The 56,432-nt window shown below is 71.4% G+C and carries 61 protein-coding genes, 1 tRNA gene and 1 riboswitch (1 of these 63 running past the window's edge); of the genes, 36 read left to right on the top strand and 26 right to left on the bottom strand.

Annotated features, from left to right (window positions below; genetic code table 11):
- Positions 1–642, bottom strand: partial view of a DsbA family protein gene (locus NS184_RS11080; protein ID WP_058726173.1) — the 5' portion only. The gene continues 315 nt to the left of window position 1, outside the view; 642 of the gene's 957 nt are visible here — the first part of the coding sequence; it begins with the start codon at positions 640–642; its stop codon lies off the left edge, out of view.
- A gap of 246 nt (positions 643–888) precedes the next feature.
- Here NS184_RS11080 and NS184_RS11075 point away from each other — a divergent pair, with 246 nt between their 5' ends.
- Both NS184_RS11075 and NS184_RS11070 read left to right on the top strand, forming a co-directional pair.
- Complete coding sequence (locus NS184_RS11075) at positions 889–1,989, top strand: ABC transporter ATP-binding protein (RefSeq protein WP_058726172.1); 1,101 nt, start codon at positions 889–891, stop codon at positions 1,987–1,989.
- Between the two features lie 103 nt (positions 1,990–2,092).
- Positions 2,093–3,394 (top strand): DUF4032 domain-containing protein, encoded by a 1,302-nt coding sequence (locus NS184_RS11070; RefSeq protein WP_058726171.1) that lies wholly within the window; start codon positions 2,093–2,095, stop codon positions 3,392–3,394.
- A gap of 324 nt (positions 3,395–3,718) precedes the next feature.
- Here the strand turns inward: NS184_RS11070 and rlmB are convergent, their stop codons facing one another.
- The 4 genes from rlmB to NS184_RS11050 are packed head-to-tail and all read right to left on the bottom strand — an operon-like array spanning position 3,719 to position 7,899.
- The gene (rlmB, locus tag NS184_RS11065) at positions 3,719–4,729 is read right to left on the bottom strand and encodes a 23S rRNA (guanosine(2251)-2'-O)-methyltransferase RlmB (protein WP_058726170.1); all 1,011 of its coding nucleotides are present in this window, start codon (positions 4,727–4,729) and stop codon (positions 3,719–3,721) included.
- 28 nt (positions 4,730–4,757) lie between these two features.
- Positions 4,758–6,167 (bottom strand): cysteine--tRNA ligase, encoded by a 1,410-nt coding sequence (gene cysS / locus NS184_RS11060; protein WP_058726169.1) that lies wholly within the window; start codon positions 6,165–6,167, stop codon positions 4,758–4,760.
- 36 nt (positions 6,168–6,203) lie between these two features.
- Positions 6,204–7,367: a 2-C-methyl-D-erythritol 4-phosphate cytidylyltransferase gene (gene ispD / locus NS184_RS11055; RefSeq protein WP_083513627.1), complete on the bottom strand. Its 1,164-nt coding sequence runs from the start codon at positions 7,365–7,367 to the stop codon at positions 6,204–6,206.
- Between the two features lie 49 nt (positions 7,368–7,416).
- A complete protein-coding gene (locus NS184_RS11050) occupies positions 7,417–7,899 on the bottom strand; it encodes a CarD family transcriptional regulator (RefSeq protein ID WP_017888066.1) in 483 nt (160 codons plus the stop codon).
- 159 nt (positions 7,900–8,058) lie between these two features.
- Between NS184_RS11050 and NS184_RS18350 the strand changes: the two genes are divergently transcribed.
- Positions 8,059–8,691, top strand: coding sequence for a hypothetical protein (locus tag NS184_RS18350; protein WP_058726167.1), 633 nt, complete (start codon positions 8,059–8,061; stop codon positions 8,689–8,691).
- Positions 8,692–8,893: 202 nt separating this feature from the next.
- Here NS184_RS18350 and NS184_RS11040 read toward each other — a convergent pair whose 3' ends face one another.
- Both NS184_RS11040 and NS184_RS11035 read right to left on the bottom strand, forming a co-directional pair.
- The gene (locus NS184_RS11040) at positions 8,894–9,574 is read right to left on the bottom strand and encodes a response regulator transcription factor (RefSeq protein WP_058726166.1); all 681 of its coding nucleotides are present in this window, start codon (positions 9,572–9,574) and stop codon (positions 8,894–8,896) included.
- Positions 9,571–10,737, bottom strand: a complete 1,167-nt coding sequence (locus NS184_RS11035) for a sensor histidine kinase (protein WP_058726165.1) — start codon at positions 10,735–10,737, stop codon at positions 9,571–9,573. The genes NS184_RS11040 and NS184_RS11035 overlap by 4 nt, the downstream gene beginning before the upstream one ends.
- Before the next feature lie 158 nt (positions 10,738–10,895).
- On the opposite strand from NS184_RS11035, the gene phoU reads away from it, so the two are divergent.
- Positions 10,896–11,567: a phosphate signaling complex protein PhoU gene (gene phoU / locus NS184_RS11030; protein ID WP_058726164.1), complete on the top strand. Its 672-nt coding sequence runs from the start codon at positions 10,896–10,898 to the stop codon at positions 11,565–11,567.
- 62 nt (positions 11,568–11,629) lie between these two features.
- A complete protein-coding gene (locus NS184_RS11025) occupies positions 11,630–12,178 on the top strand; it encodes an AAA family ATPase (protein ID WP_058726163.1) in 549 nt (182 codons plus the stop codon).
- Between the two features lie 52 nt (positions 12,179–12,230).
- Here NS184_RS11025 and NS184_RS11020 read toward each other — a convergent pair whose 3' ends face one another.
- The gene (locus NS184_RS11020) at positions 12,231–12,977 is read right to left on the bottom strand and encodes a phosphoglyceromutase (RefSeq protein WP_058726162.1); all 747 of its coding nucleotides are present in this window, start codon (positions 12,975–12,977) and stop codon (positions 12,231–12,233) included.
- A gap of 44 nt (positions 12,978–13,021) precedes the next feature.
- Here NS184_RS11020 and NS184_RS11015 point away from each other — a divergent pair, with 44 nt between their 5' ends.
- Positions 13,022–13,795 carry a hypothetical protein gene (locus tag NS184_RS11015; protein WP_058726161.1) on the top strand — a complete coding sequence of 258 codons (774 nt, stop codon included), beginning with the start codon at positions 13,022–13,024 and terminating at the stop codon, positions 13,793–13,795.
- A 330-nt stretch (positions 13,796–14,125) separates the two neighbouring features.
- Here NS184_RS11015 and NS184_RS11010 read toward each other — a convergent pair whose 3' ends face one another.
- The 3 genes from NS184_RS11010 to NS184_RS11000 all read right to left on the bottom strand — a co-directional run bounded on the left by NS184_RS11010 (position 14,126) and on the right by NS184_RS11000 (position 16,216).
- Positions 14,126–15,196, bottom strand: a complete 1,071-nt coding sequence (locus NS184_RS11010; RefSeq protein ID WP_058726160.1) for a YgfZ/GcvT domain-containing protein — start codon at positions 15,194–15,196, stop codon at positions 14,126–14,128.
- Entirely contained in the window at positions 15,196–15,798 is a 603-nt protein-coding gene (locus tag NS184_RS11005) for an FABP family protein (RefSeq protein WP_058726159.1), read from the bottom strand. Before NS184_RS11005 ends, NS184_RS11010 begins: the two co-directional genes overlap by 1 nt.
- Positions 15,799–15,934: 136 nt before the next feature.
- Positions 15,935–16,216 (bottom strand): hypothetical protein, encoded by a 282-nt coding sequence (locus tag NS184_RS11000; protein ID WP_148286137.1) that lies wholly within the window; start codon positions 16,214–16,216, stop codon positions 15,935–15,937.
- A 187-nt stretch (positions 16,217–16,403) separates the two neighbouring features.
- Here NS184_RS11000 and NS184_RS10995 point away from each other — a divergent pair, with 187 nt between their 5' ends.
- From NS184_RS10995 to pstB, 8 genes are all read left to right on the top strand, one after another.
- A complete protein-coding gene (locus NS184_RS10995; RefSeq protein ID WP_058726157.1) occupies positions 16,404–17,087 on the top strand; it encodes a response regulator transcription factor in 684 nt (227 codons plus the stop codon).
- Positions 17,084–17,959 (top strand): mycothiol synthase, encoded by an 876-nt coding sequence (gene mshD, locus NS184_RS10990; RefSeq protein WP_058726156.1) that lies wholly within the window; start codon positions 17,084–17,086, stop codon positions 17,957–17,959. The genes NS184_RS10995 and mshD overlap by 4 nt, the downstream gene beginning before the upstream one ends.
- A 110-nt stretch (positions 17,960–18,069) precedes the next feature.
- Positions 18,070–20,235, top strand: a complete 2,166-nt coding sequence (locus NS184_RS10985; RefSeq protein ID WP_058726155.1) for an RNA degradosome polyphosphate kinase — start codon at positions 18,070–18,072, stop codon at positions 20,233–20,235.
- Positions 20,232–21,179 carry an NUDIX hydrolase gene (locus NS184_RS10980; protein WP_058726154.1) on the top strand — a complete coding sequence of 316 codons (948 nt, stop codon included), beginning with the start codon at positions 20,232–20,234 and terminating at the stop codon, positions 21,177–21,179. The genes NS184_RS10985 and NS184_RS10980 overlap by 4 nt, the downstream gene beginning before the upstream one ends.
- A 344-nt stretch (positions 21,180–21,523) precedes the next feature.
- Positions 21,524–22,627, top strand: a complete 1,104-nt coding sequence (locus NS184_RS10975) for a phosphate ABC transporter substrate-binding protein PstS (protein ID WP_058726153.1) — start codon at positions 21,524–21,526, stop codon at positions 22,625–22,627.
- A gap of 123 nt (positions 22,628–22,750) precedes the next feature.
- Positions 22,751–23,698, top strand: a complete 948-nt coding sequence (gene pstC / locus NS184_RS10970; protein ID WP_058726152.1) for a phosphate ABC transporter permease subunit PstC — start codon at positions 22,751–22,753, stop codon at positions 23,696–23,698.
- Between the two features lie 13 nt (positions 23,699–23,711).
- Positions 23,712–24,797: a phosphate ABC transporter permease PstA gene (gene pstA, locus NS184_RS10965; protein WP_058726151.1), complete on the top strand. Its 1,086-nt coding sequence runs from the start codon at positions 23,712–23,714 to the stop codon at positions 24,795–24,797.
- A 33-nt stretch (positions 24,798–24,830) separates the two neighbouring features.
- On the top strand, positions 24,831–25,610 hold the full coding sequence (gene pstB / locus NS184_RS10960; protein WP_022903428.1) for a phosphate ABC transporter ATP-binding protein PstB: 780 nt from the start codon (positions 24,831–24,833) through the stop codon (positions 25,608–25,610).
- A 437-nt stretch (positions 25,611–26,047) separates the two neighbouring features.
- Here pstB and NS184_RS10955 read toward each other — a convergent pair whose 3' ends face one another.
- The 3 genes from NS184_RS10955 to NS184_RS10945 all read right to left on the bottom strand — a co-directional run bounded on the left by NS184_RS10955 (position 26,048) and on the right by NS184_RS10945 (position 28,667).
- Positions 26,048–26,911 (bottom strand): anti-sigma factor, encoded by an 864-nt coding sequence (locus tag NS184_RS10955; RefSeq protein WP_058726150.1) that lies wholly within the window; start codon positions 26,909–26,911, stop codon positions 26,048–26,050.
- Positions 26,908–27,507 carry a sigma-70 family RNA polymerase sigma factor gene (locus tag NS184_RS10950; RefSeq protein WP_058726149.1) on the bottom strand — a complete coding sequence of 200 codons (600 nt, stop codon included), beginning with the start codon at positions 27,505–27,507 and terminating at the stop codon, positions 26,908–26,910. Before NS184_RS10950 ends, NS184_RS10955 begins: the two co-directional genes overlap by 4 nt.
- 530 nt (positions 27,508–28,037) lie before the next feature.
- A complete protein-coding gene (locus NS184_RS10945) occupies positions 28,038–28,667 on the bottom strand; it encodes a hypothetical protein (protein WP_058726148.1) in 630 nt (209 codons plus the stop codon).
- 107 nt (positions 28,668–28,774) lie between these two features.
- Between NS184_RS10945 and NS184_RS17870 the strand changes: the two genes are divergently transcribed.
- The 3 genes from NS184_RS17870 to NS184_RS10935 all read left to right on the top strand — a co-directional run bounded on the left by NS184_RS17870 (position 28,775) and on the right by NS184_RS10935 (position 29,749).
- Positions 28,775–28,954: a hypothetical protein gene (locus NS184_RS17870; protein WP_152998177.1), complete on the top strand. Its 180-nt coding sequence runs from the start codon at positions 28,775–28,777 to the stop codon at positions 28,952–28,954.
- Between the two features lie 49 nt (positions 28,955–29,003).
- Positions 29,004–29,076: transfer RNA gene (locus tag NS184_RS10940), tRNA-Lys, on the top strand.
- A gap of 355 nt (positions 29,077–29,431) precedes the next feature.
- The gene (locus NS184_RS10935) at positions 29,432–29,749 is read left to right on the top strand and encodes a hypothetical protein (protein ID WP_058726147.1); all 318 of its coding nucleotides are present in this window, start codon (positions 29,432–29,434) and stop codon (positions 29,747–29,749) included.
- Between the two features lie 185 nt (positions 29,750–29,934).
- Here NS184_RS10935 and NS184_RS10930 read toward each other — a convergent pair whose 3' ends face one another.
- Together NS184_RS10930 and NS184_RS10925 are read right to left on the bottom strand one after the other, a co-directional pair.
- On the bottom strand, positions 29,935–30,870 hold the full coding sequence (locus NS184_RS10930; RefSeq protein WP_058726146.1) for an aldose 1-epimerase family protein: 936 nt from the start codon (positions 30,868–30,870) through the stop codon (positions 29,935–29,937).
- A gap of 33 nt (positions 30,871–30,903) precedes the next feature.
- Positions 30,904–31,719 (bottom strand): DeoR/GlpR family DNA-binding transcription regulator, encoded by an 816-nt coding sequence (locus NS184_RS10925; RefSeq protein ID WP_058726145.1) that lies wholly within the window; start codon positions 31,717–31,719, stop codon positions 30,904–30,906.
- A 63-nt stretch (positions 31,720–31,782) separates the two neighbouring features.
- Here NS184_RS10925 and galT point away from each other — a divergent pair, with 63 nt between their 5' ends.
- Both galT and galK read left to right on the top strand, forming a co-directional pair.
- Positions 31,783–32,892, top strand: a complete 1,110-nt coding sequence (gene galT / locus NS184_RS10920; RefSeq protein WP_058726144.1) for a galactose-1-phosphate uridylyltransferase — start codon at positions 31,783–31,785, stop codon at positions 32,890–32,892.
- Positions 32,889–34,025 (top strand): galactokinase, encoded by a 1,137-nt coding sequence (gene galK, locus NS184_RS10915; RefSeq protein WP_058726143.1) that lies wholly within the window; start codon positions 32,889–32,891, stop codon positions 34,023–34,025. The genes galT and galK overlap by 4 nt, the downstream gene beginning before the upstream one ends.
- A gap of 54 nt (positions 34,026–34,079) precedes the next feature.
- Here the strand turns inward: galK and NS184_RS10910 are convergent, their stop codons facing one another.
- The 3 genes from NS184_RS10910 to glyA form a co-directional block, all read right to left on the bottom strand.
- A complete protein-coding gene (locus tag NS184_RS10910; RefSeq protein ID WP_058726142.1) occupies positions 34,080–34,589 on the bottom strand; it encodes a hypothetical protein in 510 nt (169 codons plus the stop codon).
- A 140-nt stretch (positions 34,590–34,729) separates the two neighbouring features.
- Entirely contained in the window at positions 34,730–35,653 is a 924-nt protein-coding gene (locus NS184_RS10905; RefSeq protein ID WP_058726141.1) for a tetrahydrofolate dehydrogenase/cyclohydrolase catalytic domain-containing protein, read from the bottom strand.
- On the bottom strand, positions 35,650–36,933 hold the full coding sequence (gene glyA, locus NS184_RS10900; protein WP_058726189.1) for a serine hydroxymethyltransferase: 1,284 nt from the start codon (positions 36,931–36,933) through the stop codon (positions 35,650–35,652). The genes NS184_RS10905 and glyA overlap by 4 nt, the downstream gene beginning before the upstream one ends.
- Before the next feature lie 59 nt (positions 36,934–36,992).
- A riboswitch (ZMP/ZTP riboswitch) is annotated at positions 36,993–37,078 on the bottom strand.
- A gap of 37 nt (positions 37,079–37,115) precedes the next feature.
- Between glyA and clpS the strand changes: the two genes are divergently transcribed.
- Positions 37,116–37,403, top strand: coding sequence for an ATP-dependent Clp protease adapter ClpS (gene clpS / locus NS184_RS10895; RefSeq protein WP_058726140.1), 288 nt, complete (start codon positions 37,116–37,118; stop codon positions 37,401–37,403).
- Entirely contained in the window at positions 37,400–37,873 is a 474-nt protein-coding gene (locus tag NS184_RS10890; protein ID WP_058726139.1) for a DUF2017 family protein, read from the top strand. Before clpS ends, NS184_RS10890 begins: the two co-directional genes overlap by 4 nt.
- Positions 37,874–37,876: 3 nt before the next feature.
- Here NS184_RS10890 and NS184_RS10885 read toward each other — a convergent pair whose 3' ends face one another.
- Complete coding sequence (locus tag NS184_RS10885) at positions 37,877–38,776, bottom strand: NmrA family NAD(P)-binding protein (protein WP_058726138.1); 900 nt, start codon at positions 38,774–38,776, stop codon at positions 37,877–37,879.
- 56 nt (positions 38,777–38,832) lie between these two features.
- Between NS184_RS10885 and NS184_RS10880 the strand changes: the two genes are divergently transcribed.
- The 12 genes from NS184_RS10880 (at position 38,833) to NS184_RS10825 (ending at position 48,707) form a co-directional block, all read left to right on the top strand.
- The gene (locus tag NS184_RS10880; protein ID WP_058726137.1) at positions 38,833–39,285 is read left to right on the top strand and encodes a MarR family winged helix-turn-helix transcriptional regulator; all 453 of its coding nucleotides are present in this window, start codon (positions 38,833–38,835) and stop codon (positions 39,283–39,285) included.
- A gap of 49 nt (positions 39,286–39,334) precedes the next feature.
- Entirely contained in the window at positions 39,335–39,760 is a 426-nt protein-coding gene (locus NS184_RS10875; protein WP_058726136.1) for a MarR family winged helix-turn-helix transcriptional regulator, read from the top strand.
- The gene (locus tag NS184_RS10870; RefSeq protein WP_058726135.1) at positions 39,757–41,166 is read left to right on the top strand and encodes an MFS transporter; all 1,410 of its coding nucleotides are present in this window, start codon (positions 39,757–39,759) and stop codon (positions 41,164–41,166) included. Before NS184_RS10875 ends, NS184_RS10870 begins: the two co-directional genes overlap by 4 nt.
- A gap of 224 nt (positions 41,167–41,390) precedes the next feature.
- The gene (gene purU / locus NS184_RS10865; protein WP_058726134.1) at positions 41,391–42,272 is read left to right on the top strand and encodes a formyltetrahydrofolate deformylase; all 882 of its coding nucleotides are present in this window, start codon (positions 41,391–41,393) and stop codon (positions 42,270–42,272) included.
- Positions 42,273–42,277: 5 nt separating this feature from the next.
- Positions 42,278–42,676 (top strand): YrdB family protein, encoded by a 399-nt coding sequence (locus NS184_RS18890; RefSeq protein ID WP_058726133.1) that lies wholly within the window; start codon positions 42,278–42,280, stop codon positions 42,674–42,676.
- Between the two features lie 83 nt (positions 42,677–42,759).
- Complete coding sequence (nagA, locus tag NS184_RS10855; RefSeq protein WP_058726188.1) at positions 42,760–43,899, top strand: N-acetylglucosamine-6-phosphate deacetylase; 1,140 nt, start codon at positions 42,760–42,762, stop codon at positions 43,897–43,899.
- A gap of 55 nt (positions 43,900–43,954) precedes the next feature.
- The gene (locus NS184_RS10850; RefSeq protein ID WP_058726132.1) at positions 43,955–44,536 is read left to right on the top strand and encodes an RNA polymerase sigma factor; all 582 of its coding nucleotides are present in this window, start codon (positions 43,955–43,957) and stop codon (positions 44,534–44,536) included.
- Positions 44,533–45,531, top strand: a complete 999-nt coding sequence (locus tag NS184_RS10845) for a CU044_5270 family protein (protein WP_058726131.1) — start codon at positions 44,533–44,535, stop codon at positions 45,529–45,531. The genes NS184_RS10850 and NS184_RS10845 overlap by 4 nt, the downstream gene beginning before the upstream one ends.
- Positions 45,532–45,614: 83 nt before the next feature.
- Positions 45,615–46,409 (top strand): PP2C family protein-serine/threonine phosphatase, encoded by a 795-nt coding sequence (locus NS184_RS10840; protein WP_058726130.1) that lies wholly within the window; start codon positions 45,615–45,617, stop codon positions 46,407–46,409.
- Entirely contained in the window at positions 46,406–47,413 is a 1,008-nt protein-coding gene (locus NS184_RS10835) for a BLUF domain-containing protein (protein ID WP_058726129.1), read from the top strand. The genes NS184_RS10840 and NS184_RS10835 overlap by 4 nt, the downstream gene beginning before the upstream one ends.
- On the top strand, positions 47,410–48,039 hold the full coding sequence (locus tag NS184_RS10830) for an SRPBCC family protein (protein ID WP_058726187.1): 630 nt from the start codon (positions 47,410–47,412) through the stop codon (positions 48,037–48,039). The genes NS184_RS10835 and NS184_RS10830 overlap by 4 nt, the downstream gene beginning before the upstream one ends.
- Positions 48,036–48,707: a DUF4166 domain-containing protein gene (locus NS184_RS10825; protein ID WP_058726128.1), complete on the top strand. Its 672-nt coding sequence runs from the start codon at positions 48,036–48,038 to the stop codon at positions 48,705–48,707. Before NS184_RS10830 ends, NS184_RS10825 begins: the two co-directional genes overlap by 4 nt.
- A 12-nt stretch (positions 48,708–48,719) precedes the next feature.
- Here NS184_RS10825 and NS184_RS10820 read toward each other — a convergent pair whose 3' ends face one another.
- Entirely contained in the window at positions 48,720–48,926 is a 207-nt protein-coding gene (locus tag NS184_RS10820) for a hypothetical protein (RefSeq protein WP_058726127.1), read from the bottom strand.
- 68 nt (positions 48,927–48,994) lie between these two features.
- Between NS184_RS10820 and NS184_RS10815 the strand changes: the two genes are divergently transcribed.
- On the top strand, positions 48,995–49,261 hold the full coding sequence (locus NS184_RS10815; protein ID WP_058726126.1) for a hypothetical protein: 267 nt from the start codon (positions 48,995–48,997) through the stop codon (positions 49,259–49,261).
- A 3-nt stretch (positions 49,262–49,264) separates the two neighbouring features.
- Here the strand turns inward: NS184_RS10815 and NS184_RS10810 are convergent, their stop codons facing one another.
- Complete coding sequence (locus NS184_RS10810; RefSeq protein WP_083513630.1) at positions 49,265–50,857, bottom strand: MFS transporter; 1,593 nt, start codon at positions 50,855–50,857, stop codon at positions 49,265–49,267.
- Between the two features lie 91 nt (positions 50,858–50,948).
- Here NS184_RS10810 and NS184_RS10805 point away from each other — a divergent pair, with 91 nt between their 5' ends.
- The gene (locus NS184_RS10805) at positions 50,949–52,124 is read left to right on the top strand and encodes a MalY/PatB family protein (RefSeq protein WP_058726125.1); all 1,176 of its coding nucleotides are present in this window, start codon (positions 50,949–50,951) and stop codon (positions 52,122–52,124) included.
- Positions 52,125–52,149: 25 nt separating this feature from the next.
- Here NS184_RS10805 and nagB read toward each other — a convergent pair whose 3' ends face one another.
- Positions 52,150–52,935: a glucosamine-6-phosphate deaminase gene (gene nagB / locus NS184_RS10800; protein ID WP_058726124.1), complete on the bottom strand. Its 786-nt coding sequence runs from the start codon at positions 52,933–52,935 to the stop codon at positions 52,150–52,152.
- A 57-nt stretch (positions 52,936–52,992) separates the two neighbouring features.
- Here nagB and NS184_RS10795 point away from each other — a divergent pair, with 57 nt between their 5' ends.
- Positions 52,993–53,472: an NUDIX hydrolase gene (locus NS184_RS10795; RefSeq protein ID WP_058726123.1), complete on the top strand. Its 480-nt coding sequence runs from the start codon at positions 52,993–52,995 to the stop codon at positions 53,470–53,472.
- A 184-nt stretch (positions 53,473–53,656) separates the two neighbouring features.
- Here NS184_RS10795 and NS184_RS10790 read toward each other — a convergent pair whose 3' ends face one another.
- The 3 genes from NS184_RS10790 to NS184_RS10780 all read right to left on the bottom strand — a co-directional run.
- Positions 53,657–54,727 carry an ABC transporter ATP-binding protein gene (locus tag NS184_RS10790; RefSeq protein WP_058726122.1) on the bottom strand — a complete coding sequence of 357 codons (1,071 nt, stop codon included), beginning with the start codon at positions 54,725–54,727 and terminating at the stop codon, positions 53,657–53,659.
- Complete coding sequence (locus NS184_RS10785; protein ID WP_242863031.1) at positions 54,724–55,584, bottom strand: ABC transporter permease; 861 nt, start codon at positions 55,582–55,584, stop codon at positions 54,724–54,726. The genes NS184_RS10790 and NS184_RS10785 overlap by 4 nt, the downstream gene beginning before the upstream one ends.
- On the bottom strand, positions 55,581–56,432 hold an 852-nt coding region (locus NS184_RS10780), incomplete at its 5' end, for an ABC transporter permease (RefSeq protein ID WP_058726120.1). The genes NS184_RS10780 and NS184_RS10785, both read right to left, overlap by 4 nt.

Here is a 56,432-nt window from a genome sequence, read left to right as displayed (position 1 = left end):
CCGGACGACGCTGACGAGGTCGGCGTCGCTGAGCCCCGCCGTGCCCTCCTGCGGCTGCTCGGCGAACAGCGCCTTGTTGAAGGCGAAGAACCGGTCCGGCGACTTATCGGCGACGCACGCCGCGGCGTTCGCCGCGCGGAGCGAGTACTTCGTGCCCTGCGAGCGGTTCGCGAGGATCGCGATCGGGTGGATGTCCACCGTCGCGGCGCCGGACTCGACGAGGCCCTCGATGTAGTCGCCGTTGGCCTTCTCGAACTGGCCGCACGTCGGGCAGAGGTAGTCGATGTACGTCGTGATGTGCACGGAGCCGGCGCCGTCGGAGGCCGAGGCCGAGGGGGTCGAGCCGGCCGTCTGCGCCTGGAGGCCCTTCCCGATCGTGATGCCGCCCTGCGACATGTTCGACGGACCGGGGCCGGCGGGCTGTGCGGACTGGACCAGCACGAGGGTCACGACCGTCGCCGCGGCGAGGAGCACGACACCGATGCCGATCTGGATCCCGAGCCGGGCACCGCGCTGGCGACGCTTCTGCTGGGTCCGGTGCTTCTGCGCGCGCTGCCGGGCGGCTTCACGACGTTCGTTCCGCTCGGCGCGACCGGCTGCTGCCCGCTCGGCACGGGCGTCACCCTCGGGGCGGTTGGTCATCGGTGTGTCGTCCTCCTGATCGGGTGTCCGCACGCACCGTGCCCCCACTGGCGCGGACGGACCCGGCGATTGTAGTGGGCCGCTCTGGGAACCACCCAACCAGCCGAGAAGCACTGGCGCTCCGCGGGGAAGTCGTGTTGTATGAGCAGCGATGGTCGACGGCGACCATCCGGGGCCCCCACGGGCAACCGCTTCACTACGGATCGTCCGGCACGTACCTGCCGGTGAAGGAAGGATCGAACGCTCATGGCGTCCGTCACCTACGACAAGGCAACCCGTCTCTACCCCGGAGGCACCCGCCCCGCGGTCGACTCCCTCGACCTGGACGTCGCCGACGGCGAGTTCCTCGTCCTCGTCGGCCCCTCGGGCTGTGGCAAGTCGACCTCGCTCCGCATGCTCGCGGGCCTCGAGGAGGTCAACTCCGGCGCGATCCGCATCGGCGAGCGCGACGTCACCGACGTCCCGCCGAAGGACCGCGACATCGCGATGGTCTTCCAGAACTACGCGCTGTACCCGCACATGACCGTCGCCGAGAACATGGGCTTCGCGCTCAAGATCGCCGGCGTCGGCAAGGAAGAGCGTGCGCAGCGTGTGCAGGAGGCGGCGAAGCTCCTCGACCTCGAGCAGTACCTCGGCCGCAAGCCGAAGGCCCTCTCGGGTGGTCAGCGTCAGCGCGTCGCGATGGGCCGCGCCATCGTCCGTCAGCCGCAGGTGTTCCTCATGGACGAGCCGCTGTCGAACCTCGACGCCAAGCTCCGCGTCCAGACCCGCACCCAGATCGCCTCGCTGCAGCGCCGGCTCGGCGTCACGACGGTCTACGTCACGCACGACCAGACCGAGGCCCTCACCATGGGTGACCGCATCGCGGTGCTCAAGGACGGCATCCTCCAGCAGGTCGGCTCCCCGCGTGACCTCTACGAGAAGCCGAACAACGTGTTCGTCGCCGGCTTCATCGGTTCGCCGGCCATGAACCTCCTCCCGGCCGACGTGGTCGAGGGCGGCATCAAGTTCGGCACGCTGAACCACCCGATCGACCGCGACACCCTGTCGAACGCCCGCTCCGGCAACATCACGGTCGGCATCCGTCCCGAGGACGTCGTCGTGTCGACCTCGGGCGAGGGTCTGCCGGTCACGGTGGACGTCGTCGAGGAGCTCGGCGCCGACGGCTACCTCTACGGTCACGCCGACGTGAACGGCCAGCGCACCGACATCGTCGCCCGCGTCGACGGCCGTTCGCACCCGTCGATCGGTGACACGATCGTCATCACGCCGAAGCAGGGCCACGTGCACGCCTTCGACACCGAGTCGGGCGACCGCCTCGACGACAAGGCCGTCGTCAGCGCGTAACGCTGGAACAGCCGAACAGGAGGCGCGGTGCCGGACGGCACCGCGCCTCCTGTCTGTCAGACTGCCGGGACGACACCGGCCACCGCACCACCAGGAGCCAACCGTGCCCGACTCCCTGTCCATCACCGCTGCCACCGTCGACCCGGGCCTGCTCGACCTGCCGTGGGACCAGCCGCTCGAGGACTGGCCGGACGACGTCATCGTCGCACTCCCGAAGGGCATCTCGCGGCACCTCGTGCGGTTCGTGCACCTGAGCGGGTACGTCGCCGCGGTGAAGGAGACCGGGGAAGAGGTGGCGCGCGCCGAGTACGAGATGCTCCGCACCCTGCAGCGCATGGACGTGCCGTGCGTCGACCCGGTCGCGGTCATCACGAACCGCGTCGACGCCGACGGCGAGCCGCTGCACCCCGTCCTCGTCACCCGGCACCTGCGCTTCTCGCTGCCGTACCGCGCGCTGTACTCGCAGACCCTCCGGCCGGAGACCGCCACCCGTCTCGTCGACGCCCTCGCCCTGCTGCTCGTCCGTCTGCACGTCATCGGGTTCTACTGGGGCGACGTGTCGCTCTCGAACACCCTCTTCCGCCGCGACGCCGGAGCCTTCGCGGCCTACCTCGTCGACGCCGAGACCGGGAAGCTCTACCCCGGCGGGCTCTCGAACGGCCAGCGCGAGAACGACCTCGAGGTCGCGCGGGTGAACATCGCCGGCGAGCTGCTCGACCTCGAGGCCGGTGGTCGCCTCGACGAGAACGCCGACCCGGTGGACGTGTCGAACCGCATCGTGGCGCAGTACCGCACGCTGTGGAAGGAACTCACCGGGACCGAGCAGTTCGACATCAAGGAGCGTTGGCGCATCAACGACCGGGTCGAGCGCCTCAACGCACTCGGCTTCGACATCGAGGAGCTGTCGATCCACACGACCGAGGGTGGCTCGCAGGTGCGCATCCAGCCGAAGGTCGTGGACGCCGGGCACCACCAGCGCCGGCTCCTGCGACTGACCGGTCTCGACGCCGGCGAGAACCAGGCACGACGGCTGCTCAACGACCTCGACGCCTACCGCGCGCGCAACGGCCGGGAGGCCCTCGACGAGGAGATGGTCGCGCACGAGTGGGTGTCGCGGGTCTTCGAGCCCGTGGTGCGGTCCATCCCCCGCGACCTCCGCGGACGGCTGGAGCCCGCCGAGGTGTTCCACGAGCTGCTCGAGCACCGCTGGTTCATGTCGCAGGCCGAGGAGCGCGCGGTCTCGCTGCCCGAGGCCACGACCGCGTACATCAACGACGTGCTCCGCCACCGCCGTGACGAGCGGCTGCTCATCAACCCGCCGACGTCCTCGATGCCACTGCCGGTCTCCCTCGACGCGGACGTCGACGAGGACGAGGACGTCGAGGACTGGCGCGCGGGCGTCTGACGCCCGCACCGTGCGCGGGCCACCGAAGTCCCGTCGTCCGGTCGTCCGGGCGTCCGGGCGTCCGGTCGTCCGGTCGTCCGGTCGGCGCGCCGAGGTTCCAGAATTTCGGCATCTCCGCGCCGTCCGGGCCGGTCCGTGGAACCTCGGCGACACCGGGGCAGCGAGTCGTGGAACCTCGGGGGCGCGCTGGCGGACGAGTGGCGGATCCCTGGGTTGCGCAGGCGGGCCGTCACCGCGACGGCCTGGAGGCCCGGTGCCGGTCTCGTGGACCGGCACCGGGCCTCCGGTGGGTTGCGCTGGGCGCTGAGCGCTGAGCGCGGAGCGCTACGCGGCGCGGCGGCGCCGGGCGACCTCCCACAGGGTGACGCTCGCCGCGATGCCCGCGTTCAGCGACTCGGTCGCCGACGAGATCGGGATGGAGACGATGGCGTCGCAGGTCTCGGTGACGAGCCGCGACAGGCCCTTGCCCTCGGAACCGACGACGATCACGATCGGGCGGTCGGCGAGCTCGAGGCCGTCGAGCTCCACGTCCCCGTCACCGTCCAGTCCGAGGACGAAGAGCCCCATCGACTTGAGCGACTTCAGGGTCTGCGTCAGGTTCGGTGCCATCGCGACCGGGGTGCGGGCGGCGGCACCGGCGGACGTCTTCCACGCCGACGCGGTCACGCCCACCGAGCGACGCTGCGGGACGATGACGCCGTGCCCGCCGAACGCCGCGGTCGACCGGATGATCGCGCCGAGGTTGCGCGGGTCGGTGATGCCGTCGAGCGCGACCATGAGCGGGACCTCGTCCTTCGCGAACGCCCGCTCGACGATGTCCTCGGACACCGCGTACTCGTACGCGGGGACCTTGAGCGCGACGCCCTGGTGGACGCTGTCGTGGCCGGTGATGCGGTCGAGCTCGGGGCGCATCAGCTCGATGATCGGCACACCGCGGTGGTTGGCGAGCGCGAGGATCTCCTTGACGCGGTCGTCGACCTCGATGCGGGACGCGATGTAGAGCGTCGTCGACGGGGTCTTCGTGCGGAGCGCCTCGAGCACGGAGTTCCGACCGGTGACCAGCTCGGAGTCGTCGCTCTTGCGCTGCGGCGGACGCCCGGTCCGCTGCTGCGGGGCGCTCGACGCACCGTGACGACCACGGGCGGCCTCGAGCCGCTCCTTGGCCGCCTTGCGCTTGCCGGCCGGGTGGTACGGGCGGTCCTCGGCCTTCGGGGTGGGCTTGCGCCCCTCGAGCGCCTGCGCGCCCTGGCCGCCGGAGCCGACCTGCTTGTTGCCCTTGCGGCCCGACCGGACGGCGCCCGGACGACCCTTCTTGCTCCCGGAAACGTTCTTCATGCTCAGCTCCTGTTCGGCACGGCCGTGGTCAGGCGATGCTCCAGCGTGTACCCGCTGCGGTGTCCTCGATGGTGATGCCCGCGGCGGCGAGGTCGTCACGCACACGGTCGGCCGTCGCGAAGTCCCGTGCGGCCCGGGCGTCGGCACGCTCCTGCACGAGACGTTCGACGAGGGCTGCGAGCGGGGCGGCCGAGGTGTCCTGACCGCCGCTCGACCAGTGGGCCGCTCGCGGGTCGATGCCGAGCACCTCCACCATCGCGGCCACCTGATGGTACGCGAGTCCGAGCGCGTCCGCATCGTCGGCGTCGAGGGCGGCGTTCCCGGCACGGACGGTCTCGTGGAGCACGGCGAGGGCCTGCGGGACCGAGAGGTCGTCGTCCATGGCCTCGGCGAAGGCGTCCGGGACGCCGGGGGCGTCGTGGAGCTGCACGCCCTCGAGACGCTCCTCGGCGCGGGACAGGAAGCCGGCGACGCGGTCGTACGCCGCTTCCGCCTCGGCGAGGGAGCCGTCGTGGTGGTCGATCGCCGAGCGGTAGTGCGCGGCGCCGAGGAAGTACCGGACGACCTCCGGACGCGCTGCTGCCAGGAAGTCGGCCGCGAAGATCGAGTTGCCGAGCGACTTCGACATCTTCTGGCCGTCGACGGTGACGAGACCGTTGTGCAGCCAGTAGGTCGCGAACGGGTCGCCCGCGGCGGTCGACTGTGCGAGCTCGTTCTCGTGGTGCGGGAACCGGAGGTCGAGCCCGCCGCCGTGGATGTCGAACGCCGGGCCGAGGTACCGCCGGCTCATCGCCGAGCACTCGATGTGCCAGCCCGGACGGCCGGGCCCCCAGGGGCTGTCCCACACGGCGGTGTCCGGTTCGCCGTCCTTCCGGCCCTTCCACAGGGCGAAGTCGCGGGGGTCGCGCTTGCCACGGGGGTCGGCGTCGGCGGCGTCGACCATGTCCTCACGACGCTGCCGGGTCAGCGCGCCGTACGACGCCCAGCTGCCGGTGTCGAAGTAGACGTCCCCGGAGCCGTCCTGCGCCGCGTACGCGTGCCCGCGCCGGATGAGCCGCTCGATGATCTCGTGCATCTGCGGCACGCTCGCCGTCGCCCGCGGCTCGTACGTCGGCGGGAGGATGCCGAGCGCACGGTAGGCAGCGGTGAACTCGAGCTCGACGCGGTAGGCGCGGGCGAACCACTCCTCGTCGGTGCCGGCCGCGAGGTCGAGCACCTTGTCGTCGATGTCGGTGACGTTCCGGACGAGGGTCACCGTGTAGCCGCGGTACGTGAGCCACCGGCGCCAGATGTCGTAGACGAGCGCGGAGCGGAGGTGCCCGATGTGCGGCGACGACTGCACCGTCGGGCCACAGACGTAGACGCTCACGTGTCCGTCGACCAGGGGCACGAGGTCGACGACGGCGGCGGCGCGGGAGTCGTGGAGGCGAACGGTCACGTCCCCAAGCCTAGGACGCCGGTCTGCCGGGGTCCGTCAGGCCTGCCGGACGACGGCGGTCGCGATCGCCGCGAGCCCCTCACCCCGACCGGTGAACCCGAGACCGTCCGTGGTCGTGCCGGACACCGCGACCGGGGCACCGACGACGGCAGCCAGCGCGTCCTCCATCGCCGCGCGCCGGGGACCGATGCGCGGGCGGTTGCCGATCACCTGGACGGTGACCGCCGACGGCACCAGTCCGGCGGACGCGAGGAGCTCGACCGCGCCCCGCACGAAGACGTCGCCCGTCGCCCCGGCGTACCGCGGATCGGACGTGCCGAACCGCCCGCCGATGTCACCGAGTCCACCGGCGGAGAGCAGCGCGTCGCACACCGCGTGCGCGACCGCGTCGCCGTCGCTGTGTCCGGAGAGGCCCGGTTCCCCGGGGAAGTCGAGCAACCCGACACGGCACGGCGAGGCCGCGTCGAACGCGTGCACGTCGACCCCGAGACCGATCCGCACGCCCGCCTGCTCCGCGCCTGTGCGTGCACGGACGACCGACTCGGCGCGACCGAGGTCCCACGCCGTGGTGATCTTGAACGCGTCCGCGTGGCCCGGGACGAACCGCACCGTGCGACCGGCCGCCTGGAACACCCCCGCGTCGTCGGTCTCGGACCGTTCGGACGCCGCGTAGGCCCGCCGGAGCGCCGCGAGCGGGAACCCCTGCGGCGTCTGGACCCCGACGAGCGCCGACCGGTCGACGGTCTCGAGCACGAGGTCACCGTCCACACGCTTCACGGTGTCGACGACGGGCAGTGCCGGGACGACCCCGTCGCCCGTCGTCGTCACCGCGCCGAACACCCGCTCGAACTGCGCCGCCGGCGTCAGGCACCGCGCCGCGTCGTGCACGAGCACGACGTCGACCGAGTCGGGCAGTGCTGCCAGACCGGCCTGGACCGACGCGTGGCGATCGGTGCCTCCGGGGACGACCGCGGTGTACACGGCCGCCGCGCCCGCGACCGAGGCGACCAACGCACGACACTCGTCGAGGAGCGCCGCCGGGGAGACGACCACGACGAGCGTCGGCGACGCCAGGGTGAAGAGCGGCTGGAGCGCCCGCGTCAGCATCACCTGCCCGGCGACCGGGACGAACGCCTTGGCGGTGCCGATGCCGAGCCGCGTACCGGACCCCGCCGCGACGACGACGACCGCCCTGCTCACCCCGGAGGGGAGCAGAGCGGTCGCAGTGGTGTCCAGTGCTTCGGACGCGCTAGGAGGCGAGGACCTCGTCGAGGACGGTCGATGCCTTGTCCTCGTCGGTCTTCTCGGCCAGCGCGAGCTCGGAGATCAGGATCTGCCGGGCCTTCGCGAGCATGCGCTTCTCACCGGCGGAGAGCCCGCGGTCCTGGTCGCGGCGCCAGAGGTCGCGGACGACCTCGGAGACCTTGATGACGTCGCCGGAGGCGAGCTTCTCGAGGTTCGCCTTGTACCGGCGGGACCAGTTGGTGGGTTCCTCGGTGAACGGTGCCCGGAGGACCTCGAACACCTTGTCGAGCCCTTCCTTGCCGATCACGTCACGCACGCCGACCAGGTCGACGTTGTCCGCCGGGACCTCGATCGTCAGGTCACCCTGCGTCACGCGCAGCTTCAGGTAGACCTTTTCCTCACCCTTGATGACGCGCGTCTTGACTTCTGAGATGGTTGCCGCCCCGTGATGGGGGTAGACCACGGTCTCGCCGACCTCGAATTGCATGTATCAGGCTCCGTTCCGAGACACCCAGTTTACCACAAGGGGTTTTCGGGTAGAGGGGCGCTGGGCACTCGCCCTCCCAGGTGATCGGTAGGATGGAGCCGGACCGTCCGGTCCCCAAACGTGATCTTCCGGAGGAATCTCTTGCGAGCTCGGGTACTCGTGTCCGTCGCCGTTGCGGCAACCATCGCGCTCGGCGCCACCGGGTGCGAGTTCGTCTCGCCGGTCGCCACCGCCGAGATCCAGCAGGTCACCGACGGCGTGAACGCCAAGACGGGTTCGATCGACATCCGCAATGCGCTGCTCATCTCCGACGACGGCGAGAGCGCCCGCTTCATCGGCACGTTCGTGAACAACTCCGACTCGAAGGACGTCACGCTCTCGATCGAGGTCGGCGGCGACACCCAGACGGTCGACGTCCCGAAGAACTCCCGCGTGGACCTCGCCGCGTCCGACTCCGCCTCGACGCCCACACCGACCCCGGGCACCGAGTCGAACGGCGAAGGCACGCAGGGCTCGTCCGCGGCCGGCGGGACCGACGTCGTCTTCGACCAGGCCGACGCGAAGCCGGGTTCGCTCGTCAAGGTGTACTTTTCGTACTCGGGCGCCGAGGGTGTCTCCCTCAACGTGCCGGTCCTGACCACCGCGCAGGAGGAGTACGCGACGCTCGCCCCGACCTCGGCGCCGTCCGACTCGGCGACGCCGTCGGACTCCTCGACGAGTGACTCCTCGAAGTCCGGCAGCACCGAGGAGCCGTCGGGCGACGCGACGACCGAGGCCCCGATCAACCCGTAGCGCGCAGCGCCCGTCACACGGCGCAACCGCCTGGAGGCGCGGTGCCGGTCCCCGAGACCGGCACCGCGCCTCCAGTGCGTTGCGATCCCGCCGCGGGGCGGACCCTCAGTGGACGCCGGAATGAGGTTCCGGACACTGCACCGCGCGCTTCCGCGGTGCAGTGGCCGGAACCCGGTTCCCTGCCGCCGGGGTCGGGGCCGCGCTACGCCTCGATGCGGTAGCCCAGGCCCCGGACCGTCACGAGGACCTCGGGTGCGCTCGGCACCCGCTCGATCTTCGACCGGAGCCGCTTGATGTGGACGTCGAGGGTCTTCGTGTCGCCGAAGTAGTCCGAACCCCACACGCGGTCGATGAGCTGGCCACGGGTGAGCACCCGTCCGGCGTTGCGGAGCAGCAGCTCGAGGAGCTCGAACTCCTTGAGCGGCATCGGCGTCTCCGAACCGTCGACCGACACCGTGTGGCGCTCGACGTCCATCCGGATGCCGCCGACCTGCAGGATGCCCGAGTCCCCCGGGTCGTCCTCGGTCCGGCGACGGAGCACGGCACGGATGCGGGCGAGGAGCTCCCGGGTCGAGTACGGCTTCGTCACGTAGTCGTCGGCGCCCAGCTCGAGCCCGACGACGATGTCCACCTCGGAGTCCTTCGCCGTCAGCATGATGATGGGCGCGTTCGACCGGGTGCGGATCTGCCGGCAGACCTCGGTACCGGAGAGCCCCGGCAGCATGAGGTCGAGCAGCACGAGGTCGGGGTTCTCGGCGTCGAACTTCGACAGCGCGGTCACACCGTCAGCAGCGACGGAGGTCTCGTACCCCTCGCGCTGCAGCAGGAACTCCAGGGGCTCGCTCAGGGCCGGCTCGTCGTCGACGATGAGGATCTTGGTCACGATGGCTGCTCTTCCAGTTGCTCTTCGAGTGCGGTGGTCAGGTCGGTGTCCGCCTCGGGCAGGCGGATGGTGAAGGTCGAGCCCTTGCCGGGCTGCGACCAGACGCGCACGTCGCCGCCGTGGTTGCCGACGACGTGCTTGACGATGGCGAGACCGAGGCCGGTACCGCCCGTGGCCCGCGAGCGAGCCGGGTCGACGCGGTAGAAGCGCTCGAACACCCGGTCGAGGTCGGCCTCGGGGATGCCGACGCCCTGGTCGGTCACGGCGATCTCGACGAAGCCCTTCGTGCTCCGGACGCCGACGCCGACGCGGGTGTGGTCCGGCGAGTACTTGACGGCGTTCGCGATGAGGTTCGACACCGCCACCTGCAGGAGTCCGGGATCGCCCATCACCCGGAGCTTCGTCTTCTTCGCGCGCACGATGTCGATGTCACGCGCGCGGGCCACGACCTCGTTGGCGTCGACGGCGGCCTGCACGATGCGGTCGATCGACGTCTCCTCGCTGGACTCGAGCGCGTCGACGGACTGCAGCCGCGAGAGCTCGATGATGTCCTTCGTGAGGGCGCCGAGCCGCTCGGACTCGGTGACGAGCTGCGCGGCGAACTTCCGCACGTGCTCGGGTTGGTCCGCGGCGGCCACGAGGGTCTCGGACAGCAGGCCGATGGCGCCGATCGGGGTCTTCAGCTCGTGCGAGATGTTCGCGACGAAGTCCCGCCGGACCTCGTCGATGCGCCGGCTCTCGGTGAGGTCGTCGGCGGTGACGAGCACGTACCGGTTGCCGAGTTGTGCCGCCCGGAAGCTCAGGTAGCCGATGAGCTCTCCGTGCCGACCACGGGGCAGCTCCATGTCCTCCGAGCTCATCTCCCCGCTCGCGCGCACCCGGTCCACGAGGTCCCGGAGTTCCTTGTGCACGAGCCGTCGGCGCACGACCAGTCCGACGGTGAGCGCCTGCGGCGAGGCGGCCACGACGGTGTTCGAGGGGTCGACGACCACGGCGGGGTTGTGCATCGTGGCGATCACCGCAGCGACGCCGTCCGGGAGCGTCCGCTCCGCGACGTCGGCCGCACGAGCCGTGCGCTCGGCGGTGATGATCAGCACCACGACGCCCGCGCCGAACACCCCGCCGAGGAGCATCGACAGTGGCACGAGCCACGCGTTGTCCATGCCGTCAGTGTAGGGATGGTCATGCCCGCTTCGGACGCCGTTCACCCCGGTTCGGCGCGGTTCCGGCCCCGTCCGGTCAGACGTTCAACCGCACGTCACCGTCCGTTCACCTGGGCTGACGACACTCGTCCGGTACCGCAACGAGAGGCACATCCCCCATGCGCGAAGTGTTCCAGCAGGAACTCCAGGACGTCCAGGAGCGACTGACCGAGATCGCCGGGCTCGTCGAGTCCGCCATCACCCGAGCCACCCAGTCGTTCAACGAGTCCGACGTCGCGCTCGCTGAGGAGGTCATCGCGGACGACGTGAAGATCGACGAGGCCGCGAACGAACTCGACGAGGTCGCGATCGACATCCTGGCTCGCCAGGCGCCCGTGGCGAAGGACCTCCGCGTCGTCGTCACCGCACTCCGCGTCAGTTCCTCGCTCGAGCGCATGGGCGACATGGCCGAGCACATCGCGCAGCTCACGCGCCAGCGGTTCCCGGAGAAGGTCGTGCCGAAGGGCCTCCGCGGCACCTTCAAGAAGATGGGCGCGCTCGACGTCGCGATGGCGCAGAAGCTCACGCGGCTGCTCGCCACCGAGGACATCGCACTCTCCGCCGAGATCCGCGACGAGGACGACGCCGTCGACGAGCTGCACGCGAGCGTCTTCGACTTCGTGCTCGGCGAGACGTGGAAGGGAGCTCCGATCGACACCGTCGACGCGACCCTGGCATCCCGCTACCACGAACGCTTCGCGGACCACGCGGTGTCGATCGCGAAGAAGGTCGAGTACCTGGCGACGGGTGACTGGGCGGGCGCGTCGTCGGTCACGACCTCCCCGGCCTGAGTCGCAGGAGCCGCCTGACCCGCGGTTTTGCGGTCTTCCCGCTCTGACGGGAGGATCGTGGCATGGCTCAGGTCGCGATCGTCGTCAACGGGATGCCCGGTTCGGGGAAGAGCACGGTGGGCGCCGCCCTCGCCGAGGTGCTCGGCTGTCCGTTCCTGTCGAAGGACCGCATCAAGGAGCCACTCGCCGACATCGCCGGTCCGATGATCGCCTCCCGCGACCTCGGGTCGATCGCGATGGACACGATGTGGTCGATGGCGCGGGCCGTCGAGAACGGGGTCGTCCTCGACGCCGTCTGGCTGCCGTCGCGCGACCGCGACCTCCTGGAGGCCGGACTCGCCTCCGCCGGGTCGCCGCGCGTCGTCGAGGTGTGGTGCGAGGTCGACCGGGCCACCGCCGACGAGCGGCTGCGCGAACGCTACGAGCCCGGCACGCTCCCGGTGCGGCACGACGTGCACGGGGACCTCGCCGAGGTGCTCGCGTTCTGGGACGAGCACGCGGCGACGGCCGGCCCGGTCGGCCTGCCCGGCGTCCCGGTCGTCCGGGTCGACACCGCGGCGCCCTACGACGTCGGTGCCCTCGTGCAGGAGATCGCGTCGCACTTCGTCTGACGCACGAACGCCCCGCCGGTGTCCGGCAGGGCGTTCGTCGTCGTGCTGGGTGCTACTTCTTGGCGCCCTGGGCGGCGACGGCTGCGGCACCGGCAGCGGCGGCCTCGGGGTCGAGGTAGTACGAGGGCCCCGTCGGACGGAAGTCGTCGTCGAGCTCGTACACGAGCGGGATGCCCGTCGGGATGTTGAGGCCTGCGATGTCGTCGTCGGAGATGCCGTCGAGGTGCTTCACGAGCGCACGCAGCGAGTTGCCGTGTGCGGTGACGAGCACGGTCTTGCCCTCGCCGAGGTCCTTCATGATGTCGGACTCCCAGTACGGCAGGAGCCGGTCGATCACGAGCTTCAGGGACTCGGTCTTCGGCAGCTGGTCGCCGAGGCCGGCGTAGCGGCGGTCCCCGGCCTGCGACCACTCGGCGTCGTCGGCGATGGGGGGCGGCGGGACGTCGAACGACCGACGCCACTCCATGAACTGCTGCTCGCCGTACTGCTCGAGCGTCTGGGCCTTGTCCTTGCCCTGGAGGTCGCCGTAGTGCCGCTCGTTGAGGCGCCAGTCGCGCTTCACCGGGAGCCAGGCGAGGTCGGCCTCGAGCAGGGCGATGTCCGCGGTCTGGATCGCGCGGGTGAGCAGCGAGGTGTACAGGACGTCGGGGACGATGCCCGACTCGGCGATGAGCTCGCCGGCGCGCTTCGCCTCCTTCTCGCCCAGCTCGCTGAGTCGGACGTCGACCCAACCGGTGAACAGGTTCTTCTGGTTCCAGTCACTGTTGCCGTGACGGAGCAGGACGAGCGTGGAGGTCATGGCCCCGAGTCTACCGAGCGGGTGCGCCTCGGTAGCCTGGGGCCATGCCCATCGGGAACGTGACGCGCGGGACGACCGGGTACAACCGGCTCCGTCGCGTCGACCGGTGGATCGCCGCGCTCCCGGTCCTCCGCCGGACGTCCGACCCGCTCGTCGCCGACGTCGGGTACGGGGCACGACCGACGACGACGCTCGAGATGCGCGACCGGCTGGCCCGCGTCCGGCCCGACGTCGAGGTGACCGGCATCGAGATCGAGCCCGACCGGGTGGCGCTCGCGAACGCCGGTACCCGCGACGGGGTCACGTTCCGGCTCGGCGGGTTCGAGACGCCGACGCCCGGCGGCCGACGACCGGCCGTGATCCGGGCGTTCAACGTCCTGCGACAGTACGACGAGTCCGCCGTCGTCGACTCGTGGCGGATCATGCAGGACCGGCTGCAGCCCGGTGGCGCGCTCGTCGAGGGCACCTGCAACGAGGTCGGTCGGGTGGCGTCCTGGGTGACGCTCGACGACGTCGCGCCGCGGACCTTCACGGTGTCGCTGCGACTCGCCGGACTCGACGTCCCGAGCGTCGTGGCGGAACGGCTGCCGAAGGCCCTGATCCACCGGAACGTGCCCGGGGAGCGCGTCCACGACTTCCTCCGCGACCTCGACCTGGCGTGGGCGGTCGCGGCGCCGCTCGGGACGTACGGGCCGAGGCAGCGGTGGCTCGCGGCCGTCGGCGGCATGCGTGACCGGGGTTGGCCGGTGCTCCACGGGGTGCGCCGCTGGCGGCTCGGCGAGCTCACCGTCCCGTGGGACGCGGTCGCCCCGGCGTGACGGCCGGCGGCCCGCTCGCTCCCGCTTCGGTGCCGGCTCCCGCTCCTGGTCCCGCTCCTGCTCCCGCTTCGGTGCCCGAGACTCGGCCTGGCGGACACTCTCGTGGCCGCGAACCCGCGAACGTGTCCGCGGAGCCGAGACTCGGCCTGGCGGACACTTCCGTGGCCGCGAACCCGCGAACGTGTCCGCGGAGCCGAGACTCGGCCTGGCGGACACTTCCGTGGCCGCGAACCCGCGAACGTGTCCGCGGAGCCGAGACTCGGCGCACGCAGCACGAGAGCACGGCATGCATCGTGCGCGTACGGACCGGCCCGGCGGAGCGGCGCGCGGCTACGAGCGGCGGACCGCTCCGAGTCGGGGCAGGCGCGGCACGTTCGCCGTCGCACCGGCGCCCGGCGGCACGATGACCTGCTGCGCCGCCGTCACGACCACGTCGTCGGTGTGCAACGTCAGCGTCGCCGCGGGGTCGAGGGAGCGCTTGACGACCGCGAGGCCGATCGGCCCGAGCTCGTGGTGCACCGCGGACGCCGAGAGCCGCCCGACCTCCTGCTCGTCGAGCAGCACGGGCGTCCCGGGTGCCGGCAGGACGGCGTCCGAGCCGTCGAGGTGCAGCAGGACCGCACGACGCGGCGGGTGGCCGAGGTTGTGGACCTTCGCGACCGTCTCCTGCCCGCGGTAGCAGCCCTTCGACAGGTGCACGGCGGAACGGAGCCAGTCGAGCTCGTGCGGGATCGTCCGCTCGTCGACGTCCGACAGCGACGGACGCCAGGCGGCGATCCGCAGGGCCTCGTACGCGAGGAGTCCCGCGGCGGCGACGTCGGACGCGGCGATCGCGGCCGCGGTGCCGGGGGCGACCACGGCGATCCGGAGGGTCCAGTCGGAGGCGGGGTGTGCCTCCAGGGCGGCGTAGCCCCACCCACCGGTCGCGACCTCGGACCACGGGTCGAGCCACTCGACCACGGCGTCAGCGGGGCCGACGGCCCCGGCGAACCGGCCGAGCGTGACGAAGTCCGCCGACCGGTCGGTGACCTCGACACGCAGCATGAACCGCATCGAGTCGAGCCACGCGGCGAGCGGTGCCGCGTCGTCGGCCTCGGTGAGCAGCCACGTGGTCTCGCCGTCGTCGACGACACGGGCAGCGTGCTCCACTCGGCCCGACGCGTCGAGCACGAGGGTCTCGGTGGAGGCGCCGGGCCGGAGGCCGCTCAGGAGCTGGGAGGTGATCGAGTTGAGCCAGGACAGGCGGTCCGGGCCGGTCACGGTGACGATCCCGAGACCGAGGTCGACCACAGCGCGACCGCGCTCGAGCAACCGCTGCTCGCCGAGCGGATTGCCGTAGTGCGCGGCCACCCCGCGGTCGCCCGCGACGAACCCCGGACGCGACGCGAACGGCGTCGTCATCAGTCGACCTTCGCGAGCTGCCCCGAGGCGTGCGAGGTGAGCTCCTGCCCGAGCGCGGCGATGTCCCACGCCCAGAACAGCTTGCCCTCGACCAGGCCGTAGAGCCGCGTCGCCGCCGTGTAGTCCTTCGCGTTCGGCGAGCGCATCACGGCGTCCGTCGCGAGGTCGATCCGGCCCTTGCGCACGCGTCCGACGTAGAGCTCGTTGACGCCCGTCGGGTGCACGATCGCGGCCTCGACGTCGAAGCCGTCCGTCGCGTTCCGCAGGGTCTCGACGCTCTGGGTCGTGCCGAACGGGGTCGGCCCGTCGCCGAGCAGCATCGCGGGACCGCGGTCGCCGGGCTCGTGCGGCCGGTCGAGCCGCCAGTAGCCCATCTCGGCGGCGAGCGGGGTGTGCTCGTCGTCGAGCAGCCACGTCGTGGACGAGTAGTTGAGGTAGGGCAGGCCGTCGTGGCTGAAGCTCACGCGCTGGCCGAAGTCGTACTTCCGCGGTTCGTCCTCGTCGCCGACGGGGTACTCGACGACGCCGGTGCCCTCCCAGACACCGACGAGCCAGGACAGCGGGACGAGTTCGGCCGCGAGGCCCTCGGGCAGTTCGATCAACGCTGACCCTTGAACAGCTTCACGACCACGGTCACCGAGACGAACGCGATCGCGAGCGACGCCAGGCCGAGGAGGCCCACGTAGAAGAGCTCGAGCGCAAGCAGCGAATCCATGCTGCGAGTCTACGCGGACCGGCTCAACGCGCCAGGAGCACCACGGCGGTGACGAGCACGACGACGAAGGCCCCCGAGGACGCGATGCTGATCCGTTCGACCAGTCCGTCCTTCGTCGCGGTGATGAGCTGGAGCACGAAGCTGACGAGGACGCAGAGCACGAAGACGAGGAGCAACCACGCGAAGGAGTCCTTCTGCGCGAGCGTGATCACGAGGACGGCCCCGACGACCGCGAGCAGCCAGACGGGGAGCACGGACGTCAGCTTGAGGCGACGCTGGTCGGCGGGCGGCACGGGCTCGGTCACGCGCTCCATCATGACAGGCGCGGCCACGGGCGTCCCCCGGCCGTGCCCGCGAGCACCGTCCGCCCGGACCGGCCTGCGGGCACCGTCCGCCCGGACCGGCCTGCGGGCACCGTCCGCCCGGACGGCGGGGGACATCCCGAGCATCACTAGGATGTGTCCACGACGTCCCCCACGCCCTGGAGGTCCTGTGGCCCAGCTCCTGGTACTCACCTCTGCCGCGCCCGGCGACGTCCTGCCGAGCCTCGGTCTGCTGAGCCACCGGATCCGCCACGTCCCCGCCGAGGCCGCCCAGCTCGTCAACGCACCCCAGAGCGACCTCGTGTTCGTCGACGCCCGGGTCGACCTCGTCGGCGCGAAGGCCCTCTGCAAGATCCTCGTGACGAGCGGCTCGCCGACCCCGATCGTGCTCGTCGTCACCGAGGGCGGGCTCACCGCGGTGAACAGCGAGTGGAACGTCGACGACGTGGTGCTCGAGACCGCCGGCCCGGCGGAGGTCGACGCGCGCATCCGGCTCGCGGCCGGTCGCGCCGCGAAGCAGCCGGCGAGCACGAAGATCCAGGCATCCGGCGTCGTCATCGACGAGGCCAGCTACTCGGCGAAGGTCCGGGGGCGGCCGCTCGACCTCACGTTCAAGGAGTTCGAGCTCCTCCGCTTCTTCGCGACGCACCCCTCACGCGTGTTCACCCGCGAGCAGCTGCTCAGCGAGGTCTGGGGCTACGACTACTTCGGCGGTACCCGCACCGTGGACGTGCACGTCCGACGACTCCGCGCGAAGCTCGGCGACCTCGAGTCGCTCATCGGCACGGTCCGGAACGTCGGCTACCGGTTCAACGTCTACGAGGACGAGGCCGACCGGCTGGCCGGCCAGTGACCGTCCCCCTCGACGGGTTCACGGTCGCGGGCGAGCCGCGCCCGTTCTCCGACCAGACCCTGGTCGACGTGCGGGCTGGGCGCGCCACCCTCATCGGTGACGAGCAGGGGGTCGCCGTGGTGCGCGACGGGGAGCTCGAGCTGGCGGTCCGCCGGGAGGCCCGTGGCCGCGGACTCGGGACCGCGCTCGTCACGCAGGCGCTCGCGCTGGGCGACGGGGCCGCCGACGGGTCGCCGTCTGCACCTCGGCCCGCGTCTGCGGCGGGTCGGGCGTCGGCACCTCGCCCCGGTCCGGCGCCCCGGCTCGCCTGGGCGCACGGGGACCACCCGGCCGCGCGGGCCCTCGCCGCACGGTTCGGCTGGCGCGCCGTGCGGACCCTGCTCCAGCTCCGCGCGCCGATCCCGACCACCGCACCGGACCCCGCGGTGCCGGAGGGCTGGTCGCTCGCGGCGTTCCGGGCGGGCGACCCGGACGACGAGACCGCCTGGCTCGACCTCAACGCCTCCGCCTTCGCGCACCATCCCGAACAGGGCCGGATGACGCTCGAGGACCTCCGCGCCAGGGAGGCCGACCCGTGGTTCTCCGGCGACGACCTGCTGCTCCTGCGGGACGACCGGGGGCGCCTGGCCGCGTCGTGCTGGCTCAAGGTCGAGGACGGCATCGGCGAGTTCTACGCCGTGGCCGTCCGGCCCGACCTGCAGGGGCGCGGGCTCGGTGGGGTGCTCATGCGTGCCGGCTGGGGGCGTCTGGTCGGGCGGGGCCTCGACGCCGCAGCACTGTACGTCGAGGGCGACAACGAGCGGGCGCTCGCGCTCTACCGCCGCTCGGGGTTCACGCAGTACGCGATCGACGTGCAGTACGCCGCTCCCTGACCCGGGCTGCAGGGCCGACCGGTCCTGCACGGCGGGTCCGTTCACGCGGCGTTTCCACAGCCGTTACGTGCGGCCCTCGTCGCGGAGGCCGCGGGTGGCAGGATGTGGGCATGGACACCGAACCGCAGCTCGACGGCGACTCCGTCGCACCGGACCTCGACGACTTCGACGAGGTCGTCGAGGTGGAGCACGAGTCGCTGCCCTCGGACCGCTACTTCGACCGTGAGCTCAGCTGGCTCCGGTTCAACCAGCGCGTGCTCGAGCTCGGCGAGGACCGCACGCAGCCCCTGCTCGAGCGGGCGAACTTCCTCGCCATCTTCGCGTCCAACCTCGACGAGTTCTTCATGGTCCGGGTCGCCGGCCTGAAGCGGCGCATCGACACCGGGATCGCCGTCCCGACCAACGTCGGCCGTGCCCCGAGCGACGTCCTGCGGGACATCGCGCGCAAGGCCCACGAGCTGCAGGACCGCCACGCGCACGCGTTCATGGACTCGCTCAAGCCGGACCTCGACGCCGCTGGCATCCACGTCGAGCACTGGTCCGACCTCGACGAAGCCGACCGGCTCCGGATGCGCGAGTACTTCAACGAGCAGATCTTCCCGGTGCTCATGCCGCTCGCGGTCGACCCGGCGCACCCGTTCCCGTACATCTCCGGGCTGTCGCTGAACCTCGCGGTGCGGGTGCGGAACCCGAAGTCGCAGCGGCAGGAGTTCGCGCGCCTCAAGGTGCCGCAGAACTTCTCCCGGTTCATCGCGCTGCCCGACGACGGCTCCGGGCGCCAGCGCTACATCCCGCTCGAGGACCTGATCGCGAACCACCTCGACGACCTCTTCCCCGGGATGGAGGTGCTCGAGCACCACGTGTTCCGGGTCACCCGCAACGAGGACGTCGAGATCGAGGAGGACGAGGCCGAGAACCTCATCCAAGCCCTCGAGCGCGAGCTCCTCCGTCGTCGGTTCGGTCCGCCGATCCGCCTCGAGATCACCGAGGACATGGACGCGGTGACGCTCGACCTGCTCGTCCGCGAGCTCGACATCACCGAACAAGAGGTCTACCGCCTGCCGTCGCCGCTCGACCTCGGCGGACTGTTCGAGATCGCGAAGATCGCGCGCCCGGACCTCCACTACCCGAAGCACGTCCCGACGACGCCCGTGCAGTTCCAGCCGGGCGAGCCGAACACCAAGCCCGACCTCTTCGGCGCCATCAAGGCCAAGGACGTCCTCGTGCACCACCCGTACGAGTCCTTCGCGACGAGCGTCCAGGCGTTCCTCGAGCAGGCCGCGGCCGACCCGAACGTCCTCGCGATCAAGCAGACGCTCTACCGCACCTCCGGTGACAGCCCCATCGTCGAGGCCCTCATCGACGCGGCGGCGGCTGGCAAGCAGGTCCTCGCGCTCGTCGAGATCAAGGCGCGCTTCGACGAGCAGAACAACATCGGCTGGGCCCGCAAGCTCGAGAAGGCCGGCGTGCACGTCGTGTACGGCCTGGTCGGACTGAAGACGCACTCGAAGCTCGTGCTCGTCATCCGACAAGAGGGCGGGACGCTCAAGCACTACAGCCACATCGGCACGGGCAACTACAACCCGAAGACCTCGCGCATCTACGAGGACATGGGCCTGTTCACGTCGGACGACACCGTGGGCAAGGACCTCACGCGTCTGTTCAACGAGCTGTCCGGCTACGCGATCGAGAAGAAGTTCAAGCGCCTCCTCGTCGCACCGCTGCACCTCCGCAAGGGGCTCATCAAGCGGATCCAGGCCGAGGCGGACAACGCCAAGGCCGGCAAGCCGTCGGGCATCCGCATCAAGGTGAACTCCATGGTCGACGAGCAGATCATCGACGCGCTCTACCTCGCGAGCCAGGCCGGCGTGCCGGTCGACGTGTGGGTCCGCGGGATCTGCTCGCTCAAGCCGGGCATGGAAGGCGTCAGCGAGACGATCCGCGTCCGCAGCGTCGTCGGCCGCTACCTCGAGCACTCGCGCGCGTTCGCGTTCCACAACGACGGCGACCCGGTCGTCTTCATCGGCTCGGCGGACATGATGCACCGCAACCTCGACCGCCGCGTCGAGGCCCTCGTGCGGCTGTCCGACCCAGCACACGTGACCGAGGTGCAGGACATGTTCGACCTCGCGATGGCGGACGACACGAGCTCCTGGCACCTGGAGTCGGACGGCGAGTGGACCCGTCACTCGACCGACGCTGACGGGCGCCCGCTGCAGGACGTGCAGAATGTCCTCATGCGCAAGATCTCGGCTCGGAAGCGCTCGACTCGGTGAGCGGCGGTCCCACCGGTCCCGTCGTCGCGGCAGGAGCCGTCGTCTGGCGCGAGCAGGACGGACGGCCGCTGGTGCTGCTGATCCACCGCGGTCACCACAACGACGTTTCCTTCCCGAAGGGCAAGGTGGACCCCGGCGAGAGCGTCCCGACGACCGCCGTGCGCGAGATCGACGAGGAGACCGGCTACCGGGTGCACCTCGGCGCTCCCCTGGGCACCGCCGAGTACGTGCTGCCGAACGGTCGCGACAAGGTCGTGCACTACTGGTCCGCGCGGGTGTCGAACAAGGAGTTCGAGCGCGCTGGGAAGTTCCGTCCCAACGACGAGGTCGCTGCGGTCGAGTGGGTGTCGATCGACGACGCCCGTGGCCGGCTCACGTACGACCGGGACGTCGAGATCCTCGACCGCTTCGCCGACCGCGCGGCCGCCGGGGAGCACAAGACCTTCGCCCTCATCGCACTCCGGCACGCGAAGACGGTCCCCGGCTCCGACTGGGACGGCCCCGACGCGACCCGGCCGCTCCTGCCCGTCGGACGCTCACAGGCGAAGGCAGTCGCGGCGCCGGTCGCTGCGTTCGGCCCGAAGAAGATCGTCTCGAGCACGGCGGCGCGGTGCCTCGCGACCGTCGAACCCCTGTCCGCGCGGACGAAGGTCGGCGTGCAGTCGACGCCGGACATCAGCCAGGACGCCCACGACCGCGGCGCCGCGAACGTGAAGGGCGTCGTGCTGCGACGGATCGACAAGGCGAAGTCGACGGTCCTCTGCTCGCACGGACCGGTGCTCCCGGACATCATCGCCCGCATCGCCGGAGCGACCGCGGACGGGAGCCGACACTTCGACCTCCGTCGCGCCGCGATGCTGTCCGTCGGCGACTTCGCGGTGATGCACATCGCCGACGGAAAGCTCGTGGCGGTCGAGACGCACCGCAACACGATCGCCTCGTAGCGGCCGGCCGAGCTCGCCCGGCCCTCGTCCGGATCGGCCACCTCGCCACCGGCACCGGTACGCGCGTGGTGATCCGCGCCTCCAGGACGGCCCCGCACCCCGCTCCCACACCGCCCGGCGACCATGCGAACGCATGTGCCATGCCTGGGCGCGGTGACCCGATCCTGCACCCCACCGCAGGTGCGTGTCCGTGTGCCGCCAGCGGGGCAATGCCTCGTTCACCTGCCGTTCACCCGCGGGCACCTCCCGGGTCATCTCTCGTCCCTACAGTCGCTCCCGGGTCAGCACCGGCCCGAGGGACCAGCAGCGGTCCCGCCTGCACTGACATTCCCGAAGGGACCCCTGTGAACATCAAGCGAATCGGCACGGTCGCGGCGATCGCGATCGTCGGCGCCGTCGCGCTGTCCTCCTGCGCCTCGAACGAGGCCGGCGCCGGCAGCTCCTCCGCCGCGTCGAACTCGGACACCTCGAAGCTCTCCGGCACCCTGACCGGCTCGGGCTCGTCCGCGCAGCAGACCGCACAGGCCACCTGGACCGCCGGGTTCCAGAACGTCGCCTCGGGCGTCACGGTCAACTACTCGCCCGACGGTTCGGGCGCCGGCCGCAAGAACTTCATGTCGGGTGCGGCGGACTTCGCCGGCTCCGACGCCGCCCTCTCCGACGAGGAGCTCTCGGGCTCGTTCGCGAACTGCGCCGCGGACTCGAAGGCCATCGACATCCCGGTCTACATCTCCCCGATCGCGATCGCGTACAAGGTGGACGGCGTCAAGGACCTCACCCTCGACGCGAAGACCATCGCGGGCATCTTCTCGGGCAAGATCACGAAGTGGAACGCTTCGGAGATCAAGGACCTCAACAAGGACGCCTCGCTCCCCGACGCGAACATCACCGTCGTGCACCGTTCGGACGACTCGGGCACCACCGAGAACTTCTCCGAGTACCTCGACGCGAACGCGAAGGACGTCTGGGGCAAGGAGCCGAGCCAGACCTTCCCGTACCAGGTCGGTGACGCCGCCGCGAAGACCTCGGGTGTCGCGTCCTCGATGGCCAGCGCCTCGAACGCCATCACCTACATCGACGACTCCGGCGCCGGTGACCTCGACAAGGCGAAGCTCATGGTGGGCGACAAGGCCACCGAGATCTCGGCCGATGGTGCCGCCACCGTCGTCGCGGACTCCAAGACCGTCGAGGGCCGCGCGGACAACGACCTCGCGATCGACATCAACCGCACCGACACGGCCGACAACGCGTGGCCGCTCGTCCTCGTCTCCTACGCCATCGCGTGCCAGGAGTACAAGGACTCGGCCAAGGGTGAGCTCGTGAAGGGCTACCTCGACTACGTCGTGTCGAAGGACGCGCAGGACGCCGCCGCGAAGGAGGCCAAGTCGGCCGCCCTCTCGAGCGACCTCTCGGAGAAGGCCGCGAAGGCCGTCGCCTCCATCAAGTAACGCCCTCTGAGCGCCCGGACGCCGGTCCCACCCAACACGACCGGCGTCCGGGCACTCGCCCGTCACGGCACCACCTCCCACCTCCCCGTTCCCCGCCAAGGGTGAACCTCCGACAGGAGTCGCATGACGACCGCACCGGCCCGCGAAGGGGCCACCGTCATCCCGAAGCCGAAGGCCGTCGTCCGCGTCGGCGACCGCGTCTTCTCCGCCGCCTCGGTCATCTCCGGCGGCCTCATCCTCTTCGTCCTCGTGCTCGTCGCGGCGTTCCTCGTCTGGCAGAGCATCCCGGCGCTGGTCGCCAAGGCCGGCACCCTGCCGAACGGCTCGGCGAACTTCTGGGACTACGTCGGGCCGCTCGTCTTCGGTACGGTCTGGTCCGCACTCATCGCGCTCGTGATCGCCGTGCCGCTCGCGCTCGGCATCGCGCTCTTCATCTCCCACTACGCACCGCGCCGCCTCGCGCCGGTGCTCGGCTACGTCATCGACCTGCTGGCCGCGGTCCCGTCGGTCGTCTACGGCCTCTGGGGCATCGTCGTGCTGGCACCGTTCGTGAAGCCCTTCTACGCGTTCCTCAACACCTACCTCGGCTGGTTCCCCCTGTTCTCCGGACAGGTCACCGGCACCGGCCGCACGATCCTCACCGCGTCGATCGTCCTCGCCGTCATGGCGATCCCGATCATGACCGCCGTGATGCGCGAGATCTTCCTGCAGGCGCCGACCCTCAACGAGGAGGCAGCGCTCGCCCTCGGCGCGACCCGCTGGGAGATGATCCGCCTGTCGGTGCTGCCGTTCGCGAAGTCGGGCATCGTGTCCGCGATCATGCTCGGCCTCGGACGTGCCCTCGGCGAGACGATGGCCGTCGCGCTCGTGTTGTCGGTGTCGACGAACGTCACCTTCCAGGTACTCACCTCGCTCAACCCCTCGACGATCGCCGCGAACATCGCCCTGCAGTTCGCCGAGGCCTCCGGCACCACACTGAACGCCCTCGTCGCGTCCGGCCTCGTCCTCTTCGTCATCACCCTGGTCATCAACATGCTCGCGCGGTACATCGTCCGCAAGCGAGTGAGCTGAGAGGTACGACCCGATGTCCCTCGCCCTCCGTCAGACCGGCATGGCCGGCAACGTCTACGCCAACGGCAAGCTGCACAAGTCGGTGCCGTGGCTGCTCCTCATCGGCTCCTGGGTCGCGCTCATCGCCGTGTTCGCCCTGCTCAACGCCGGCGGCGCGGTCAAGGACTTCAACGTCGTCGCGGCGCTCTTCCTCGGAACGGTCCTGTTCGACGTCCTCATCGTCGTCGTGTCCCGCATCGTCGAGGGTGGCCGCAAGGCCGTCGACCGCCTGGTGACCTCCCTGGTCGTCACGGCGTTCGTGATCGCCGTCCTGCCGCTCGTGTCGCTGCTCTGGACGGTGCTCGCCGACGGCCTCGCCCGCTTCGACGCGCAGTTCTTCTCGTACTCGATGCGCGGTGTCATCTCCGAGGGCGGCGGCGCGGTCCACGCCCTCGTCGGCACGCTCGAGATCACGCTGTTCGCGGCACTCATCTCGGTGCCGATCGGGCTCCTCACCTCGATCTACCTCGTCGAGTACGGCAAGGGCGCGCTCGCGAAGGGCATCACGTTCTTCGTGGACGTCATGACGGGCATCCCGTCGATCGTCGCCGGCCTCTTCGCCTACTCCCTGTTCGCGCTCTTCCTCGGCCCCGGTGCCCGCTTCGGCCTGGTCGGTTCGATCGCCCTGAGCGTGCTGATGATCCCCATCGTCGTGCGGTCCACGGAGGAGGTCCTGAAGATCGTGCCGATGGAGCTCCGCGAGGCCTCGTACGCGCTCGGTGTGCCGAAGTGGCTGACGATCGTGAAGGTCGTGCTCCCGACGTCACTCGCCGGCATCACGACCGGGGTCATGCTCTCGATCGCCCGCGTGATCGGCGAGACCGCACCGCTGCTCGTCACCGCCGGGTTCACCGCGTCCATGAACTACGACCTGTTCAAGGACCCGATGATGACCCTGCCGGTGTTCGCCTACACGCAGTACTCGCAGCAGGGCGCCAACCCGGTACCGTTCGTCGACCGGGCCTGGACCGCTGCGCTGCTCCTCATCCTCATCGTGATGGCGCTGAACCTCCTGGCGCGCTTCATCACCCGCCTCTTCGCCCCGAAGCTCCCCCGCTAGCGCGGCAACGACCACCACCCCGAAGGAATCCACGTGTCCAAGCGCATCGAGGTCGACGGCCTCAACGTCTACTACTCGAAGTTCAAGGCGGTCGAGGGTGTCGACATCACCATCGAGCCCCGCACCGTCACCGCGTTCATCGGCCCGTCCGGCTGCGGCAAGTCCACCTTCCTCCGCACCCTGAACCGCATGCACGAGGTCATCCCGGGCGCCTGGGTCGAGGGCTCGGTCAAGGTCGACGGCGACGACCTCTACGGTGCGGGCGTCGACCCGGTGCTCGTCCGTCGTCAGGTCGGCATGGTCTTCCAGCGACCCAACCCGTTCCCCACGATGTCGATCAAGGACAACGTGCTCGCCGGGGTGAAGCTCAACAACAAGCGCATCTCGAAGTCCGAGGCCGACGACATCGTCGAGCGCTCGCTCCAGGGTGCGAACCTCTGGAACGAGGTCAAGGACCGCCTCGACAAGCCCGGCATGGGACTGTCCGGCGGGCAGCAGCAGCGGCTCTGCATTGCGCGGGCGATCGCCGTCCAGCCCGACGTGCTCCTCATGGACGAGCCGTGCTCCGCGCTCGACCCGATCTCGACCCTCGCCATCGAGGACCTCATCGAGGAGCTGAAGAAGGAGTACACGATCGTCATCGTGACCCACAACATGCAGCAGGCCTCGCGAGTGTCGGACAAGACCGCGTTCTTCAACATCGCCGGCACCGGGCACCCCGGCAAGCTCATCGAGTACGACGACACCGCGACGATCTTCTCGAACCCGTCCGTGCAGGCCACCGAGGACTACGTCTCCGGCCGCTTCGGATGATCCGCTGACGCGGACGCAGCGTTCGCGTCGCGCGCTCGGCCCCGTCGGACCCCGGTCCGGCGGGGCCGCCGTCGTTCCCGGGCGCTGCTGCGGTCGTGTCGTCGCCGTGGTCACGACGGGCGGCCGGGAGGCACGGATCGCGCCCGTCGGATCGGCACCGGATCGCGGGTGGTCGCCTCGACGATGCGGAGTCCGTTCCGGAACGACCCCCGTCGTTCCTTGCGCGCGCCGGTCATTGCACGCGCGCACGAACGACAGCTCCGCTGTCGCACGACGACGGCCCCGTCGCCCCTTGCACACGCCCGTCATTGCACACGCCGCTCGTTGCACGCGCGCACGAACGACAGCGCCGCTGTCGCACGACGACGGCCCCGTCGTGCACCAGCGGCTCTCCCGATCGCTCTGCGCGGTACGAGGGCGGGCTGGTGCCGCCCTTGCTAGGCGTCGAGCGGGACCGCGGCGATCGGGGTCGTCGTCGGCTGCTTCGAGCCGCCCTCCGGCTCGACCGTGATGCCCACCGTGACGCCGTCCCGGACCTTGCCGGTGAGGACCGCCGAGTGCACTCCGTCGGCGTACTGGTCCATCAGACCGGCCGACGTGATCGCGCCGCCGGCAGCCTTCGAGTCGATGTACCAGAGCTCGTAGGTCTTGCCCTTGGGCGCAGCCTCGACCCCGTCCAGGATGACCGCTGACTTCCCGAGGTCCTGCGACCAGACGACCGTGGCCGTCCCACCTCCCTGCACGGGAGTCGAGCTCCGCTGGAAGTCGGACGCCGCGTAGATCCCGTCGAGGACACTCGTGCTCTGCGAGGTGCCCGGCCGCGGCGTACCGCTGTCCGGGTTGAGCACCCCGCCGACGCCGAGTCCGACGCCGAGGAACACCACCGCGACGGCAGCAGCGGCGGACAGTGCGGCCGCCGGACGCTGGAACCATCGGCGGCGAGCCGCGGTCTCCGCCGGACCCGGCTGCGCACCGGACACGGCGGGCGACGGGGCGGAGGCGGGTCGTGCCTCCAGGCCGGCGTCGGACGACGCAGGGGTGGGAGCAGCCGGAGCCGACGTCGCCACCTGCGGCGTGTTCTGGATCTGCGCCATCAGCGACGCCTTGAGCGACGCGGGGGGCTCGATCGGGTCGGTCGAGTACGCGAGCTGGAGCGCGGTCTCCCGCAGCGAGTCGGTCTCGGCGAGCAGTTCGGGCGAGGACGCGAGTGCGGCCTCGACCTGGGCGCGCTCCTCGTCGGAGAGCGCGTCGAGCGCGTACGAACCGGTCAGCGTCGACGGGTCGTCGTGTCGTTCGGTCATGAGGTCACCCCCATCTCGTCTCGGAGTCGGATCATCCCGTCACGCAGACGGGTCTTCACGGTGCCGATCGGCACCCCCAGTTGCTCGGCCATCTCGCTGTGCGAGAAGCCTCCGTAGTACGCGAGCTGCACGGCCTGGCGCTGGAACTCGGTGAGCTTCGCCAGCGCCCGGCTGACCCGTTCGTGCTCGATGCGGATCTCCACCGACTCGGACACCTGGTCGAACCCGGCCTCGAAGTCGCGGATGCCGATCCGCGTGTCGCGGTCGTGCGACGCCTGCGATGCCCGGATCCGGTCGACCGCCCGGCGGTGCGCCATGGTGAGCACCCAGCTCGCGGCGGAGCCACGCACCTGGTCGAACCGGGAGGCCTGCTGCCAGACCTCGAGGAAGACCTCTTGGGTGACCTCCTCGGACTGCGCACGGTCCTTCAGCAGCCGGGTCACGAGGCCGAGCACCCGCCCGGATAGTTCGTCGTACAGGTCGGAGAAAGCCGCCTGGTCGCCGTTCGCAACCCTGGTGAGGAGTTCATCGGGCGACGGCGGCGGCGGCTCGGCAGAGCCCCAGCGCTTCGTGTCGCGTTCCACGATGGCAAGCATTGCAGGTTTCCCCCCTCTCGGTGCACGGGGTGCTGCAGGTGCCCAGGCGACGTGCAGCTGTTCGGGTGTGGTGGCGCTCGTTCTGAGCGAGGGGCCCGCGTGATCCGCAGGGAATTGACCGACTGATGTCGGACCGGGTCGCGCGGGACCCCTCGCCGTGGCGAGGTCAGGGCCTCGCCACGGTGATGATTCGGTGCCCTCGTCCCGTCGGATTGGAGAAGTGGCGAGTCCTCTCTGCGCGAACGGATTCGACGTCTCCAGGCTCGTTCCGTACAGTGGACGACGCCGGGCCGCAGCAAGCCCCGGGCTCCAAAATTCGCCGCTTCGAGCGGCCTCGCGCCGAGAGGCGCTTCTGCGGCTCGGCTTCTCCGTGCTTGTTCGGCTCTGCCTGCTCGGCTCTGCCTGCCTGCCGCTGCCTGCTCGGCTCTGCCTGCCTGGCTCGTCGCGCTTGCCGCTGCATGCTTGCAGCGGTTCGGCCTGGAGGCACGGATCGCCACGTCCGTGCGGCTCACGTCCGGCAGACGGTCGCCTCAGTCGAGACTGTCGCGGCGCCAGAGCGCCGCCGCCTCCGTCAGGTCGGCCGCGAACTCGGTGAGCCGGAGCGCCCGGGTCGTCAGCTCGCTCGCGCGGTCCGCCGCGGTGAGGTCGGACTCGTCCGCCACCGCCGTCGCGCCCGCCGCCGTGAGCCGGCAGAAGGCAGCGCCGCGGTCGAGCGCCACCGCGAGGTCGCCCGTGTAGAGGCCGTGCAGGATGCGGTCCGCGAGGGTCAGGATCTCCGCGGGGCCCGTCGGCTGCTCGGCACCGGCAACGGCCTGGTCGATCGTGCCGATCCGCTCCGTGCCGCGCTGGAAGAAGTAGGCGATCTCCTCCGGCGCCTGCCGGATGACCGTTCGGACGAGGTAGATGCGCCAGAGCGCCCCCGGCAGCGTGTGCGCCCCCACCCGCGCCCACAGCTCCGCGATCGCGTCGATGCCGTGCACGTCCGTGTAGGTCACGAGGCGCTCGACGACCGCCGGGTCCGGGTCCTGCCGCACGCGGTGCAGCAGGGCGTTCGCGGTCTCGTGCGCGACACGGTTCACGACGGCCGGGTCCTCCCCGCCCTGGATCGCGGCGAACTCGGCATCGGTGAAGTGGACGGGACGGTGGTGATCGCGAGGCACCGCGACAGTGTAGGCGCGGCCACCGACGCCGAGCGCCCCAGTTCGCCGAGAACGCAACAGGCCGCGCGCGCGTACGGTGTTCGGGCAGGGAGGCACTCCTCCCGGACGTGAAGGAGAGGACCCTCATGAACGCCCTGCTCATCATCCTGGCCGTGATCGCGGTCATCCTGCTGTTCGTCGGTGGCTTCGCCGCCAGCCTGAAGTTCCTGCTGTGGGTCGGCGTCGTGCTGCTCGTGATCGCCGTGATCGCCTGGCTGCTGCGGACGCTGACCGGACGCCGGAGCTGACGCGCTCGTTTGTCGCCTGGAGGCCCTCACCCGCTAGCCTTGCGGGTGAGGGCCTCTAGCTCAGTTGGTAGAGCACCGGACTTTTAATCCGAGGGTCGTGGGTTCGAGCCCCACGGGGCCCACCGTCTCCCGAACGCCGCCTTTTCATCCGAGGGTCGTGGGTTCGAGCCCCACGGGGCCCACGGTCTCCCGAACGCCGCCTCTTCATCCGAGGGTCGTGGGTTCGAGCCCCACGGGGCCCACCTCACGTCAGACCGGGGCCCACCTCACGTCAGACCGAGGCCCATCTCACGTCAGACCGAGGCCAACCCTTCGTCGCATCGGGGTACAAACCCTCCACAGGCGACTCTTGTCCGTTTGACGGCACACTCCAGTCCTCGTTCAGCGGGCTGTTGGGTGGGCGCAGATAGTGTCGTTCCCGGATCCGAACTCCGGGTCCTGCACGACAGCACCACCATCGAACGAACGGGGTACACCGTGATCGAGCCCATCGAAGCCACGCACACCAGCGCCGACGGCGCGCGCCGCATCGTCGAGCTCGCAGCAGCCACCCACACGACCATGAGCGACGAGCTGCTCCTCGACACACTCCGCCGCAACGCGAAGGTGTCGACACGTCACATCCGTGAGGACTTCGTCGAGGTCGCCACCGCCACCACCGTCCTCGGCTACGTGTGCCGGCAGCGCTCCGAGTACATCGCCCTCCGCGGCGACGACCCGGCGTGGGCGCAGGAGGTCGGGCGCTACGGCACCGAGGCCCTCGCGGTCGAGGCGCTGCGCATGCGACGCGGCTGAGCACGCCGACGGACACGCTCCCGCACGACGAAGGCCGCCCCGATCGGGGCGGCCTTCCTCGTGAGATCGCCGTCACGCTCCATCGCTCGCCGCGAGACTCGGGTCGGCGGACAGTTTCGCGATGCGGAGACCGCGAAACTGTCCGCGGGGCCGAGACTCGGCCAGGCAACGCGTCGGGGGAGCGATCAGGACCAGACGCGGCGGATGCCCCAGGTGCCGGTCCAGGTCTCGTCCGGCTCGAGCCAGCGAAGCCCCTCCCCCGAGTTGAGCGCGTTCGCCGGCGCGGTCATCGGCTCGACCGCCACGGCCAGCCCGGTGCCGTCGCCGCGGGGGAACGTCCGGGAGGTGAAGACCTGCACGTAGGGGAACGACTCGTCCTGCCAGAGCTCGACACCGTCGCCCTCCGGGCCGTGCAGCGTCGTACGCCGGACACCGTGCTCGTCGTCCGCGATGTCCGTGTAGGCGGTGTCGAGGTCCGAGTCGCCCGCACGACGGCCGGCGCGGAGGTCGGAGTCGGTCCCGGTGACGTCGAACGACCCGTCGGGCACCTTCTGCTCGTTCGTCGAGAAGGCCGTGGCGGCGTCGAGCGTGATGACGAGGTCCTCGGCGGGGGTGTCACCGGCGCGGAGGTACGGGTGCGCGCCGACGGCGAAGGGCGCCCGGACGCCGGAGCGGTTCGTGATCGTGTGGGTGACCCGGACGCCGTCGTCGACGAGTTCGTGGTGCACGCGGGTCTCGAGGGTGAAGGGCCATCCGTGCTGCGGGTGGATCGTGGCCTCCTGCTCGATCGACGACTCCGTCTGCGTGACGGTCCGGTAGGGCGCGAAGCGGAGCAGCCCGTGCGAGGCGTTGCCGTACTTCGGCTCCGACACGTCGAGCTGCTGCACGGCACCGTCGAGCTCCCACCGACCGCCGGCGACCCGGTTCGGCCACGGCACGAGCACGATGCCGTCCGCGCCGGGCGGGGCCTGGTCCACGCCGAACGGCTCGGTGAGGTCGAAGCCGGCGACCCGGAGCTCGCGGATGCCGGCGGCGACCTCGGTCACGACGGCCTCGACGACGCCGTCCGGTCCGGCGTGGCGGAGGTGGTACTGGCCTCCGGTGGGGGCTGCTGCGGTCATGGCGGGCTGATCCTTCCTGGGGAACGCGGTGCTTCAGCGCTCGTCGGCGACCACGACCTCGACCCCGGCCGCACGCACGGCGTCGACCAGGTCCGCCGGGGCCTCGGCGGTCACGACGACGTCGACGTCCTCGAGCGCGCGGACGACCCCGATGTGGGCCCGGCCGAACTTCGACCCGTCCGCGACCACGACCGTACGCCGTGCCGTCGCGGCGAGCATCCGCTTCGTCTCGGTCTCGGGGAGGTTCACGTTCGTCAGGCCGTGCTCGACATCGACGCCCGTGCCCCCGAGGAACGCGATGTCGGCGGCGATCATCGGGACCACGGTGTTGTTGAACGGCGCGACGAGCGAGTGCTGCAGGGGTCGGAGCGTCCCGCCGGTGACGATGACGGTGAAGCGCGGGACGGCGGGTTCGAGGGCGAGTGCCGTGGTGAGGGAGTTCGTCACCACGGTCACGTCGACCAGGTCCGTCCGTGCCACCAGGGCTGACGCCACCGCTGCGGGTGTGGTGCCGACGTCGAGCACGACGCACTCGCCGGACCGCACGAGCGCGGCCGCGGCGCGGCCGATGGCGGCCTTCGCGACCTGGTGCTCGACCGCGGTCTCCTCGAGCGGGCGCTCGCCCGAACCGGCCACGAGGCGGACCGCACCGCCGTGCACCCGCCGGATCCGAGCCTCCAGGTCGAGCGTGGCGAGGTCCTGTCGGACCGTCACCTCGCTCGTGCCGAGCGCCGCTGCCAGGGCAGCCGTCCGGACGAGCCCCGGCGCCCCCTCGACGATGGCGACGATGCGGTCCTGGCGCAGGGGGGCCGGGAGCGCGCCGTCGAGGAAGAGGTCGTCGTCGGTCACGTGCCCAGTTTCGTCCGCTTCCGTCTGCTTTCGCAACACTTCGGATCGCGCTAGGCTGCTCCGGTGATCACCAAGCGCGCGACGAAGCTCGCGGACGGCCGCGACCTCTTCTACTTCGACGACGCCGACTCGACGCTGCCCGCCGAGCGGAACATCGACCAGCGCGTCCTGGACCCCCGGCCGGACACGGCCCGGATGCGGCAGGACGTCCTGACGGGCGAGTGGGTGTCGATCGCGGCGAGCCGACAGAACCGGGTGTTCCTGCCGCCGGCTGACCAGGACCCGCTGGCGCCGCAGAGCCCGGCGAACCCGTCCGAGATCCCGAGCGTGTACGACGTCGCGGTGTTCGAGAACCGTTCGCCGTCGTTCGGGCCGATGCTCGCCGGGCCGGACGGTGCCGAGGACGCCCCGCCGTCGCTCGACGCCCTGACCGAGGTCGGGTTGAACCGGCAGTTCCGCAGCGTCGGCCGGTGCGAGGTCGTGTGTTTCTCCCCCGCGACCGAGGGCTCCTTCTCGTCGATCTCCGAGTCGCGTGCCCGCACCGTGGTCGAGGCGTGGGCGGACCGCACCGCAGCCCTCTCCGAGCTGCCGGGCATCCAGCAGGTGTTCCCGTTCGAGAACCGCGGCGAGGCCATCGGCGTCACGCTGCACCACCCGCACGGGCAGATCTACGCGTACCCGTACGTCACGCCGCGCACGCAGCGACTCCTCGCGTCGATCGAGCGCTTCGGTCCGGACCTCTTCGAGCAGCACCTCGCGAACGAACGCGCGTCCGACCGGGTCGTCCTCGCCGGCGAGCACTTCACCGCCTTCGTGCCGTTCGCCGCGCGCTGGCCGATCGAGATCCACATGCTGCCGCACCGCCACGTCCCCGACTTCGCCGGACTGACCGACGCCGAGAAGGACGAGCTGGCGCACTTGCACCTCCGGCTCACCCGGGGCATCGACCGGCTCTACGACGACCCCACGCCCTACATCGCCGCCTGGCACCAGGCCCCGGTGCACACCGGGCGCGACACCGTGCGGCTCATGCTGCAGATCACGTCCCCGCGTCGCGCGGCGGACAAGCTCAAGTTCCTGGCCGGCAGCGAGGCCGCCATGGGCGCCTGGATCGGGGACCTCGTGCCCGAGAAGGCGGCCGAGTTCATCCGAGGAGGGATCGAGCGCGCATGACGTTCCAGCAGGTCTACGGGTACGAGCCCACGGTGCGGTACTCCGCCCCCGGCCGGGTCAACCTGATCGGCGAGCACACCGACTACAACGACGGGTACGTGCTGCCCTTCGCGATCGACCGCCGGACCGTGGCCTCGATCGCGCAGCGGGACGACCGGGTGCTCCGGGTCGCGTCGGCGTTCGACCCGTCGTCGGTCGTCGAACTGCCCCTCGACGAGCTGTCGCCCGACCGCATGGACGGCTGGTCGGCCTACGTGTTCGGCATCGCCTGGGCGCTCCGTGAGCACGCCGGCGCCGACCTCTCGGACAAGCACGGGTTCGACGTCTTCATCGAGTCGGACGTCCCGGTCGGGGCGGGCCTGTCGTCGAGCGCGGCGATCGAGTGCGGCGTCGCCCTCGCCTTCAACGACCTCTGGGAGCTCGGACTCGACCGCAAGACGCTCGCCCGCGTCGGCCAGTACTCGGAGAACCACGCCGTCGGAGCGCCGACGGGGATCATGGACCAGTCCGCGTCGCTCCTCGGTGAGCAGGACGCGGTCGTGTTCCTCGACTGCCGCACGCTCGACACCGCGGTCGTCGACCTGGCGCTGGAGGCGAACGGGCTCGAGGTGCTCGTCGTCGACACCCGCGTCGAGCACGCTCACGCCACGGGCGGCTACAAGGCGCGTCGCGACTCGTGCGAACACGGTGCCGCGGTGATGGGCGTCGAGGCGCTCCGCGACCTGTCCGTCGAGGACCTCCCCCGCGCTGCGGAGCTGCTCGACGACGAGACCTTCCGGCGCGTCCGGCACGTCGTCACCGAGGACCAGCGCGTCCTCGACACGGTGCGGACGCTGCGCGAGGACGGCCCGAGGGCGATCGGTGACCTGCTGGTGGCGTCGCACGAGTCGATGCGCGACGACTTCGAGATCTCGGTGCCCGAGCTCGACCTCGCGGTGTCGACCGCGATGGAGCACGGCGCCGTGGGTGCACGCATGACCGGTGGCGGCTTCGGCGGTGCGGCGATCGCGTTGGTCGACCGGGAGGCCCGGGGCGCGATCGCGGAAGCGGTCACGTCCGCCTTCGCGGCGGCCGGGTACCGCGAGCCGACGGTGTTCACGGTGCACGCAGCGCAGGGCGCCCGGCGCGACTGACGCAAGCGACGCTGCGGACCACCGCCGCGCAGCGAAGCCACGTGTGCCGGCGGTTCAGCGGGTCATGTGGCCCGTCGTCACCGTGACCCCGCCCCACGGGAACCCGTGGGGGTGCAGGACCTGGTGCTCCACCTGGTCGATCACGACGTGTCCCTGCCACACCCAGTAGACGAGCACGCCGAGCACCACCACTACCGGGGCCGCGATGTACGCGGTCCGGCGGATCACCGCACCGGCCCGGTCGTGACCGAACCGCGCGAGCGTCGGCGGCAGGACGACCCCGACGGCGAGGACCAACACCAACACGACCAGCGCGGCCGGAGCGACGTGGCCGACGGCGGACACCGTGGGCGGGGCCGTCGCAACCGGGTTCCCCTCGGCGTCGATCCACCCACCGGACGCGTCGACCCCGCCGTACTCCGACGATGCACTGAACAGCACCGCTCCGTGGGACGCAGCCAGCGCGACCACACCGAAGAGCACGAGCGGCCAGGCTCGGAGCCGGAACTGCCGTCCGGTCGGCGCCATCACGGGCTCGGTCTGGACGGTTGTGGTCTCCCCCATGCGGCGACCGTACCACCCGGCTCGCGGTCTGGCGGAGGTGATCCGTGCCTCCAGTCCGGGGCTGGACGCGACCGGGACGCGGAAGCGACAGATCGCCGTGAACGGGCCACGGCGATCTGTCGCTCTCGCAAGGGCGACCGTCAGCGCAGGTGGCGCTCCGCCGCCTCGACGACGTTCTTCATGAGCATCGCGCGGGTCATCGGCCCGACGCCACCCGGCGTCGGCGACAGGAACCCCGCGACCGACGCGACCGCAGGGTCGACGTCACCGCGGAGCTTCGCCTTGCCGGTCGCCTCGTCGACGATGCGGCTGATGCCGACGTCGATGACCGCCGCACCGGGCTTGACCCAGTCCGGCTGGACGAGTCCGGCCACACCGGCGGCCGCGACGATGATGTCGGCACGCCGGCACTCGGCCGCGACGTCCTCGGTGAGCGAGTGCGTCAGGGTCGCGGTGGCCTCGAGGCGGGTGAGCAGCAGACCGAGCGGACGGCCGACGGTGAGCCCCTGCCCGATGATCGTGACGTGCTGGCCCCGGATCGGGACCTCGTAGGCCTCGAGCATCGCGACGATGCCCCGCGGGGTGCACGGCAGCGGGGCGTCGATCGTGCCCGCACCACCGGGCACGGCGAGGACCAGCTCGCCGAGGTTGGTCGGGTGCAGGCCGTCGGCGTCCTTCGCCGGGTTCATCAGCTCGAGCATCGGGATCGGGTCGATGCCCTGCGGCAGCGGGAGCTGCACGATGAACGCGGTGACCCGGGGGTCGTCGTTCATCTGCAGGATCGCCGCGCGGATGTCGGCGGCACTCGCCGTCTCGGGCAGGTCGATGCGGACCGAGTCGAGCCCGATCTGCGCCGAGTCCTTGTGCTTGCCGGCGACGTAGGACACCGAGCCAGGGTTCTGCCCGACCATGATCGTGCCGAGGCCGGGTCGGAACCCGTGGTCGTGCAGCCGGTCGATGCGGAGCGTCAGGTCGTCGAGCGTGCGCGCGGCGAGGGCGGTGCCGTCGATGCGGACGGCACTGGCCTCACCAGCCCAACGCTCGCGAGGGAGCGCGGCGCTCACGCGTAGAGCGGGAACGCGTCGGCCAGCGCCTTCACCCGGGCCGAGAGCGCCTCGATGTCCGGGGTCGGCATGAGCGTCAGCGCGATGATGTCGGCGACCTCGGTGAACTCGGCGTCGCCGAAGCCGCGGGTCGCCAGCGCCGGCGTGCCGATGCGGACGCCCGAGGTCACCATCGGCGGGCGCGGGTCGAACGGCACGGAGTTGCGGTTCACGGTGATGCCGACCTGGTGCAGGAGGTCCTCGGCCTGCTTGCCGTCGACCTCGGACTCGCGGAGGTCGACGAGCACCAGGTGCACGTCGGTGCCGCCCGTGAGGACGTCGATGCCAGCGGCCTTCGCGTCGGCCTGCGTGAGGCGGTCCGCCAGCAGACGAGCGCCACGGAGCGTGCGCTCCTGACGGTCCTTGAACTCCGGCTGTCCGGCGAGCAGGAACGCGGTGGCCTTGGCGGCGATCACGTGCATGAGCGGACCGCCCTGCTGGCCCGGGAAGACCGCGGAGTTCAGCTTCTTGAAGAGCGACTCCTCGTTGGACAGGATGATGCCCGAGCGCGGACCGGCGAGCGTCTTGTGCACGGTCGAGGACACGACGTGCGCGTGGGGCAGCGGCGACGGGTGCAGGCCCGCGGCGACGAGACCGGCGAAGTGCGCCATGTCCACCCAGAGGGTCGCGCCGACCTCGTCCGCGATCTCGCGGAACTTCGCGAAGTCGAGCTGGCGCGGGTACGCCGACCAGCCGGCGATGAGGACCTTCGGCTGGTGCTCGATCGCCTTCGCGCGGATGTCGTCGTAGTCGACCTCGAAGGTCTCGGGGTCGACGCCGTAGGACACGGCGTTGTAGATCCGGCCGGAGAAGTTGAGCTTCATGCCGTGGGTCAGGTGACCACCGTGGGCGAGCTCGAGGCCGAGGATCGTGTCGCCGGCGGAGGCGATGGCGTGCAGGACCGCGGCGTTCGCGCTGGCGCCGGAGTGCGGCTGGACGTTCGCGTACGCGGCACCGAAGAGGGCCTTCGCCCGGTCGATGGCGAGCTGCTCGGCGACGTCGACGTACTCGCAGCCGCCGTAGTAGCGCTTGCCCGGGTAGCCCTCGGCGTACTTGTTCGTCAGGACGGAGCCCTGGGACTCGAGGACGGCGCGCGGGACGAAGTTCTCGGACGCGATCATCTCGAGGGTGTCGCGCTGACGGCCGAGCTCGTTCTGCAGCACCGCTGCGATCTCGGGGTCGACCTCGGCGAGGGGGGCGTTGAACGTGGACTGCGCGGTTGCAGGCGTCAGATCGGTGATGGACACGGGACTCCTCGTTGTCTGTTCCGTCGCGCGGGAGCACGACGAGGTGGACGGGTGGGCGCGGCCCAGGCGTACGGCCGCGCACCGTGTCAGGTGTCGCTCCCCGATGGTGACCCATCCAACGCCAGTCGCGACCCCACGATCGTACCGAGCGCACCGGTTCGTGTCACCCTGGTCGCATGACCCTGACCAGCCCCGACGTCGACGAGCGGACGACGACCCGCTCCGACACTCCCTGGGTGACCGTGGTCTGGGACGACCCGGTCAACCTGATGTCGTACGTCACCTACGTCTTCCAGTCCTACTTCGGGTTCGGACGGGCGAAGGCGGAGCGGCTCATGCACCAGGTGAACGACGACGGGCGCGCGATCGTGGCGACCGGGGCACGTGAGGCGATGGAGGCCCACGTCGAGGCCATGCACGGCTACGGCCTGCAGGCCACGGTCGACCGGGCGCCGACCCCGTGATCCCGTTCGTGCGCCGCGCCGACGGCGTCCACCTCGCCATGTCCTCCGGCGAGCGCGAGGTGCTGACGTCGCTGACCGAGCAGCTCCAGCAGGTGCTCGCGGGCGACCTCTCGGCAGACCCCGTGGCCACGCGGATGTTCCCCGACGCGTACCCGGACGACGATGCGGCGAGCGCGGAGTTCCGCCGGTGGACGCAGTCCGACCTGCTGACGCAGAAGACGTCGAACGCGGCGGTCGTGCACGAGTGGTTGACCGGGGTGCGCGACGGCGGGTTCTCCCCCGCGGACGAGCAGGCGTGGTTGCGGTGCCTGACGGACCTGCGGTTGACGATCGCGGAGCGCCTCGGGATCTCGGACGCCGCGAGCGAGGAGGCGTCGTACCGCGCGGCGGCCGGGGTCGGCCTCCGCGACGTCTACGACTGGGTCGGGTACGTGCAGGAGCACCTGGTCGGGACGATCTCCGCTCGCTGAACGTCAGGCAGCGGCCTGGGGACCGAGCAACTCGTCACGGTGCCGTCCGGCCCAGTCGGCCAGGGAGCGAGGCTGCACACCGATGATGCGCTCGACCTCGTCGGTGAAGGCGTCGACGCCGTCGAGACCGCGCCGCGCGACTCGTCCGAACTGCTGGCGGAGCCCTTCGGCCTGCCAGGCGTCGACCCCGCTGGCGCGCAGTACGGTCCGGAACACCCGGCTCGGCAGGTGGAGGTAGCGGACCGGACGGCCGAGTCCTGCGGCGAGACCGGCTGCGACACCGCGGCCATCGAGGAGTTCGGGGCCGGTGAGCACGGGCTCCGCGCCGGTGTGCTCACCACGGAGCAGGACCGCGGCGGCGACGGCGGCGATGTCGGCCGTGTCGATCCACCCGATGACGCCACGGCCCATCGTCTGCGGGAACACCCCCCGTCGGATCGCCGGTCCGGAGGCCACGAGGTTCGTCATGAACCCTGACGGATGGAGGATCGTCCGCTCGAGTCCGCTCGCCCGGACGGCCTCGTCCACCTGCCGGATGGCGGCGGCCCACGGCACCGGCGAGTGCTCGGCCGCGTCCCCGCCGGACAGGTGGACGACCGCGCGGACCCCGGCAGCGCGGGCGGCGTCGACGGCAGTGCGGCCGTGCTCGGCCTGCCGTGGCGTCGCGGCCGTGACGAGGAAGAGCTGGTCGACCCCGTCCAACGCCGCGGTCAGGGCCACGCGGTCGCCGAGGTCGGCGAGGCGCGCGTCGACCCCCCGCGCGGTGAACGCGTCCACCTGTTCGGGGCGGCGCACGATCGCTCGGACGCGGGCTCCGGCATCCAGGAGCCGCTCGACGGTCAGACCGCCGACGTCTCCCGTGGCCCCGGTCACGGCGATGACGCCGTCGCTGTGCTGCACCATGATCCTCCCTAGTATCAGTTTCCTGATACCACAGGCTACGCCGCTACCCTGGGTCCGTGCCCCGGGAGTTCGCAGCAACGCGTGAGGACGTCGACGCGATCGCTGCGTGGACGGTGATCCGCGCCGCACGCACACTCGCCAGGCGGCTCGGCGACGTGCTCGCACCCCTGGAGCTCACCCCGGTCGAGTTCGGGGCACTCGTGCAGCTGGCGGCCGGCGAGCAGCTCACCCAGGCCGAACTGGCCCGCGCGGTCGGCATCCGCCCGCAGAGCGCCACGGCCCTCGTCGCGACACTCGCGGACCGCGGACTGCTCGACCGAGGCCCCGAACGCGGACGCGGGCGGCCGTCCAGGATCACCCTGACGAGCGCCGGCCGGGCACTGCTGGCCGAAGCATTCCCGGCCGTGCGCGCGAGCAACTCGTGGTTCGCCGACGACGGGGACCACCTCACGGCGATCCTCGCGCCGTTCACCGGGGACGCGACCGACCCTGCGGACACCGTCCCCTGATCAACAGGGAGCCTTGCAAGTTTCCCTGTCGAAGTAGTACCGTCATGGAATGACTTCCGACGGAGTACCCGATCTCGCCAGCGCGCTGCTGACGATCCACGGCCGCATCCGCCGAACCCTGCTCACGGGCAAGTCCGACGAGGTCACCGCCTCCCAGACCGCAGCACTCGGACGCCTCCTCCGGTACGGCGAGAGCACGGTCGCCGACCTCGCCCGCGCCGAGGGTGTCCGTCCGCAGTCGATGGGCGCGACCGTCCAGGCGCTCGTGGACCTCGGGTTCGCCGAGCGCCGCCAGGACCCCACGGACGGGCGTCGGACACTCGTCCGCGCGACCCCGGCCGGTGCCGCCGCGCGTGAGGACGCCTGGTCGGCGCGGAGCCGCGTGCTCGCTGCGCGACTCGCGACCCTGTCCGCCGAGGACCGCGATACGGTCGCCCGCTCCCTCCGCATCCTCGAGCCGCTGGTGGAACCGTGACCACGACCGCCCCCGTCCCCACGCCTGCTCCGACCGACGGCGGCGGCAGCGGATTCGGCCCGAAGCTCCTCGTCCCGGTGCTCGTCGGCCCGCTGCTCAACCCGATCAACACCACGATGGTGTCGGTCGCCCTCGCACCGATCTCCCGGGACCTCGGGATCGGTGCCGCACAGGCGATCTGGCTCGTCGCGGCGCTGTACCTCGCGAGCGCCGTCGCCCAGCCGACCATGGGCAAGCTCGCCGACCGGTTCGGGCCGAAGAAGGTCTTCCTCACCGGCCTCGTCATCGTCGGCGTCGCGGGCATCGTGCCCGAGCTCCTCACCGGCTTCGGCGGCGCCGTCACGGCCCGCGTGCTCATCGGCATCGGGACGTCGTCGGCCTACCCTGCTGCGCTCACCACGCTCCGACAGCACTCGGCGCGGATCGGCGAGCCCACGCCGCCGCTCGTGCTCGGCGCCCTCTCGATCACGTCGCTCGTGTCCGCAGCCGCGGGGCCACCACTCGGCGGGGCGCTCATCGCGGCCTTCGGCTGGCACGCCATCTTCCTCGTCAACGTGCCCCTGGCGGTGTTCGGCATCGTCGTGTCCGCGCTGTGGCTGCCGTCCGACCGGCTCCGCCCGCGGAACGACGACGACCTGCCGGTGCTGCAGGCGCTCGACCCGGTCGGCATGCTCCTCATGACCGGGACGGTGTCGGCACTCCTGGTCTTCCTGCTGGACCTCTCCGCTGGGCTCTGGTGGCTGCTCGGCACCGCGGTCGTGCTGCTCGTCGCGCTCGTGCTGTGGGAGCTGCGCGCCGTGAAGCCGTTCGTCGACGTGCGGTTGCTCGCCCGGAACGGCGCACTGACGCGGACGTACGTGCGGCTCTTCCTCGTCTACCTGCTCGCGTACACGATGACCTACGGCTTCTCGCAGTGGGTGCAGGACGTCGCCGGGTACTCGAGCGACGCCGCCGGCTCCATCCAGCTGCCCGCCGCGATCGTCGCCGGCGTCGCGTCCTTCCTCGTCGCGCGGAAGACCGCCGTCCGTGGTCCGCTCATCGCCGCGGCCGTCGTGCCGATCGTCGGCGGCCTCCTCCTGCTCCTGCTCGACTCCGGCTCGCCCGTCGGGCTGCTCGTCCTCGCACCGGCACTGTTCGGCATCCCGCAGGCCCTGGCTTCGGTGTCGAACCAGGCAGCGCTGTACCGCGTCGTGCCCGCGGAGTACATCGGCACGGCGGCCGGACTCTCCCGGACGAGCGTGTACATCGGCGCGATCGGAGCGTCCTCGCTCATCGGTGGCGTGTTCGGCACGGCGCCCACCACGCCGGACCTGCACGTGCTCGCATGGGTCATCGTCGGCGTCGCGGTCGCGGCGAGCGTCCTGACGATCGCCGACCGTGCGCTCGCCGGGCCGCGGACCCACTGACCGCTGACCGCACGCCGACGCCGCACGACCATGGACGCGACGAACCACCCCGGGCGCGCCGCCCGGCGCTGACGCAACCGCCTCGCCAGCGCGCGCCGACGGCCGGATGCGACCCGTGCCTCCAGGCCGACCGCCGCGACGAGCCGCGAACTGCCGGGACACGGCGCGACCGACCGGAGCGGCCGCCGACCAGCGCGCGGCAGCGCGCCCGGTACCCTGATCCGGTGACCGACCCGACGCCCGCGACCACCGCGACGACACCGACGCACTGGACCCTCACGCTCGTCTGCGACGACCGCCCCGGGATCGTGCACGCCGTGTCGGGAGCCGTCGTCGCGGCGCAGGGCAACATCACCGAGTCGCAGCAGTTCTCGAGCGCGGACACGAACACGTTCTTCATGCGCCTCCAGGTCATGGCACCGGTCGACCGCGAGGCCTTCGAGGAGGCCCTCGCGCCGGTCGTCCAGCGCTACGACGCCCGCGTGCAGCTGGACGTCGTCGGCCGCCCCCTGCGCACGCTGGTCCTCGTGTCGAAGGCGGGGCACTGCCTGAACGACCTGCTCTACCGGCAGCGCGGCGGACAACTCCCGATCGAGGTGCCGCTCGTCCTGTCGAACCACGCCGACCTGCAGGAGCTCGCGTCGTTCTACTCGGTGCCGTTCGAGCACCGACCGGTGACCGATGCGGCGACCAAGCACGACATGGAGCAGCGGATCCTCGAGGCCGTGGACGAGCACGACATCGAGCTCGTCGTCCTCGCCCGGTACATGCAGATCCTGTCGCCGGGTCTCTGTGCGGCGCTCGAGGGCCGCGCCGTGAACATCCACCACTCGTTCCTGCCCGGCTTCAAGGGCGCCAACCCCTACCGGCAGGCGCACGCCCGCGGCGTCAAGCTCATCGGTGCGACGGCGCACTTCGTCACGAGCGACCTCGACGAGGGGCCGATCATCGAGCAGAACGTCGTCCGGGTCGACCACACGAAGGACCCTGCCGAGCTGGTGTCGATCGGGCAGGACGAGGAGTCCCGCACCCTCACCCAGGCCGTCCGGTGGATCGCCGAGGACCGCGTCCTCCTCGACGGCGCCCGCACCATCATCTTCAAGTAGGAACCGTGTCCGCACCGCAGAGCCCCGTCGACTGGTCCGAGACCCCCGACCCGCACGCCGTCCAGCCGCGCCGGTTCGGCGCCTGGGACGTGCTCCGGGGCATCGTGTGCGCGTTCGGGCTGTTCTCGCTCGGGTACTGGGGCTACCTCGCGTGGCCGTACCCGCTCCCGGCGGTGTTCTTCATCGTCGGTGCCCCGCTGTTCGCCGCGGTCGTGTGGTTCTTCTTCCGCTCACCGCGCTCCCCCATCGAGACGGACATCGTCGGCAAGACCATCGTCGAGGTCGCGCTCGTGGTCGCGGCCGGCGCCGCCTGGGTGTCGATCGGGCACCCGGTCGTGGGCCTCGTCTTCGTGGTCGTCGCGGCGGTCTCGGGTGTCGTCCAGTTCCGTCGGGAGGCGCGGTGAGCGGCACCGCCGGCGGTTCCGGTTCCAGCGCTTCCGGCACCACCGGTCCCGGCGGCGTCGGTCCTGCCGTCGGCGGGTCCGGCCTGGAGGCACGGCGCACGCTGGTCCGGTCGGCCCGCGTCGTGGACGCGGGCGGGTCCACGGCCGACGGCTGGGTCCTCGTCGACGGTGACGTGATCCGCGCGGTCGGCTCCGGCCCCGAAGCCCCCGCGGCGGACGAGGTCGTCGACCTCGGTGACGCCGTCCTCGTGCCCGGTTTCGTCGACCTGCACGGGCACGGCGGTGGCGGAGCCGCGTACGAGGACGACTCCTTCGCGGCCGCCCTCGCAGTGCACCGGGCGCACGGCACGACCCGGTCGGTCCTGTCGCTCGTCGCGAACCCGCTGCCGTCGCTCGTGGCCTCGCTCGCCCACGTCCGTTCGGTGATGGCCACCGATCCCCTGGTGCTCGGCGTGCACCTCGAGGGGCCGTTCCTGGCGCCGCAGAACAAGGGCGCGCACAACCCGGAGTTCCTGATCGACCCGACCCCGGACGCCGTCGACGCCCTGCTCGAGGCCGGTGCCGGGGTGATCCGCCAGGTGACGATCGCCCCGGAGCTCCCCGGTGCGGTCCGCGCGATCGAGCGCTTCGTCGCGGCGGGCGTGGTCGTCGCGGTCGGCCACACAGTCTGCTCGTACGACCAGGCGCGGGCCGCGTTCGACGCCGGTGCGACCCTGCTCACGCACGCCTGCAACGCCATGCCGGGGATCCACCACCGCACGCCGGGGCCGATCCCCGCCGCCGTGGCCGACGACCGGGTCACGATCGAACTCATCCTCGACGGCGTGCACGTGCACCCGTCGGTCGCGTCCCTGCTGTTGTCGTCGGCGCCGGACCGCGTCGCGCTCATCACCGACGCGATGGGCGCTGCCGGAGCCGCGGACGGCTCGTACACGCTCGGCTCGCTCGCCGTGACGGTCTCGGAGGGGGTCGCCCTCGTCGCGGGGACCGACACGATCGCCGGGTCGACCCTGACCCAGGACCAGGCGCTCCGCAACGCGGTCACGCTCGCGGGTCGGTCGCTGCCCGACGCCGTGGCCGCGCTCACCTCGGTACCGGCACGGGCGCTCGGGCTCGGCGACCACATCGGCCGGATCGCCCCCGGGTACGCCGCCGACCTCGTCGCGATGACGCCGTCGCTCGAGGTGACACGGGTGTGGGGTGCCGGGCGCGCGATCGGCTGACCGGCCGGTCTGTCACACGGAGGCCCTCCCGGACACTCACTGTTCGGAGGCAATCGTGAACACACCAAGGGGGCCGGGCACCGTCCCGGACACAGCACTCGTCGCCGCCGTCGCGACGGGCGACGGCGAGGCGTACACCGCGCTGCTCGACCGGCACTCGCGGGCGGTCTTCCGCTACGCGTGGGGGCTCGCCGACGAACGGTCGGACGTCGACGACATCGTCCAGGAGACGTTCCTCGTCGCGTGGCGCCGGCGGAAGGACATCGGAGTCGTCGGTGCGTCTGCACTGCCGTGGCTGCTGACCACGACGCGGTTCGTGGCGATGAACGCGAACCGGCAGCGACGGTCCACCCGCACCGACGAGGTCGACGAGCACAGCGGCGCGTCCGAGGCCTGGTACCGCCAGGTCGCACACGACGAGGCCGTCCAGCAGCTGCGGTGGGTCCGCGCGGAGATCGCCGCGCTCGACTCACCCGACCGGGAACTCTGCGAGCTCTGCCTGCTCCAGGGCCGGTCCTACGACGAGGCCGCCGCGATGCTCGGCCTCACCACCACGAACGCGCGCAAGCGCATCCAACGGTCCCGCGCGAAGCTGAGGTCGAGCCGCGCGCTGCACGAGATGGAGCAGACACTGTGATCACCGCACCGCCGCCCGAGGGCGCCGCCCTCGACGAAGCCATCCGTCCGATCCGACGTGCGGTGCTCGACCGCACCGTGCACCGTCGTCGTCGCCGCTCCCGCTGGACCTTCGGAGCGGTCGGGTCCGTCGCAGCGGTCACCGCCCTCGCGACCGTGATCGTCGGTGGGAACCTCACCGGCACCACGGACCGCGTACCCGTCGTGGGGTCGCACCCGCAGGCCGCCACCGCCGCCGAGGTCCTGCACAAGGCCGCCGACGAGACCGTCCTGGCGAGCGACCCGACCGTCGGGCCCGGCCAGTACCTCGAGGTGTCGACGAAACGGGAGAGTCAGGGGTTCTTCGGCGACGCGAACGAGTACTCCGCGCTCGTGCCGTACACGGTCACCGTCTACCGACCTGCTGACGTGTCTGCCGAGTGGACGCTCGTGCGCGCGTCCGGCGAACCGACGCGGTTCTTCCCTGCCGCGTCCGCGACCGAGGCGGCCGCAGAGTGGAAGCGCGAAGGGTCGCCGTACCCGACCGAGACGCTGCACGGAGCCGGCGGCCGCTTCGAGGGGTACTCGGACTGGAGGCCGGCCCACCTGACCGAGATGCCGCGGGACCCGGACGAGCTGTACACGTGGGTGTCGGAGCACGCCACCGGTTCCGTGAGCCACGAGGAGGCGATGACGACGCTGATCTCCGACGACCTCGCCACCGGGCTCGTGCCGGCGGACCTCCGCAGCGCGATGTACGAGGTGCTCGCGAAGATCCCCGGGACGACGATCACCCACGACGCGGTGACGCTCGACGGGCGCACCGGGACGGCGATCGGCCGGGAGGAGCCGAACCGGGACGGGGAGCACTCGGAGATCGTGATCGACCCCGACACCGGTGCGTACCTCGGGTCGCGGACGTTGACCGGCTCGGCGAGCCGGGTACTCCCGAAGGGGACGGTCCTCGACTCGTCCGCGGTGACGACGTCCGTGGTGGACAGCGTCCCCGCGGACTGAGCGCCGAGCGCGGGAGCGGCGTCCGGGCCCTCCCGGGCGCCGCTCCCGCGCATCCTGGACACGCCGCACGGTAGGTTGCGGGAGTGGGTTCCCTGCAGGACGTGTACGACGACGAGGACGCCGGTCTCGACCGTGACGGTCGGCTGCGTGCCGTGCAGGCCGCGCTCCTCCCCAGGACGACCGCGACGATCCCCGGATGGACGGCGGCACACGTCTGGCGGGCCGCGTCCGACGTGTCCGGCGACCTCGCGGACGTCTCGGTCGGGCCGGACGGGCGCACCGCGACGATCACGCTCGGGGACGTCATGGGCAAGGGCGTCCCCGCCGGGCTCCTGGCCGCGCACCTGCTCGGCACGATCGACGCCCTGGCCCGCGAGGCACCGGCCGTGACCGTCGAGGGCGCCGAGAACGCCGTGCGCTCCCGCCTGGAACGGGCGGCTGCGTTCGCGACCCTGTTCCACGCCCGGATCCGACTGCACGACGGCTCGGTCGAGTTCATCGATGCCGGGCACGGCTTCGCAGCGGTCGCCCACGCGGGAGGCGAGACCGTGCGCATCCCGTCGGTGGACCTCCCCGTCGGCCTGCAGCCCCGGGGGTTCGCGCGACTGCCCCGGCACCTCGACCTCGGCCCGGGCGACGTCCTCGTCGTCGCGTCCGACGGCATCCTCGAACTCCCGGACGCGAGCTTCGGCACACTGACCGACCTCGCGGCACGGCTCGCGCAGGAGCGGTCGCTGTCCGAGGGACTCCAGACGTTCCTCCGCACGGTCCCGGAGACCATCACCGACGACCTCACCGTCGTCGCGATCCGCCGGGACCCTGCCCGTGACCGGGCATCGACCCGATCCTCGACCACCGACGGAGCGCTCGACCGATGACCCTCTCGACCATCGTCTTCACGGTTGCCCGGACGGGGCGCCTCAGCCACGACGACCTCGTCCGCCTGCTGGCGGTCGAACGGGCCAGGAACGCGGAGCTCGGGATCACCGGTGTCCTCGCGCTCGACGACGCGAACGTCCTCGGCGTCGTCGAGGGACCGGACGACGTCGTGCGTGCACGGGTGCACGAGGTCGCGTCCGATCCGGCGAACGTCGACGTCCAGGTCCTCCTCGACGACCCGATCGAGGAGCGGACGTTCCCCGACTGGTCGATGGCGTTCCGCACGGACGACCCGGCCGTGCGGTCGATGGACGGCTTCGAGGACCTCTTCGCCGAGGACCGCGCGCCCGACCCCGCGGCCGACACCTCGCGGTCGCGGGCATTGCTCGAGTGGTTCCGACGGACGCCGCCGGAACAGCTCTCGACCCGCCGGTCGACCGCGCCCGTCCGCGACCGCGTGCTCCGGGCATCGATCGACGTGCTTCGCGACGTCGGTCCCACCCGTTCGTCCCTCGACGCCGTCGCCGAGCGGGCGGGGCTCCCGCGCGACACCGTGACCGCGAACTTCCCGACGATGCCGGCGCTCCTCGCCGCCACGCTCGCGACCTGGCTCGACCAGGTGACCGCGCCGCTGGCACCCGTCGCACGCGCGGAGGGCACGGTGCCGTGGCTGCGCGCGCTGGTCGTCGCGTTCGCCGCTGAGCCAGCACTCGACCGGCTCATCGTCGCGGCGCTCGCCCCGGCCGCCGATCCCGGGGAACCAGCCGGGGGCGACTTCCTGGTCAGCTACCGCGCCTTCCGCGACGGCATCCGGCTCGCACTCGAGCAGGACGTCGCGGTCGGCCGTCTCCCGGCGACCCTCGACCCGGGCGTCGGAGCGCAGCAGCTCCTGGCCCTGTTCGACGGGCTGCGCATCCAGAACCTCTTCGACCCGGAGCCGGACGTCGCGGAGACGTTCGCCCGTGCCGCCGACCGACTCCGACGAGGGTGGACAGCGTCGTGAGGAACCGGGGTATCTACGTCGAGACCGTGATCGCGGCGGACATCGAGCGGGTCTGGGCGGCGACGCAGGACCCGACACAGCACGTGCGGTGGGACGTCCGGTTCTCCGAGATCGTGCCGGAGCGCGACACCGTCGACACCGCGGTGCGGTTCACCTACGTCCGACGGTCCCCGGTGCACGATGTCCACGGCACCGGCGTGAGCATCGGCGAGCGCCGACGTCCGGACGGCTCCCGGACCTCTGCGCTCCGCTTCTCGACCGCGGACCCGCTGTCACCGATCCGTACCGGTCGCGGGTACTGGCGGTACGTCCCCACCGAGGACGGCCGCACACGGTTCATCACCGGGTACGACTACGCGAGCGGTTGGGGTCCGCTCGACCTCGTCGTCCGGCCGCTCCTGGGCTGGGCGACCGCCTGGAGCTTCGACCGGCTCCGCGTCTGGCTCGAAGGCGGGGGCGAGCCGGAGGCGTGGCCGCTCACCTCGGTACTGCAGCCCTGGCGCCGGAACCGGCCCCGTGCCTCCAGGGCGCTCCGTGCACCCGCTGGCGGGTCCCGACGAGCCGACCACCTGCACGACGCTCCATCCACGCTGGCAGCGCTCCCCGATCCGGGAGGCCGCTCGTGACATCCGTCTTCGAAGCGGCGCTCGGCGCCGACTTCCAACGGCTCCACCCCATGATGCAGCGCCGGTTCGGCGTCGGACTCGACGCGGCCGAGGCGTGCACCGGGCGTGGGGTGATGGCGTCGATCCGTCGCGGTCCGTGGTGGACGGTGCCGTTCCTGCAGATCGGTCGGCTGCGGAACATCCTCGTGCCCGACGTCGGGACGGACGTGCCGTTCACGATCGAGAACTACCCGTACCGCGACCGCTTCGGCCGCGAGACGGTGACCTTCGTGCGAACCTACACGACGAAGCCCGGCAGGACAGCGCGGTTCGACGCGACGATGGTGCTCGTCGAGGGGCGGGTGCTCGACTACCTCGGATCGCACCAGCACCTGGCGGTTGACCTCGACCTCTCGGTCGATGAGCGCGGCGGTCTCGTGCTGCGGTCCGACGCGCAGCGCTTCTACGAGGGGCCGATCGCCTTCCGCTTCCCGATGCTCTTCAGTGGACGGGCAACCCTGCACGAGTGGTGGTCGGACGAGGACGAGGCGTTCCACGTCGACCTCGAGGTGCACAACCGGGTGTTCGGGTTCCTCTTCGGGTACCGCGGGACGTTCACGTGCGAGTGGACCCCTGCGACGGACGCCCCGGAGCGGCTCAAGCCCGTGCGGACCGAGCTCCGCACCTGACCTCTCCCCGGATCAGTGGTCGAGCAGGTACGCCCAGCCGAAGAGCGGGACGCCGTCGATCACCACGACGGCGTTCGCGCCCCAGAACCACGGAGCCGCTGCGCCGCGGTGCAGCCGGCCGCGTCCGAACCCGTCCGGGCGCACGGCAAGGACCGCGGACCGGAGGAACATCGCGAGCGCGCCGAGCGCAACGGCGATCAACGCTCCCCACAACTCCATCACCCGAGCTTGCCAGTCGGTGTCGCATCCTGCTTACGGAGCAACCGTGTGAGGGGCACGATCGGCGGATGGACGTCGCCTCGGTTGCCCGCGAGATGGTCGACCGCGCGGCGGCGGCAGGTCAGTCCGTGATCCGCGCGGACGCGGACACACCGATCGCCGAGCTCCGCGCCGCGGTCCGACGAGTCGCCCGTGCCGAGGGCATCTCGGTACGCACCGGGATGATCGACGACGTACTCGCCGTCGTCCGGACGGATGCTCCGCTCTGGGAGGCCCCGACGTCCGAGATGCGTCGGGCGCTCGCGGCGCCCGACGAACCCGGGATCGTCGCCTGACGGTCAGACCGACGCTTCGGTCCCCTTGACCTTCCCGACGACGACGTCCACGATGCCCGCCACGAGCGCGGCAGCGACGAACACGAGCGCGACCCCGAGGCCGAGCGGCAGCCCCTGCCCGTAGTCGCCCTTCGAGTCGGCGAGCGCCGAGTAGAAGACGCTGCCGACCGCCGCGATGCCGATGGCCGAGCCGACCCGCGCGCCGACCTGGATGAGCCCACCGGCGGATCCGCCCTGCTGGACCGGCACCTCGGACAGCGTGAGGGTCTGGTTCGGGGAGATCGTGAGGCCGGAGCCGATGCCCGCGACGAGCAACGGCACGACGAGCCACCATCCAAGGTCGGAGCGGTAGTGGTTCGCGACGACCCAGATGACCCCACCGAGGCCGAGCAGCACGAGGATCGTGCCGACGACGATGAGCTGTCGACCGAAGCGGTGGACGATCCGCCCGCCGATGGTCGACGCGATGCCGGACCCGATCGCGAACGGGACCGAGGACAGTCCGGCGAGCAGGGCCGAGTACTTCAGCCCGGACTGCAGCGCCAGCGTGAGGACGAAGAACAGCGGGGTGAAGCCGGCGAAGTAGAGCGTCGCGAGGCCGACTCCGAGGGAGAACGACCGGCGGCGGAAGAGCCCGAGGTCGATGACCGGCTCCTTGCTCGTGCCGTAGTGGCGCTCCCACAGCACGAAGAGCACGGCGAACACGACCGCGACGACCACGAGCCAGTACTTCGTGTTGCCCTTCCACACCTCGGACTGCACGAAGGGCAGCAGGAGCGCGACGACGGCGGCACCGAGCAGGACGATGCCGACCGGGTCGAAGTCGTGCTTCCGGCCGTGCTCCGCCTTGGCGGTGGCGGGCAGGTACCGGAACGCCAGGAGCATCGTGACGAGCCCCACGGGCAGGTTCACGAAGAACACGAAGCGCCACCCGTTCTCGGTCCCGAACGCCGTGATGAGCAGACCGCCGACGAGGGGGCCGATCGCGGTGGCGATGCCGACCGTGGCGCCGAAGAGGCCGAACGCAGTGCCGCGCTCCTTGCCGCGGAAGAGCTGCTGGATGAGCGCGGTGACCTGCGGGGTGAGCAGACCGCCCGCGAAGCCCTGCACGAGCCGCGCGATCACGAGCACGAGGCCGTTCGGAGCGAACCCGCAGAGCGCGCTCGCGAGCGTGAAGAGGCCGACGCCGATGACGAACATGCGTCGGCGACCCGAGGCGTCACCGAGTCGGCCACCCGGCACGAGCAGGAGTCCGAACGCCAGGGCGTACCCGGAGAGGATCCATTGCACGGCCTCGGGGGTGGCTCCGGGCAGCCCGGACGAGATCGACTGCAGTGCGACGTTGACGATCGACACGTCGAGGAGCACGATGCCGCCGCCGAGCAGGCAGATGACGAGGGCCTTCCAGCGGTTCGGGTCCGGCTGGCCGTCGTCGGGGCCGCCGTCCCGCTGGGCAGGTGACGTGGGCGCGGACGAGGGAGAGGAAGGGGTCGACGGCGCTGCGGGCGTGTCGACGGCCGCCGCGTGGTGCGCGGCGTGGTGTGCGACGGTGGGAGCCGCATCGGGCTCGACGGGTTTGCGGTGTTCGGCAGCCATGACACCGCCACGGTAGGCGCGTCGGGCGCGGCGACTCGCAGCGTGCGGCGTCTGGGCGTACCCCGACGGCACCGCCTGCAAGGATGACTGCATGAGCGTCATGGTCTCCGCGTTCGACGCGCACCGTACCCGCACGAGCGAGAAGTACACGACCTTCCCGCCGGAGGTCCTGCCGATGTTCGTCGCCGAGATGGACAGCACGCTCGCCGAACCGGTCCGGGAGGCGCTCCTGGCCGCGGTCACGAACGGGGACACCGGGTACGTGGGCCACGGCCGTGCGCTGCCCGAGGCCTTCGCCGACTTCGCCCGTGACCGCTGGTCGTGGCGGGTCGACCCGGACCTCGTGCGGACGACGACGGACGTCTCGGTCGCGGCCGTCGAGACGCTGCGCCGGGTCATCGAGCCGGGTGACCGCGTCGTCGTCATGCCGCCCGTCTACCCACCGTTCTGGGACTACGTGACCGAGGCCGGCGGCACCGTGACCGAGGTCCCCCTGCTGCCGCCGGACGACGAGGACGGCGAGGACGCCGCCGCCACGACAGCGGGATGGCGCATGGACCTCGACGGTGTCCGTCGGGCGTTCACCGACGGTGTCCGGACAGTGCTGCTCTGCAACCCGCACAACCCCCTCGGCCTCGTGCACCCCCGTGACGAGCTCGCCGCCCTCGCCCGTCTCGCCGCGGAGCACGACGCCGTGGTGGTGTCCGACGAGATCCACGCGCCACTGACCCACGGAGACGCGGTCTTCACACCCTTCCTCGACTCGTGCCCCGAAGCCGCCGACCTCGGTGTCGCCCTGACGAGCGCGAGCAAGGCGTGGAACCTCGCCGGGACCAAGTGCGCCCTGATGGTCGGGGCGTCGGAGCGAGCACGGACCTGGTTCGACGGCATGCCGACCGAGGTCGTGGAACGCACCGGGATCCTCGGCTACACCGCGAGCGCGGCGGCCTTCCGCGCGGGCAGCCCCTGGCTCGCCTCGCTGCTCACCGAGCTGACCGTGAACCGGAGGACGCTGGCCGAGCGACTCGGCGACGTCCTGCCCGGCGCACGGTACCGGCAGCCGCAGGCGTCCTACCTCGCCTGGATCGACCTCGGCGCGCTGCCGTTCGGCGACGACCCGGCCGCGGTCCTGCTGGACCGGGCGGAGGTCGCCCTGTCACGCGGGCTCGACTTCGGTCGTCAGGGCGCGGGCCACGTCCGCCTGAACTTCGGCTGCTCAGCCGAGACGCTCGACGAGGCGCTGACACGACTCAGCGCGGTGCGCTGAGCGGGCGCGGCGCGCAGCACCGCCGTCACTCGAACCGCTGCCACTCCGGCTTGTTGTCGTACGTGTAGCGGTAGTAGTCGGCGAGCCGGAGTCCGGCAGCGGCCTCCTCGTCGACCACGACGGTCGCGTGCTGGTGCAGCTGCAGCGCCGAGCCGGGAACGAACGACGACAGCGGCCCCTCGACCGCGGCGGCGACCGCGTCCGCCTTGGCCGAGCCCTGCGCGACGAGGACGAGCTCGCCGGCCTCGAGGATGGTGCCGAGGCCCTGCGTCATGCAGTGCGTCGGCACCTGGTCCGGGGAGTCGAAGAACCGGGCGTTCGCCTCGCGGGTGGACGGCGCGAGGGTCTTGATACGGGTACGGGACGCGAACGACGAGGTCGGCTCGTTGAAGCCGATGTGCCCGTTCGCACCGATGCCGAGGATCTGCACGTCGACCCCACCCGCGGCTCGGATCGCGGCGTCGTACTCCTTCGCGGCGAACTCGAGGTCGGCGGCGCGGCCGTCCGGCACGCGGACGCGCGACGGATCGAAGCCGAGCGGGCCGACGACGTCACGGGCGATGACCGACGCGTACGACTCCGGGTGCTCGAGCGGGATCCCGACGTACTCGTCGAGGGCGAACCCGCGGGCCTCGGCGAACGAGATCTCGCCGGCGTCGACGCGACGCTGCAGGTCGGCGTAGATGCCCTGCGGGCTGGACCCGGTGGCGAGACCGATGACGGCGGACGGCTTCTTCGCGACGACGGAGGCGATCTTGGCCGCGGCGACGCGACCGACCTCCGCCGGCGTGGGCAGGATGATGATCTCCACGGAGCCACCCTACTGGTCATGACCAGTCCGCGACAGGGTGTGCCGTAGCGTGGGTTCGTGCCGACCCCCGACTTCGTCCTCTCCCTCCGCGAGCGCATCGGGAACCACCCGCTCTGGCTCACCGGCGTCACCGCCGTGGTCACGCGCGGCTCCGGCGACGACCGCGAGCTCCTGGTCGTCCGTCGGGCCGACACGGGCGCGTACACGCCGGTGACCGGCATCGTCGACCCCGGCGAGGAACCGGCCGTGGCCGCGGCACGCGAGGTCCTCGAGGAAGCCGACGTCGTCGCGGAGGCCGAGCGGCTCGCATGGGTGCAGGTGCTCCCGGAGATGACGTACCCGAACGGCGACCGCGCGCAGTACCTCGACCTCGTGTTCGCGTTCCGCTGGGTCTCGGGCACGCCCTTCCCCGCCGACGGCGAGAACACCGAGGCGTTCTGGGCACGGCTGGACGCCCTCCCGCCCATGTCGGACGACATGCACGCCCGCGTCGACGCCGCGCTGGCGGACGAGGTGGCGACGCGCTTCCAGCGCTGACGGGTCGGCACTGACGGATCGGTGCGACGCGCCCGTCTGACGGCCTGGAGGCACGGATCGGGCCCGCACCGCGCCTCCCGTCCGTCGGCGCGGAGCCGAGACTCGGGCAGGCGGACGGTTCCGCGATCGCCTCGCCGCGGAACCGTCCACCGAGCCGAGACTCGGCCCGGTCGCGGCGCCTGCGCTACGCGAGCGGCGCGACCGCGACGGGTGCGCCGGTCAGGCGCACGGCGACCGGCTCACCGGCCACGCGGCGGTCACCGACCTCGTGCTGGACGGTGACGATGGTGTCGTCGTCGAGGCGGACGGTCGTGCGACGGATCGACCCCAGGAAGCTCGACGACACGACGGTGCCGGTGATGCCCTCGGATGCGAAGGCCACGTCCTCGGGGCGGACGTAGGCGACCACCGGCCCGTCCGCAGCCGCACGGTCGATCGCCGGCACCGTGAAGCCGTACACGAACACGTCGCCGCCGCGGAGGTCGCCGTGCATCCGGTTCGACTGCCCGACGAAGTCCGCCGTGAACGCCGAGGCCGGACTGCGGTAGAGCTCCTCCGGCGTGCCGACCTGCTCGATGTTCCCCGCCCGCATCACCGCGATCCGGTCGGAGACGGCGAGCGCTTCCTCCTGGTCGTGGGTGACGAACACGGTCGTGATTCCGAGGTCGCTCTGGATGCGGCGGATCTCGTCGCGGAGCGAGACCCGGACCTTGGCGTCGAGCGCGGAGAGCGGCTCGTCGAGCAGCAGCACCCGGGGTCGGGTGACGAGGGCACGGGCGAGGGCGACCCGCTGCTGCTGTCCACCCGAGAGTTGGTGCGGGTACCGGTCGGCGAACTCGGCGAGGTGGACCATGTCGAGCGCCTCGACGACCCGCTCGCGCCGCGCCGCTGCCGCGACCTTCCGCATCTCGAGGCCGAACGCGACGTTCTGCCGGACCGTCATGTGCGGGAAGAGCGAGTACTGCTGGAACACCATGCCGATGTCGCGGCGGTTGACCGGCACGGCGCTGACGTCGGAGCCGTCGATGCGGACGGTGCCGGCGTCGACGGCCTCGAGGCCCGCGAGTGCCCGGAGCGCCGTGGTCTTGCCGCAGCCCGACGGGCCGAGGAGCGAGACGAACTCGCCCGGCTCGATCCGGAGCGACAGCCCGGCGAGGGCCCGGTGCGCGCCGTAGTGCTTCTCGACGTCGACGAGCTCGACCGTGGCGCCGGTGCTCGCGAGCGCGGCCGGTGCAGCGGGGGCGGTGGTGGTCATGCGGACTCCTTCGGGCCGTTCCGACGGTGTGCGCCGACCCGACCGATGACGACGAGCAGCACGAACCCGAAGAGGAGTGCTGCGAGGGAGAAGATCGCGGCGACGTACGGGTCGGTCGACTGCACGAGCAGCAGCGCCGTCTGGAACGTCGTGCGGGAGAGGAACGAGGCGAGGGTGTACTCGCCGAGGACGACCGTGATCGTGAGGAAGCACGCGGCGGTGATCCCGCGGCGGAGGTTCGGCAGCAGGACGCGCCAGGTCACGGTCCACCAGGAGGCACCGAGGGACCGGGCGGCCTCGGACAGGACGGCGACGTCCATCGCCGTGAGGGCGGCGGCGATGGGGCGGAACGCGAACGGCAACGACACGATGCCGATGGCGAACGCGAGCGTCCAGGCGCCGGACCCGAACGCCTGCGACACCACCTGGTACACGGGGATGAACCCGACGACGAGCACCACCACGGGGACGGTGATCGGCACGATGCACACGAACTCGAGTACCCGGCGGAGCCTCGGGTAGCGGAGTGCGGTGATGATCTGCGCCGGCAGGAGCACCGTGAGCACGATCGCCACCGTGATGACGGCGATGAGCAGCGAAGCGCCGAGGCCGTCGAACACCGGCTGGTAGGTCGCGGCGTTCACCGGGTCGGCGAGCGCCGTGTAGTGGTCGAGGGTCAGGCCGCCGTCGGTGCCCTGACGGAACGTGAACTGCAGGAGCGCGACGAGGGGGAGGGCGAAGACGACGCCGACCACGGTCAGCACGATCGCGGCGGTGACCCGTGACGGGGCCGCGCCGAAGCGGCGGGGGCGAGCCGTGCCTCCAGGCCGGGTCCGCGGAGCGGTGTCCGCGGTCACCGCTGCCACCTCGCGGCCCGTCGCTGCAGGAGGGAGTAGGCGCCCATCACGACGGCCATGACGATCACCATGCCGAGGGCGAGCACCCCGGCGACGTTCTGGAGGCCGATGATCGTCTCGCTCGTGAGCTGCGCGCGGATCGTCAGCGGGACGATGCCACCCTGCGAGATGAGCGCCGCGGCGGTCGCGAACGAGGAGAACGCGTTCGCGAAGAGGAGCAGGAGCGACCCCCAGAACGCCGGGGCGAGGACGGGCAGGGCGATGCGCCGCCAGTACGTCGCGCGGGAGGCGCCGAGCGTGGCGGCGGCCTCGCCCCACTGCGTCCTCACGCCCTCGAGGGCTGGCATGAACGTGAGGACCATGAGCGGCACCTGGAAGTAGACGTAGGGCAGGACGAGGCCGGGGACCGTGTACAGGAAGGCGCCGCCCGCGTTGAGGTCGACACCGAACGTCGACACCAGCCAGGTCGTGACGAGCCCCTGCACCCCGATCGTGGCGATGAACGCGAAGGCCAGCATGACGCCGCCGAACTGGGCGAGGACGCTCGCCGCGGCGTCGATCACGGAGCGGACGAGTCCGTCAGGTCGGAGCGCCGACAGCGCCCAGCACACGACGGCTCCGACCACCGCACCGATCACGGCGGAGACGGCGGACAGACCGGAGGACGCACCGAAGGCCCGGAGGACGGTGGGGTCGGCGAACGCGGCGAGGTTGGCGAGTGTGAACCGGCCGGACGCGTCGAAGAACCCGCTGCCGACCGCGATCACGGCGGGGACGGCGAGGAACAGGAGGACGTACGCGGCGAACGGGGTGAGGCCGAGCCACGCGACGCCGCCGCGGCGCCGGAC

This window comes from Curtobacterium luteum (genome assembly GCF_001475545.1).
Taxonomy (GTDB): Bacteria; Actinomycetota; Actinomycetes; order Actinomycetales; family Microbacteriaceae; genus Curtobacterium; species Curtobacterium luteum_A.
This window is presented reverse-complemented; position numbering and strand designations above follow the sequence as displayed.

Bases quoted from the DNA above. Each gene is read 5' to 3' on its own strand.
- NS184_RS11075 (WP_058726172.1), top strand. From the start codon at position 889: ATGGCGTCCGTCACCTACGACAAGGCAACCCGTCTCTACCCCGGAGGC.
- rlmB (WP_058726170.1), bottom strand. From the start codon at position 4,729: ATGAAGAACGTTTCCGGGAGCAAGAAGGGTCGTCCGGGCGCCGTCCGG.
- NS184_RS11050 (WP_017888066.1), bottom strand. From the start codon at position 7,899: ATGCAATTCGAGGTCGGCGAGACCGTGGTCTACCCCCATCACGGGGCG.
- NS184_RS11035 (WP_058726165.1), bottom strand. From the start codon at position 10,737: ATGGACAACGCGTGGCTCGTGCCACTGTCGATGCTCCTCGGCGGGGTG.
- phoU (WP_058726164.1), top strand. From the start codon at position 10,896: ATGCGCGAAGTGTTCCAGCAGGAACTCCAGGACGTCCAGGAGCGACTG.
- NS184_RS11025 (WP_058726163.1), top strand. From the start codon at position 11,630: ATGGCTCAGGTCGCGATCGTCGTCAACGGGATGCCCGGTTCGGGGAAG.
- NS184_RS11020 (WP_058726162.1), bottom strand. From the start codon at position 12,977: ATGACCTCCACGCTCGTCCTGCTCCGTCACGGCAACAGTGACTGGAAC.
- NS184_RS11015 (WP_058726161.1), top strand. From the start codon at position 13,022: ATGCCCATCGGGAACGTGACGCGCGGGACGACCGGGTACAACCGGCTC.
- NS184_RS11010 (WP_058726160.1), bottom strand. From the start codon at position 15,196: ATGACGACGCCGTTCGCGTCGCGTCCGGGGTTCGTCGCGGGCGACCGC.
- NS184_RS10985 (WP_058726155.1), top strand. From the start codon at position 18,070: ATGGACACCGAACCGCAGCTCGACGGCGACTCCGTCGCACCGGACCTC.
- pstC (WP_058726152.1), top strand. From the start codon at position 22,751: ATGACGACCGCACCGGCCCGCGAAGGGGCCACCGTCATCCCGAAGCCG.
- pstA (WP_058726151.1), top strand. From the start codon at position 23,712: ATGTCCCTCGCCCTCCGTCAGACCGGCATGGCCGGCAACGTCTACGCC.
- NS184_RS10955 (WP_058726150.1), bottom strand. From the start codon at position 26,911: ATGACCGAACGACACGACGACCCGTCGACGCTGACCGGTTCGTACGCG.
- NS184_RS10950 (WP_058726149.1), bottom strand. From the start codon at position 27,507: ATGCTTGCCATCGTGGAACGCGACACGAAGCGCTGGGGCTCTGCCGAG.
- NS184_RS10930 (WP_058726146.1), bottom strand. From the start codon at position 30,870: ATGACCGCAGCAGCCCCCACCGGAGGCCAGTACCACCTCCGCCACGCC.
- galK (WP_058726143.1), top strand. From the start codon at position 32,889: ATGACGTTCCAGCAGGTCTACGGGTACGAGCCCACGGTGCGGTACTCC.
- NS184_RS10910 (WP_058726142.1), bottom strand. From the start codon at position 34,589: ATGGGGGAGACCACAACCGTCCAGACCGAGCCCGTGATGGCGCCGACC.
- clpS (WP_058726140.1), top strand. From the start codon at position 37,116: ATGACCCTGACCAGCCCCGACGTCGACGAGCGGACGACGACCCGCTCC.
- NS184_RS10885 (WP_058726138.1), bottom strand. From the start codon at position 38,776: ATGGTGCAGCACAGCGACGGCGTCATCGCCGTGACCGGGGCCACGGGA.
- NS184_RS10875 (WP_058726136.1), top strand. From the start codon at position 39,335: ATGACTTCCGACGGAGTACCCGATCTCGCCAGCGCGCTGCTGACGATC.
- NS184_RS10835 (WP_058726129.1), top strand. From the start codon at position 46,406: ATGACCCTCTCGACCATCGTCTTCACGGTTGCCCGGACGGGGCGCCTC.
- NS184_RS10820 (WP_058726127.1), bottom strand. From the start codon at position 48,926: ATGGAGTTGTGGGGAGCGTTGATCGCCGTTGCGCTCGGCGCGCTCGCG.
- NS184_RS10815 (WP_058726126.1), top strand. From the start codon at position 48,995: ATGGACGTCGCCTCGGTTGCCCGCGAGATGGTCGACCGCGCGGCGGCG.
- NS184_RS10810 (WP_083513630.1), bottom strand. From the start codon at position 50,857: ATGGCTGCCGAACACCGCAAACCCGTCGAGCCCGATGCGGCTCCCACC.
- NS184_RS10805 (WP_058726125.1), top strand. From the start codon at position 50,949: ATGAGCGTCATGGTCTCCGCGTTCGACGCGCACCGTACCCGCACGAGC.
- NS184_RS10790 (WP_058726122.1), bottom strand. From the start codon at position 54,727: ATGACCACCACCGCCCCCGCTGCACCGGCCGCGCTCGCGAGCACCGGC.